The sequence below is a fragment of the Microcoleus sp. K1-B1 genome, assembly GCF_036704705.1.
Lineage (GTDB): Bacteria > Cyanobacteriota > Cyanobacteriia > Cyanobacteriales > Microcoleaceae > Microcoleus.
In genome coordinates, this window is the sequence record NZ_JAUBSH010000008.1 from 1 (window position 1) to 57,671 (window position 57,671).

Sequence of the window (57,671 nt, forward strand, 5' to 3'; positions counted from 1 at the left end):
AATAGATAGTCTAGATGGAAGCTCATAACGGTAAATGTATTAGTAGGTACATTTTACACCATAAACTCAGGAGAGCCAAAATTTGGCTTAATAGTCAATAGAGTTTGGGCGTTCATTACTGTTGGCTTACTTTTGAGAACTCAAACATTCTCAAACATATTGATCCTCAAACTCCTCTTGGGGTGGTGCGCCTGCGGCGCACCCCCTGAACGGTTACGATTTTTTTAAGTGTGAATTTCTACGGACATCCCAAACTTTCGCGAGTAGAAACTCCCGTCACGGGATTGACACCATCTGCTTTCTCGCACAGGAGAGTAACTTGATAAGCGTCGATAATCGCGTCACTAAAATCAGCGCCGGAAATGGCAGCATCAAAAAACCGAGTTCGAGTCATAATTGCCTCGGAAAAATTAGCATTCGTCAAATTAGCGCCGTCGAATGTAACTCTATCTGCCAAAGCGCCGGAAAGGTTAGCACCTGACAAGTTGGCATTTAGCAAAACTCCCTTAGTCAAAATCGCATTAGTTAAATCAGCACCTTGAAAATTGGTTCCCCGCATTTCCGCAGCGACAAATGTTCCCCCCGCTAAATCCGAGTTGGAAAAATCGCGATCGGACAAATTAATATTTGTGTAGTTAATATTTGTTTTCGGCAGGGCAAATGCCGGAGTAGCACTCAGCAGCACCCACGCAAAAGCCAACACTAAACTTAAAACCAGGCTCAGGAAAATTCGGAAAACACTTTTCATGATGATGGGAATAGGGAATTGGGCATTGTTGACTGTTGACTGTTGACTGTTAACTGTTGACTGTTTACTGTTTACTAATGACTAATGACTAATGACTAATGACTAATGGCTAATGACTAATGACTAATTAAAATCGCTTTACCCAATCTTCGCCAACGCTAAGTGTCAAGTCAGAATTGATTTCACCGGTAGAAGATGCTTCAATTTTACCGCCGCCTAACTCTTTTCGCAGTAGATTCGCTGCCTCTAAATCCCCTTGCTGAACAATAATTTGACTTTGACGCTGCTTCTGGGGCGCATCCTGCTGCACTACAGATACATTAAAAAAGCCTTTTTTTGTGAGAAATTCAGCAACGTTTTTTGCAGTTGTCGGTTTGCTAGAAGCGTTTTGGACAGATATTTTGAGGTTTTTGGGCAACAGGGACTCGCTGGGATTGCGAAGTCGTCCTTGTTCAAAATCCGGCACGCCCAGGTTCAAATATTGTGTCATAATGCGATCGCGCCCCAGCGCATCTACAATCCAATAACTCCTCAAATCCCCTGTTTCTGAACTAGAACGTCCAGGCAACATTACCATTTTAAAATTATCTCGCTCCAATTGCAAACCGAAATTGGCCAGCGTCAATATTTCCTCATAACTTAGGTTTGTATCCACATATTTTTGCATCAATCGAACAATTTGTGGCAAGCGCACCAATACTGATGGACTTGCGAGGCGATCCCTAATAGCTTGAATTAAAGATTGCTGCCGCTGAATGCGGCCAATATCTCCTAAACCATCGTTGCGAAATCGAGCAAATTGTTCTGCTTGTTCTCCGTTGAGAGTTTGCCATCCCTTGCCTAAGTTTATTTTTAACTTTTGAGCGGAATCTGTATAGGACATCGCGCGAGGTACAAATACCTCAACTCCGCCCAACAAATCGACTAATTCCTGAAACGCATTGCTGCTGACTCGCACGTATCGTTCAATTTTCGTATTGTTCAGCATACTGCTAACCAATCGCGTCGCCAAAGCTGCTCCTCCTCTAGCATTGGCTTCGCTAATTTTGCTGAAGCTAACTCCGGGATCTTCGACTTTAGTATCCCGTGGAACTGAAAGCAAACTAATAGATTTATCTCTAGGTTCGAGGTGCAATAAGAGTATGGTATCGCTGCGACCGTTAAATATCTTAGGGGAATTGACGGCAGCTTCTGGCACGCCGTCAATTCCCAATATCAAGATATTAACTGACCGCGACAGGCGGTATCCAGAGCGGTTGGAGGATAGATAGTCAAAGCCAGTCGCCTCTAATACTCTATTGATAATTGGGGGTTCCACGGGAGCTAAAAGGGCGGTAATTGCCCCCAAGGTGGCCGAGATGGCTGCTGTGAAAACTAGGAAAAATAGCCCCACTATATACAGGAAGAATTTAGGCTTTTTTCGAGATATTTGATCGACTGGTGTAACAAAGTCTCTTTTAAAAATTGACAAGTTTTTCATGGACTTGCTGTTGGTTATTGCAGTTTTTCAGCTTTGCAGTAAAACTTGGGCGGTGCTTCTGGAAAGTATTTGAACATAGCCGGACACAGCCAGCCTTCGAGATTTTTCGATTCCCACCGATACCAGTTACCGCCGTATTCTGCTTTCAACCACAGCATTTCTGCTTGATATCCGGGAAATGGATTGGCTGAAAATAAAAGTCGGAAACCTTGAGCGGCATTGGGAATGTCTGCGACAAGCGCGTTAATCATTTCGGGGACGCCCTGAACAAATGGTTCTCGGACAAGTCCGACTCGCTCGTCGTCAAAAACCCAGGTGTACTGTTCGCGATAGGGGTAAATTACCATCATGGCATTGGACATGGTATTCGCCTCTTTTCATTTCCTTTTTTTGTCTGCAAAAATACAAGTGTGGATACATTATATTCTGTTGCGCGGAAGTTGTGCGCTATCCGATTTGACAACCCTGTTTTAAATTAGGAATTTTAGCGGGTTATTTACAAATTTTATTCGGTTTGGGCGGATTGGCGAAGTTTACGGCTATGGGGCTTTAGATATATTTTTGTTGTTGTTTTTATTAGAGGTAAATAGTATCCCAATTATGCAAGTAATAAATGTGATTACTGCCAGGTTTTTTACTCTTAGGGTGCCTATTTGTATAACCTTTACTACGTTTATACTAAGGACAAATAGTCTGTATTTATCCGAACTCTAAGAAGCGACACCCTAACTACAAACCTATAACTGTTTGTAGCTGGGTGTTATCTTTGTTTTCGGGAAGCTCCAGCTCAAATTCTCGTCAGCTCAACTAGGGCATTAGCTAAATATTGATACTGCGGCAAAGTATTATATAACTGAGCCGAAATCCTCACCAACTGCTTACTAGCATCCGGCCAAGGAATCACCGGAACTTCAATTTTAAAAATCTCCCACAGCGCCTCTTGCAAAGGTGGAATTCCTCCCTTTGCAACCACATCAGACTGGGAGTCTAGCAGCGGCACAACAGCCATCGAACCCACCATTTCATCAGGACAAGGCAGCGGCAAATCTAATTTGTCAGCCAATATTTTTCTCCCCGCCAATGCTAAAGCATGATTCTTTGCCCTCAATTCCGGCCAGCCGCCGCTCAATAAAGAGCCCATAAAATCAATAGCTACAGGCACGCACAAATAAGGGCTAGGATCGACAGTTCCCATCCAGTCAAATTCTAATTGAAAGCGCGATTTATCAGCGCGGGGCGAATTAGCACCGTGACTGATTGTAGTTGGTCGAATGGCATTTTGTTTGTCGCGCCGCACGTATAAAAAGCCCGCACCTTTCGGCGCGCACAGCCACTTGTGGCAATTTCCCGTATAGTAAGCCGCGCCAATTTCCTCTAAATTCAGTGCTACCATTCCCGGCGCGTGAGCTCCGTCTACCAATACATCCACGCCACGGTTAGCTAACTCACCGACTAACTGTTTGATGGGAAAGATTAAACCTGTTTGGCTGACAACGTGGTCTAATAAGGCTAACTTTGTTTGCGGTGAAACGCATTTAATTATTGCTTCAATAATTTGGTCGGGTGACTCAATGGGAAAGGGAACTTCTGCTACTATTACTTTAGCGCCTGTACGCTCGGCTACAAAATTAAGTGTGTTGCGGCAAGCGTTGTATTCCTGATTTGTGGTTAGCAATTCGTCACCCGGAGAAAAACAGAGCGATCGCAAAACTGCATTTACTCCCGTCGTGGCATTCGGCACAAAAGCCAAGTCATCCTCAGCCGCACCGATAAATGCTGCTAACTGATTTCTTGCATTATCCAACAATGGTTCAAATTCCCGCAGTAAAAAGCGCAATGGTTCTCTTTCTAGTTGTTCTCGAAAAATGGTTTGCGCTTCGAGTACGGGAATCGGACAGGCCCCAAAAGATCCGTGATTGAGGAAAGTTATATTGCGATCGAGCAACCAATATTGGTTAATCATTAGTAATTAGTAATTAGTAGTTAGTAATTAGTCATTCGTCATTAGCCATTAGTTAGCCAACAGTCAACAGTCAACCGTCAACCGTTACTCATTTTACCTTTTAATTGCTCAAACTCTTCTAATGTATTGCAATTGGATAACATTACTGCTTCTCGTTCCCCTACAGGTAGAGGGCTTGCGGAGATTTGATTTAACCACACTTGAAAGGAACGTCCCCCTTTGTCAATAAAACTTTGCAAACTGGGCAGAGATTGTTGGCGGTAGAAGCCGCACAAAGGCTCCCAGCGCGAATTTTGATAAGGCACAACTGCTAAAGTTGATGGGGGAAATTCTGTTAACTGACTTGCCCAATTCTGAATAATCTGGGCATCCAATAAAGGCAAATCGCAAGCTAACAGTAAAATCCACTCGGCGGCAATTTCTGTCAATCCCTGAGTCAATGCAACCAAGGGCCCGCAGCCCGGATTGTACTCTACCAGAAATTGGGATGTTTCGGTTAAGGTCGATCGATAGCGATCGGGCCAAGCAGTCAGAACATAAACTTCGGGGGTTACAACTGCGGCAACTTCCAACGCCCGCTGCAATAGGGATTTGCCCTCAATTTCCAGCATAGCTTTATCCCTACCCATCCGCGAACTTTGACCGCCTGCAAGCACAATTACAGCAATTTTATGATTAGTCATTAGTCAGTAGTCATTAGTCAGTAGTCAGTAGTCATTAGTCATTAGTCAGTAGTTATCGCAAGAATTGTCTGTTTTGAACAGGCAAGATGCCTGTTCCACAATAATTATTGGAGATGTCTAGTAGTCAGGAGTTAACAGTCAACGGTCAACAGTCAACAGTCAACTCTCAACTCAAAACACTAACGGCTTGACTAACTTCCTCAAGTTTTTGCACGACGTGACCGCGACTTAATAAAGTTTCTGCCTCAATCAAACCGGAGTTTATATCTAAACAAACTCCGCTGCGCCACAGATAAAAGCCGCCGTTCCAGATAGCGGACTGCATCAATTCCGAGGGTTTTCCCAGCAACACTTCCTGCATTTGTTTGAATAACTCTGGGGCTGATTCAAAGGCAGGATTTGTGTTGCTAAAACCGTAATCTCCGTGGGCTAAAAGCAGTCGCTCGAACTCAGCGTCCGGCTTAGCAATGCCGATAATCGCAGTACGATCGCGCGGCAAATCGCAGCTTCCCTCCAATCCTTTGACTGTGGTATAATTTTTGATTCCCCGTAGCTCAAAGGCTTTTTGAAACATACCTTCTGTCGGCGGGTGGACGTAGCCCGATATGACGTTAACGTCGCCGGCACAGGGACACCACATCAACTCCATTGTCGAAAAAGGTGGCCGTTTACCAATTTCGCGGCGGTAGGGAACTAAAGCGGCGGCTTGAGGAAAATGCTTGGGAAGGTAAACAAAACCCAAACCCGTATTGTCAAAAACTTGCTGGACTTTTTCTAAACTCAGTTTTCTCCAGTCAACTCCCAAACCGCGCCAAATTTCAATCAGGGGAATGCCTTCCTTCGTTGGCATGGTATCCCCCCCGTGCATGAGGGTTGGGACGCCAGAGGCGGCTAAAATTAGGGCTGTTAAAGGGCTAATTGGAGCCGTGCGCGATCGCCCGTCGTAAGCAACGCCAAACACGGCGACGGTAGAGACGGAAAACCCTTTTTCTCGGTTTGGGGGGGCAAGAAGGGGCCCCAATTCTTCATAAGCATCGAGCATTCCGGCTAATTCTTCGCCAGTGGGCCGTTTAATGCGGTGGGCAATCATAAAAGCTCCGATTTGAGCCGGTGTTGCTTCTTGCAGCAGCATCATCCGCGTGGCTGCTGCTGCTTCCGAGCGAGTTAAGTTTTCTCCTGTGTGTACTCCGCTGCCAATTTTTCGCAGCAATTCTCTAAATGCGTCACTCATAACTTGTGAAGTTAGTAAGGGGTAGTTGGTAGTTAGTAATTGGTAGTTAGTAATTGGTAATATTTGAACCGTTTTAAATTTAAAATTCCCAAAATTCAATTCAAAATTATCGAATTAACTCCCTGATTTTTCTAGCTTGATTACATCAAATGGCGGCACAAATTCGCGTACCAGATTCCAGAAATGGGCGATCGGCGGAATTTGCATTCGATCGTGAGTTGTCACCAACACCACTTCGCGAGTCCAAGTGGGATCTGCGGCCAATTGACCGATCGTCGAAACCTTGGAATTTGACCGATCTGGGGCGATCGACCGAACGGCTAAAGTGCGATCGCCCTTGGCGTCCACCAAAGCTGAATGCGGCAGCAAAGCAATCAACTCTCCCTGTCGCACCACACCCCGAAAAGCATCAAGAGTGTTGAGTTCCAAAACAGCATGAAGTTTAGCACCGATGCGTCCAAATTGTTCTTGCACCATCCGCTGCATTCCGTACCCGTCCTTAAACACCACTTGCGGGTAACAAATCAATTCCGGCCAAGGTACTCGTTCGTACTGGGCCAGGGGATGACCCGCCGCCATCAACACCTCGATCGGCTCATTGTAGAGCACCTCAACCAACATTTCCGGGGCTTGAGTAAAATGGCGGTTGTTCATCACCACAGCGATGTCCACCAAACCGTCTTTGAGGACTTTCAGGGCTCGATCGCTGCCGAGGGAAGTCACCCGCAACTGCACGTCTGGATAGTCACGGCAAAACTTTTGCAGCACAGGCGGCAAATAAGCAGCGCAAACCGAATGAATCGCAGCCACGCAGAGTTCCGGCTGCTTTCCCGCCCGTAAGTCTCCCAATTCTTCAGCAGCATTTCGCCAAGTCTGACAGATTTTGCGAGCGTGAGGCAGCAGGCATTCCCCTCCCACAGTCAGTTTCGCGTGGGCCGTGCGGTGAAACAGCGACAAACCCACTTCCGCTTCTAATCCCTGCACTTGGCGGCTAATAGTCGATTGGGTAACGCCACACTTCCGGGCCGCTTGCTGAAAGCTACCAGTTTCAGCAACTGAAAGAAATGCTTGAAGCTGCTCTAAGCGCATGGAGGTTTAATTCGAGATGGTTTCAGAAATTTTACTGGAAGATAATCTGTGACATTAACCGATTTAGTAGCAGAATTTAGTAGACTTTGATACAGGTACAGATTAGTTTTGATTCCGGGGTGAGAGGCGGGGATGCTTCGCTCCAAGCATCAATCTGCTCTGGCAGGATTTCTGATCCTCCAAGTAGAGGTCGATTCTCCTATGTTGAAGGGATTTCTGAATCTGCAAACTTATCAAAAAATAGATTCAATAAAGATGAATTTATCGAATATTGCCAGTTGCTAGCTAAACCCTTTCAATGAACGGCACTCTAGTAATCCCTTCATCAAGTGCGCTCAACTGCTCTGTTTTTCCGTAAGTTGTGAATTCAAAAGATAGCATTTAATTTCGTACCTCCTTGGGAATTATAGTACCTCACTCTCTCTAAACCTCTCAATAAATGTACGAAGATTTCAGGCAGGTTAAAGCCTGCGGTGAACTTTCCTCCCCGGACTAAAGTCACTTTTGTTTTATGTTTTTTTGTGTATAAACTAGAAATTAGCGGGTCAGCAACACAAGTGCAACTAAGATCGATCGCACAGGAAAGCCGAAATGCTGCCATTTATTAACATTATGTCATTTAACCACAATTTTATTCCCCAAGATGGCTGTTGCCAGTGGCAACCCCAGTTGATGGGACTGCACGCGGTCAGCGATTTGTTAATTGCCTTGGCTTATTATTCAATTCCAGCACTTCTGACATACTATGCCCGGAAGCAGCGGGACGTGCCTTTGAGCAAGGGGTTTATCCTATTGGGAGCCTGGTTTTTCTGCGGCGGGACAACTCACTTGATGCAAGTTTGGATGCTGGTGCATCCCAGCTACGGGCTCTCAAGTTCGATCGCCGCCGTTACCGCTATCATCTCTTTGTGGGCTGTAGCGTCTCTGAGACCCTGGATTTCTCAAGTGTTGGCTTTGGCTGGAGCGGCCTCTTTTGCAGGAAATACGGCGCTGGAAACTGAAAAGGTCGATCGACTGCAAGCTGACTCTGCTATTACAAATTCCATCCCCTCCCTCACAACCGAACTCCAGCAAATTAACCAGCAATTGCTTGCAGAAATAACACAGCGCGAGCGAGTCGAGGACCTCCTGCTTGACACTGTAGAAAAGTTGCAAGAAAGCGAAGAACGCTTCCGCGTTTTTCAGGAATTATCTCTAGACGGTTTTAACGTGTTCCGCAGCATCCGCGACGAATCCACAATTGTGGATTTTGAATGGGAATACGTCAATCCCGCAGCGGCAAAAATTCAGCAGAGTACCCCGGGCGAATTAATCGGCAAGCGATTGCTGCAAGTGCTGCCAGGCCATAAAGATAGCGGTTTGTTCGACCGTTACGTCCAAGTTACAGAAACAGGAATTCCCCTCGATACCGAGATTTATTACAACAGCGAAAGCGAAGGCATTGTCGGCTGGTTTCGGATTATGACCGTTAAATTGGGCGACGGCATTGCTATTTCTTTTGGCGATATTACTAACCGCAAGCAAGTAGAAGCATCCCTGCGCGAGGCGCTGCAAAAACTCACTTCTCATTTTGAAAATACGCCCCTAGCGGTGATTGAGTGGGATGAAAATTTTTGTCTCAGCGGGTGGTCGCCGGCGGCCCAGAAGATTTTTGGGTGGGAGAAAATAGAAGTTTTAGGCAAGCATTTTAGCGAATGGAACTTTATTTCTAAGGGCGATTTGTCAGAGGTAGAATCGGCAATTTATAGTTTAAAGAAACCAGAAAATCGCTGCAATGTAGTTCGCAACAGCAATTATAATAAGAGGGGTTCGTTGGTACACTGCGAGTGGTACAATTCGGCTTTTTACAGCGATTCGGGACAGTTGGTATCGGTGCTGTCTCTGGTTTTGGACGTGACTGAACGCTTTAAGTTTCTGGAAGTGCTGCGACAGTCTGAAGAGCGGTTTCGGATTGCGGCAGAAAGTGCCAGTGATTTGATTTACGAATGGGATATCGAAACCGGGATCGTGCTGTGGTTCGGTCACGTAGACGAACATTTGGAGTACGCAAAAGGTGGATTTCCAAGGACAAGAGCAGCTTGGAACAGTATCTTGCACCAGATCGACCGCGATCGAGTTTTGGCCGCAGTCGATCGGTATTTGAGTGCGCCAGACAGTTCTGCAGCCCCATTTTTTCAGGAATACCGCGTTCAGTGCCAAGGGGGCGGCTTGCTCCATTGGATCGATCGGGGCAAAGCAGTGCTTGACAAACAAGGTAATCCCTGCAAATGGATCGGCGTGATTAGCGACATCACCGCTCGCAAAGAGGCCGAACAACAGCGGAATTGGGCATTGGCGCGGGAACAGGCCGCCCGTCGCGAAGCCGAAGCCAGCGAACAGTTGTACCGTGTCCTCGCTGAAGCCATCCCGCAAATAGTTTGGACTGCCACAGCCGACGGCTGGCTCGACTACTACAACCAGCGCTGGTTTGAATATACTGGCTTGACACTGGAGGAAACTCAAGGCTGGGGGTGGCAGCTAGCCCTGCATCCAGATGACGTGGAAGATTCCGTAGAAAGCTGGAAGACCTCGGTGGAGACGGGGAGGACTTACGAGGTGGAATACCGCTTTAAACGGGCATCTGACGGGGCTTACCGCTGGCATCTGGGTAGGGCATTGCCCGTGCTGGACGCTGAAGGGAAAATTCTCAAATGGTTCGGGACTTGTACTGATATTGACGATCGCCAGCGATCGGCCCAAACAGCCTATTTTAGCGCTCAAGCTTTGGCTTTGCTGTCGTCGGCTTCCCTGGATTACGAGAAGGCGCTACAAGGTTTGGCAGATTTAACAGTACCGGGGCTGGGGGATTGGTGCTGTGTGCATTTGCTGGATGCCGACGGCTCGATCCGCTTGCAAGCAGTTGCTCACTCAGATCCGAGCAAAGTCGCTCTGCTGTGGCAAATCGATCGGCGTATGCCACTCGACCCCCAGGGACGGCACGGAGTAGCAAAGGTACTGCGAACTGGTGAGTCGAAGCTCTACCCAGAAATACCGGAATGGGTGATCGAGGCGGTTGTGCCGGACAGGGAACTGCAGTTGGTGCTACGATCCCAATCCCAGGTGCTGTCGGCAATCTGCGTGCCGCTGATCGCTCGCGGGCGGACGCTGGGAGCGATTTCGTTGCTGTGCGGGGAGTCGGGCCGCCGCTGCGGGCAGGAGGATTTGGTTTTGCTGGAGGATTTGGCGCGGGATGCGGCGGTGGCGATCGACAATGCGCGGCTTTACCGGGAAGCCGCGGAGGCCAACCGGATTAAAGACCAGTTTTTGGGAACGCTTTCTCACGAGTTGCGGACGCCTCTAAACGCCATTTTGGGCTGGGCGCAGATGCTGCGGCAGCGCCAGATGAGTGCCGAAAAAACGGCTGTCGGTTTGGAGACTATTGAGCGAAATGCGCGGTTGCAGACTCAGATGATTGAGGATTTGCTGGACGTTTCCCGGATTGTGAGTGGCAAAGTGTGTTTGAAGCTGTTCCCAGTGGATTTGGTGCGGATTGTAGAAACGGCGGTGAAAGCGCTGATGCCTGATGCTGAAGCTAGGGGAATTGAATTGGTGAGTTTTTGTGGCGAAGGGGTGAGCGTGGTGAAGGGCGATGCTACTCGTTTACAGCAGGTGGTGTGGAATTTGGTCTCGAATGCTATTAAGTTTACGCCGCCGTCGGGTCGCGTGGAAATTACGCTCTCGGAGGATGGGGAACCGGGAGCAGCGGGTGGCGCCATCTTGTCTGGGCCGTCTCCGGTTCACTCTGTTTTGATCATTGTCAGCGATACGGGAATTGGCATCAGCAAGGAGTTTTTGCCCTTTGTGTTCGATCGCTTCCGCCAAGCTGACAGCACTTCTACGCGCAATTACGGCGGCCTGGGACTGGGATTGGCGATCGTCCGCCATCTCGTGGAACTCCACGGCGGCAGTGTCTGGGCCGAAAGTCCTGGGGAAGGACTCGGCTCGACTTTCCGAGTGCGGCTGCCAATTGAGCAGAGCTAAAGTTTTGATTTTTCAGTTATCGATTTCACAATTCAATATTTAAGTTCTACGTAAGGTGTTGATGGCGCACCCTAAATTTAAATGTTCTCCGCTAATCCGCTCGCTCTTGATTTTATTGCCATTCTTGCAATGCGATCGTAATTCCTTGTTTCAATCTTGGTTCGAGATTGTCTTGCTTAACTAAGTTTTCTAATTTCTGCCTGGCCTCGGCAGCACCTAGCTGTTTGAGCGCTGCCATGCAGTGTAGCCTGACGCTGCTGTCTGCGTCGCCCAACATTGAAATCAGAGCATCTAGCCCTCTCATATCTCCTAATTTTCCTAAACCTAAAGCTAAAGATTTTTTGCTAACTGCCTCCTGCACGGCCGGATGATCTGTTTTCAACAAATCAATCATAATTTCAGCAGCAGCAGCTTTTAATTCCGGCTTTTCTACTCGTCCTAAAACAGTGACTATCTCTTGACAAACAGTAGAGTTTATGTTAGTAAATAGTGCCATTAATGTCTGATGCAAATATGCTAAAGCGGTTGCAGTTTCCATCCAGCTTAGGGCGCGCACAGTTTCGATTTGCAATTCAACCGGAGTTGTGGGCGATCGCAGCAATTCAAATAAAGCAGCCGCAGCAGCATCGGTTTTCACTCGCCCGATCGCGATCGCGGCTTGCTGACAAACTTCTAATCGAATGTCCGAAAGCAAAGGTTTGAGCAAGTTAACTAAATCTAATTCTGCATCTAAATACGCGCGCACCCCAAGAGCTCGCACGGCTTCTTTTCTGACTGCTGTCGCCGGATCTTTGAGTGCTGCTACCAATACCGGCGGGATGCGGGAGTCGTGAAAGCTGCTCAGGGCCTCGATTGCGTGCGCCCGCACCGCAACTTGAGAGTCTCCGACTACGCTCAACAGCGGTGGGATAGTTTCGGTGCGCCGAATTTGGGCGAGTGCTGCTGTGGCAAACTGTCGCGAGTCTTCTTGGAGTAGGAGAGTTGCGAGGGATTCTATGGCTGTCGGGCCGAAATTCCCTAGGGTTTCGGCGGCGATTTGGCTCAATTCTTCGTCGGAATTTTTGACTAATTCTACTAAAGCTTGAATCACTTCGGGGCGATCGAACTTTCCGAGAATGCGGGCGGCGAACCACCGGGGCTCGGTGTCTGCATCTTCGTCTTCGAGCACGGCAATTAAAGGTGCGATCGCCCCATTTCCCAGATTTGGCAATACTTTAGCAATTTCCCAGCGGTCTTGAAAATCGCCCCATTCTAAGGCTTCTATTGCTAAACTGACAGCTTGCTCTAAAATGTCTTGTTCCTGCGGCTTGCCGGTCTTGGCTGTCACTTGCTGCAAGCATTCGACTAACCCAGGCCAGTTTTGGCGATCGGCAGCGACTTGCGCTTTTTGTAAAATATTATACATAATTTTAAATTAAGTTCGATCGAGAAGCAAGGTTTTTTGCTGCTAGGTCAGAGCCAGATGGAGCTACTTTTTACGAATCTTTTGCTACAATTATCCATTTTTTAACATTTTTGTCAATCCCTCATAACTGGTAAAATGGAAGTAAAGCATTAATTTCATGCAGTTAAGGCATCAAGCTATACTTTTTGTAATTTAAAATACGCAATATTCCTAATTAAAAATTAACAAATGAAGAAAGCTCTACTTTTAGTAAACCAGCACTCCCGCAAAGGGCAAAAGTTATTATCTCAAGCCACTGTAAAATTAGAAGCACTGGGTTTTGAGTTAATGGTAGAATCTACCGACCACGCCCGCGAACTTTCTGACACTATTCGCCGCTACCAAAATCGAGTCGAATTAGTAATAATTGGGGGTGGCGACGGCACTCTCAACGCCGCCATAGAAGGTTTGATAGACACCAAGTTACCCTTGGGTATTTTGCCGATGGGAACGGCTAACGACCTAGCCCGCACTCTGGGAATTCCTACAGATTTATCAGCAGCTTGTCAAGTAATTGCCAGCGGTAAAGTTCGGCTAATAGACTTGGGTTGGGTTAACGGCCAACATTTTTTTAATGTTGCGAGTTTGGGATTGAGCGTGCAAATTACCCAGCGGCTGACTAAAAATGTCAAGCAGCGCTGGGGAATTTTAGCTTATGCTTTTACTGCTTTGCAGACAATTTTGTCAGCGCGACCGTTTCGAGCACAAATTAAGGTAAAAAACCAATCTTTTAATGTTAAAACTATTCAAATAGCCATTGGCAACGGCCGCTATTACGGCGGCGGGATGACAGTTGCCGAGGATGCCACAATCGACGACAGGCGACTGGATTTGTACAGTTTGGAAACAAAACACTGGTGGGAAATCATTGGTTTACTGCCGGCTATGAAGCAAGGAAATCATACCAGTCGGCCTAACGTTCGTACATTGCAAGCTCAAGAATTTGAGGTTAATACTAGCAAACGCCGTCCCATTAATACCGACGGTGAAATCACAACTTACACCCCTGCAAAATTCCGAGTGATTCCTCAAGCTTTAGCAGTTATAGCTCCTGCATAACTCACAACTAATATAATTATGTTGTGGAACAGGCATCTTGCCTGTTCCTATATTAGCCACGGGCAAGATTCCCGTGCCACAGTTAATCAATAAATTATCTTGTGTTGTGGAACAGGCATCTTGCCTGTTCCTATATTAGCCACGGGCAAGATGCCCGTGCCACAGTTAATTAATAAATTATCTTGTGTTGTGGAACAGGCATCTTGCCTGTTCCTATATTAGCCACGGGCAAGATGCCCGTGCCACAATTAATTAATAAATTATCTTGTGTTGTGGAACAGGCATCTTGCCTGTTCCTATATTAGCCACGGGCAAGATGCCCGTGCCACAATTAATCACTTAATAATCGCCTCCAGCGCCATATTGCCACGCTTCAACTAATCGGTGAAAATAGTATTGCTGCTCAGGCACTAAATTTTTCACCTGCGGTTCTACGGCTTTCCCCAAAGGCTGCAATCCCGTATAAATTCCTAAATTTACATAATGCACCATCCAATCGAGCAAATTAGCTATTCCTACCTGTGGGATAATTTTCATAACTAATCTGGGATGGCTAATTGCTGTTTTAAACAGGGTTTGGGACAAAGCCGGAAACAGCACGATATCTTGAAGAAACGGTTTGAGTACCGGTTCTCCCAACTCTTCCATTACCTGAAAGACGGCAGCCAAAAGTTGATTGATTTGATTGGGGTCTATTTTTTGATTCATCGCAGCACTCATCGAACGCTGAAACAACCAGGTAACTGATAGATTCGGCTGGTAGGGTTGCAAAAGTGCGAGGGAATTTTTGCTGAGACTATCGCTTGTCAAAGCTTCGTCAATTCCTAGAGTCAAGCGTTTGAGGTGGCGCACCATTGCGCCGAAACCGCCGAAGCTGAGGGGAGATTGGCTACCGCTGCTGTCTCCGACTGGGAGTATGCGATTCCAAGGCGTTTTTAGAGGACTTTGGCGATAGCAGGGAAAAAATCCGTAAAGTGCTCTTTGAAATTTTAACTGATCGAGTTCGACGTTTTGATATTGGGGAAGCAAGCGTAAATACTCTTCAAATAATGTTTCTAAACTGAATCTTTCTGTGTCAGCGTCTATGTAGGTAAATAAGTAAGTGGTGCGGCCGTCTCTGGCTGGAAATGCTTCCCAAAAATATTGGCACTGATTTTGCATTGGGGTGAAGGATGCAAATATATCGCCCGTGTCGTTTTTGGGGTATCCTTGAGCGCAACTGCCGACTACTAAACATACGGCGTCGGGTTTTTTTCCTTGTCTTGCTTGGCGGACAATGGGCGAAAAATGTCCCATTGCGTCTAATAATAATCGGGTTTTAAATAAATTTGTAGCAGGTTCTGTATCGGTATTTGCAGATTCTACCAAGACTCCATCCGGGTGAATGGTTGCTGTTTTAAATGGTGTATTTTCAAATAGCTTTCCTCCCGCTTGGAGGAATCGCTGTTTGAGGGTTTCTAGGAGGTAAACTGGGTCAATTCCGATGTTGAGTACGTCCCGCACCCAGATGTCGGGGGTGTTGGCAAAGCTGATGCGGGCTGGGTTGTATTCGGTGGCTATGGCTTTTTCTATCTCTTCAACAGATAGCAGATTTAGTTCTAAGAATGCGTCTAATTCTTTGCGAGAAATGTTCCATTCTTGAACGCGGCCTCGCAGGGTGCCGCGTTCAAGCAGGGCTACTCGCCAACCCCGCACGGCTAAGGCTGTACCGATTAATATTCCTAGGGTTCCGCCGCCGATAACTATGTCGAAGTCGAGGGTTTCCAGGGGTTGTTGGCTGTGTTTGACTGCTTGGGGTGCTGGTGCGGTGTTTTGTTTGAGGTTTTCCCAGAGTCGATCGACTTTTCTCAGGCCTCCGAGGGCGTCTCCTGGCAGTTGGGAGAGGATTTTTTCGGTGAGGGACATCGGGTTTTAGGATTGAAGAGTGGTGGATTTTTTATAATTTAGCTTAGATCAACATTTCCGACAGTTTTAGGGCGGACGCATGGGGTGGCGAGAAACTGGGTCTATACTAAGATGTTGCACCACTGTCAATAAGCTTTTTAGGAACAGGCTTTCCGGCCTGTTCCACAAGAAAATCTACTCTTTGTGGAACAGGCCGGAAAGCCTGTTCTTGAGAATGGTGCAAGATGTGAGTTTATACGAATTTTGGGCTTAGTAACGAGAAATATACGAAGACATGGGCTTTGTCATGTCGCAAGTGCGATCGCGAACGGAGTTTTTATCATACAGAGAAACCCGGTTTCTGAAAAAAAACCGGGTTTCTACCTCTCTTTGGTAAGTCTAAGGAATTATCTTCAATCAGCCGTGCTTAATTCTTCAACTCGCAGCCGATCGCACAAAATTCGCTCGCACACTATACCACCCGTATCTGCACTCCTACAAACTTCTAACTGAGCTTCCGGCAGCGCTTCAAACAAAAAACGTTCCCCCGGAAACACTGTCCGCTCAAAATACCAATTAGGAATATTTGTAATGCGAGCGATTTGCACTTTGCTAGTATTATTAAGATACCAACACAAAATGCGCGTATGACCTTCGGAAATTACCTGATTTAGTGTCAAATTCATTTTTTTAACTTGTTTGTGCAATTGTGCGAACGAGCTGCGACAGTCCTAAGCTTAGTATAGCATATTCCCAGTTAAAACACAATTTTTTATACATTTTTTTTACATTGTTTGGGTTAATTAATAAATTTCGTCGGGGAAACATCAGCGCCTTCCACGTATTCCCAAGAAGGTGCAAAAGCCGGCATTGCTAAAGCGCAAGATTTCCATCCTCCCTTAACAGGTGCGTTCAACAATTGACAGTGACCAACTGAACCTCTTGCCTGTTGGTAGTGACCGCAAAAATTACACTTGGAAGCCGGATTGCACCGACGTTCGCTAATTACAAGGCCGGGCTGCTTTTGGGTTTGGTTGCGTTCGATAGTTAAAGTGTTCATTAAATTACTTTTTAAATGTTCAGTCTTAAGTATGACGGCTGGAGTGCTGTTGTTGCGTCTATCTCAAGGCTTAGTTCACCTTTAAGATTTGTTTAGGGATCGATAGAAAATATATTATTTTTTAGATTATCAAGCTAGGGAGCAATTAAATTTCCTTTCGAGCGCATTGGCGGCCCCGGCTTTAGGGCCGATCGCGCTTGCCGGGGGATATACTTCCTGAGACAGAGCTAATTATCCTCGCCTAACTTGCTGAACAAATCGGCTAAAATTGTATTAGAAAATAAAAAACCTTCGGGATCGCTCAACCTCAAATTGCCCGAAAGCGGCAGTTTCGCGGCATCGCCTAAAGTTGCGTGAAGCGGAGCTATCCCGTAGGGAATCGCCCTATCATCCGTCATAATTTCCACCAATCCTTGTCGCCAGTAGGGCTGCAAACAACGCCAAATTTTATCAACCGTTTGCTGACTAAACTTTTCAGTCAGCGCCGACAGGCTAACTCCTTCTGCTAAACGCAAACCTAGCATCAGCGTTTCTAACAAAACGTCATTTTCTGAGACTGGAAAACTTGGCTCAATTGCTGGGTAAATATCTGGCTGGGTTTCCCCCCCAATTCGAGGAGTAGCAGGGGAATTGAGGCGAGAGATCGATCGCACCCACTGATAATATTCTTGAGTTTTGCGAGGTCTAGTCAACCTCCGGCCTTCCACGTAACTCGCCGCCCCCATTCCCAAACCGTAATAAGGGCGATTTTCCCAATAAACGCGGTTGTGGCGGCACTGATAGCCATCGCGGGCGTAATTAGAAATTTCGTAATGTTCGTAGCCAGCGCCGGTCAGAATTTCCTGCGCTAAACGGTACATTCCAGCAGCGGTTTCATCTGCTGGTAGCGGCTGCGCGCCTGCTTCAAAGTAGCGCCCGAAAGCAGTTAAGGGCTCAACAATTAAGTCGTAACTCGACAGGTGAGTCGGGTTAATTTCCACCGCCGATTTCAGGGAAGCTTCCCAGTTTTCTAAAGTTTGGTGCGGCAGTCCCGAAATCAGGTCTAAACTGAAATTGACAATACCAGCCGATCGCACTATTTCCACTGCTTCAAAAATATCAGCGACAGAGTGCGATCGCCCGCAAGCTTGCAGCAATTCATCTTGAAAAGCTTGCACTCCCAAACTCACTCGATTTACTCCCGCCGCTGCATATCCCCGCAACTGTTCTAAAGTAAACGTACCCGGGTCTATTTCTATAGAAATTTCCGCCTCAGCAGCAATCCCAAATTTGCCGTCGAGAGTCTCTAAAATATTGCTCAACTGACTGACAGAAAGCAGCGAAGGCGTGCCGCCACCAAAAAAAACTGTTTTGAGAGATGCGCCTAAATTTTTAGTTTCTTGAATTTCTTGACACAGTACAGCAACGTATTGGACTATGGTGCCGGAATTCTCGCCATTTTTGCGATCGCCCACCACAAAAACCGGAAAATCGCAGTAGTAACAGCGGCGGCGACAAAAAGGTATATGCAGGTAAGCCGAACTAGGAATGCCGGAATTTGCCGCTTGCACACTTTTTTTTAATTCAAATGTTAAATAATCTGTGGGAGGGTTCATTATATCTCAAGCCGAAAGCGCCACTTCAAATCTAAAGTTTTAATTAAACAATCATGAATAATTATGTATATTATGACATTTTCTGACAAAAAAAGGGGTGCGAACCATCGGCTCTTTTAATTTAACCTCGTACCCGTTTTGATCTGCCAAAATTCCCCAACAGCCCGCATCGCGGTCTATTCGCACCTCGTGCCTGCTGGCGGCGGGGCGCGCTAAATCCCGATCGGCTCCCTGGCACATCCCCCAAAGGGTACAACGGGTAAATATAAGTTTATAAAAATCCCTCAGCAAATATAGCGATATCCGACCAAAGCATGAAAACAAGTATCAGCACTAGAAAGATATAATAGGCATAAATTCATTAACCTAGAACTAATGCTAGACGCAATCATAATAATCTCATTCATAATCGCAGGCGGAGGCATCGGCTATTACGGAGTCGAACTCCTGCCGAGCAATCTGCTGCTGCAAGTTACAAATATACAAGGCTTAAGTTCTGTACTAGGTTCCTTTGGAGCATTAATCGGCTTCGTGATGGGATTAGTGGCTCAAACAACCTATCGCCGCCTAGAAAAACAAGTCCGCGATATGCCGGTGGAGATGCTGCTGACGCGGGCGATCGGCTTAATCATCGGACTGCTAGTAGCAAACTTAATGCTGGCTCCGCTGTTCCTGCTGCCCATACCCCGCGAGTTCGGCTTCATCAAACCTTTAGTCGCAGTCTTGGGTAGCGTCATGTTCGGCTTCACAGGGGTCAGTTTGACAGACACCCACGGCCGCGCTTTCTTGCGACTGATCAACCCCAAAAGCTTTGACACGGTGTTGCTAGCCGAAGGTACTTTCAAACCAGCCACTGCCAAAGTTGTCGATACTAGCTGCATTATTGACGGCAGAATTGAAAACTTGCTAGAAACAGGTTTCCTCGAAGGTCAAATTATCGTGCCCCAATTCGTGCTCCAAGAACTGCAACTGGTAGCTGATTCCGCCAACGATCAAAAGCGAGTGCGCGGACGCCGCGGCTTAGATGTACTCAACCGCATCAAAGAAACATATCCAGAACGCATTCAAATTCACTCGGCAGACTACGAAGATATTGCCACAGTCGATGCAAAATTAGTCCGATTTGCTTTAGATATCGACGGCATTTTGCTCACCAACGATTACAACTTATCGAAAGTAGCTACCGTCCAAAAACTGCCGGTTTTGAATATCAACGATTTGACTCATGCGGTGCGCCCGACTTATTTGCCGGGAGATACGATCGAACTAAAAATCCGCAAAGAAGGCAAAGAACCCTCTCAGGGAATCGGTTACTTGGATGACGGCACAATGGTTGTCGTAGAAGCCGGCAGCAGCTATGTCGGTGGCGAAGCCAGAGTCGTAGTCACCAGCGCCCTGCAAACCAGCGCCGGCCGCATGATATTCGCCCGTCCTCAAGAATCCGTTATTGTTTAAAACTGAGTAACAATGGCCAGGGCAATCAGAATCAAATATTGCGATCGCTGTTCCCAATCTGCCCCGACTCTCTACCGCGCCCGGTATGACGAGTCGGGGCAGTGGTTTTTTTTGTGTCTTAAATGTTGGGAATCGGTAAGTAAAAACAATCCTTTTTACTTCTACGGTGGCACTTGGAAAGCCAGCAAGAAAAAATAGCAATTACCAGCTTCTTCTTCTTTTCTCTTCCTACCCTACGGGAACGGCTTCGCCGAACGCGTCCTTAGCGTCTTCGCGGTTCAATCGTATCAATATCAGTGATTCTAGAGTAATTAAAATCAACCAATCCCGATCGCATCTTCATACAATGTCTCGATCGCACAGCTAAAATTCACGCTAGCAAACTGAACTTCTTGTCCTTGACTGTAAGGATAAAGCACCCACAAACCCTCTGCATTCCGGCGAAAACACTCTACACTAACTCTTTCTTGATTGATTAATACATACTCTTGCAAACTTTCGGAAGTACGGTAATCGGCAAACTTTTCACCTCTGTCAAAAGCCGCTGTTGTTGGCGATAAAACTTCCACAATTAAGCGCGGGTAGATAATGAAATCTTCAGCAGTATTTCTGTCCCGTTCATCGCAACTCACCGCTACATCGGGATAGTAATAGAAATTTGATGTCTCATTCCGAACTTTCATGTCTGCCATGTAAGTTATGCAGCCACTTCCCCGAAGATGGTTTCTCAACAAAGTTGCTGCATTTACACTAATGATGACATGAGCTTTGCTTGCCCCTGCCATTGCATAGATTTCACCTTGTCTGTACTCGTGTTTGATCGGACTGACTTTCTCGCCTGCTAAATAATCTTCAGGAGAGACGTAGGTGTCGCTTTTACTTGCAACCATATAATTTTAAGGTTGGTGAGGATTACACAATTATAGCCCAATACGCTTGGGTTAGCGCTTTCAGACGAATTTCATTTCACGCATTTATGAGAGTTGCAAACTTGTGAAAGGAAATCAGATTATTCTTATCCCCAGCGTATTGTTTAATGTGTAGGTTTTCTCGCCACACATTCGATTCATGGGGAAATTGAATGCGATCGCACAGCCATCAAACAAACCACTTTGTGGGATTAAAAAATTTCTGTCAATGCGTAAATCCTAGCTTTGCTGATAACCTGAACTAATAAGTCTTATAAGAAATTCTGTATCTAAATATACTATTTTTGTATAAATCATGACATTTATCAAGGTATCCTGACATTAAGGGCTAAATTCCACACCTTACCTACAAAATTTGTAACCTCCAGAGTTGAGAAGGTACTCCAAGCTTTCACCAGTCCATCGCCCTTGGCTGTCGGCGTTGGCACTCCAGCTAAGTTCTCAGATTTTAGTCGTCCGTGAAATGTGATATGAGTTGAAATCTCCCAAATTCATGCCGAAACTAAAAGAATCTTTTAATCACCCCCATACCGAACCAGCCGATACCGCGATTCGCCTAAAGCAGCATAAAGACCTGTTTTCCTGGCTTTCGATCGCTGCGGGGCTAATTTTTCTACAGGGGTACATGATTGCTCCCCTGATTCCACGTTTGGCTGAAGTTTTTAATGTTCCGGTTCAGGAAATCGGCTTTATCGTTCCAGCCTATATGCTGTCCTATGCACTGATGGCATTATTCTTCGGCCTCCTGTCCGATCGCTTTGGTCGATGGTCTATTATTCGCATCTCGCTTGCTCTTTTTGTCATTTTCACCGCTTTAACTGCCACGGCCCAAAATGCTTCGCAGATGGCAACCTGGCGGCTATTAACCGGGATTGGAGCAAGTGGTGTGATTCCCCTTACCTTCGCCTTAATTGGCGATTTATTCCCGTTCGATCGGCGAGGTGCCAAGCTAGGATTGGTGTTTGCAGCAATGGAAGGGGGAATGGCAGCAGGCTCTGCGGGGGGAGCGATTCTTGAGCCATTTGTAGGTTGGCGAGTGCTCTTTCTAGGTACTGCTTTGCTTGCTGCTGTTGTGCTTTGGCGCCTTCATCCTTACGGTTCTTTATTTGATACACCAAAAGTCACCAAATTACCGCCTATTCGCCAAATCTTTAGGGGATACAGCCAGATATTAGCAACCTTTCGGGGGCAGCGTACATATGCTTATGTTCTGTGGAATGGTATTTACCACTCTGGGGTATATACATGGCTAGGGTTGTATTTATCGCAACGGTACGGTATGGATGCCTTGAGCATTGGTTTAAACATTCTTGGGTACGGCATTCCCGGTTTATTGCTAAGTTCTTTCATTGGTCAAGCCGTCGATCGGTGGGGACGGCGTTGGCTCGTTCCAGCAGGGTTGGTAATGGCTGCTGTGGCTGGGATTGCAATGATTTTTGAGATTCCGCCACTGGGAACGACGATCGCAGTTCTTATTTTGTCTTTAGGGTATGACCTGACTCAACCGTTGTTTGTCGGAATTGTGACCGATCTCGGAGATGACAACAATTTGGGGCAAACGATGGGACTGAAAGTATTTACTCTCTTTACTGGATTTGGTGTAGGCAGTCTCGTATTTGGAGAGCTACTGCGCTTTGGATTTGGGCCTTCTCTCGCTATCTTTGGTGGCATTCAGTTGATAATTGGTTCGATCGCAGTCCCACTATTCTGGCAGGAAGTCCCCTCTCGATTACGGGGTTAGCGACTGTTGCCCAAAGCAATGTTGCATACATTAATACTGCTCAAATCATTGCGCTCACTGTTCTGTTGTAGAGCATCTATAGAGCAATACGCTTGGGTTAGCCCTTTCAGACGAATTTCATTTCACGCATTTATGAGAGTTCCAGACTTTTGAAATACTCACCGCGCCTTCAGGCCGGTGAGTATTTCACCTTTCCCCCAAAGTTTCAACGTCGGCGCGGGGCCGGAAGCCTCGCACTATTGCCATTTTGCGGTTGCGGTTTTTCTTGCAACTTCATCGTCAAACTAACCCGCTTTAACTTCTCATTCACCTCCAAAACCCGCACTTTCACAACTTGTCCGACTTTGACAATCTGTTTGGGGTCATCTACAAAGCGATCGGCTAATTGAGAAACGTGAACCAAACCATCTTGGTGCACTCCCACATCAACAAAGGCTCCAAAGTTAGCTACATTCGTGATTATGCCTTCTAATTCCATCCCAACTTGCAAATCGGAGATTTCTTTGATTCCTGCTTGGAAAGTGGCATATTTAAACTCGGCACGCGGGTCTCTTCCCGGTTTTTCTAGTTCCGAAATAATGTCTCGGAGTGTTGGTTCTCCGACTTTCTCTGTGACATATTTCTTGATGTTTACAGTCTTGATTTTTTCAGATATTTGTGTTATTCCAGTCAGCGGCAAGTCTAAATCCTTGGCGATCGCCTGCACGACAGGATAACTTTCGGGATGAACTGCTGTATTGTCCAGGGGGTTTTCGCCGCCGCGAATGCGGAGAAACCCGGCTGCTTGTTCAAAAGCTTTTGGCCCGAGTTTGGGAACTTTCAGCAGTTGGCGGCGATTTTTAAACGCGCCATTTTCGTTGCGGTAATTGACGATATTTTTGGCAACTGTTGCCGTCATTCCTGACACAAATGTTAGCAGTTCTTTCGAGGCTGTGTTTAAGTCAACTCCGACATAATTCACGCAGCTTTCGACAGTTTCGTCGAGTTTCTTTTTGAGCAGTTTTTGGTCAACATCGTGCTGGTATTGACCGACTCCTATTGATTTCGGGTCGATTTTCACGAGTTCGGCGAGGGGATCTTGCAAGCGTCGTCCGATGCTGACTGCGCCGCGGACGGTGATGTCGAGATCGGGAAATTCGGCGATCGCCACCTCGCTTGCTGAATAAATCGATGCACCGGATTCATTCACCATGACTTTAATCGGTTTTCTTTCCATTTGGGCCAAAACTTCCGAAACAAATTCGTCTGTTTCGCGGGAAGCTGTACCGTTGCCGATCGCGATTAATTCAATTTTATATTTTTCAATTAAATGCTTGACAATTTTACCCGCTTGTTGTCGCTGAGCGGCCGCTTGGTGGGGAAAAATTGCTTGATATTCTAAAAATTGCCCGGTTTCATCGAGGGCGGAAACTTTACACCCCGTGCGAAATCCCGGATCGATCGCCAATGTGGGTTTCATTCCCGCCGGCGCCGACAGCAGCAACTCGCGCAGGTTGGTTTCAAAAGTGGCGATGGACTCGATATCAGCGACTGCTTTGTTGTGCGATCGTACTTCCGTGATTAACGAAGTCTTCATCAGTCGGTTGAAGGCATCCTTCAAAGTCGATCGATAAAACTCTTTAACTTCTGGTATCCTAGTTCTAATTTCCTGACTTTCCAAATAAGCCATCACGGCGGATTCATCAAAAGCCAGTTCCAAATCTAAAACCCCTTCCGTTTCCCCGCGAAACAGCGCTAACATATTGTGCGACTGAACGCTTCTCGCTGCAACTTGATAATTGCGGTACATTTCAAATTTAGTGCTTCCTTCCGGGAAATCCTCTTTAATTTTAGAGACAAAAACTCCTGTTTTCATCAAAAATTCTCGCAAATAAGCCCGCAATTCGGCTTTTTCCGAAACCGCTTCCGCCAAAATATCCGCAGCACCTTTGAGAGCTTCTTCTGCTGTTTTAACGCCCTTTTCTTCCGAAATGTATTTAGCTGCTTCCGCCTCAAAATCTGCTGGTTTAGCCGTCGGTAAGTTCAGACTTTTGATAAAATTTGCCAGCGGTTCCAAACCTTTTTCCCTAGCAATTGTCGCTCGCGTCCGCCGCTTGGGTTTGTAAGGCAGATAAAGGTCTTCGAGTTCGTTTTTTTGCAAACATGATTCGATTTTAGCTTGCAATTCTTCAGTGAGTTTCCCCTGAGAGCTAATAGTCTCTAAGATTGACTTTTTGCGCTCTTCAATTTCCGTCAAATAGGTGAAGCGATCGGAGATGTCCCGCAACTGAATTTCATTCAGCAAATCCGTGCGTTCTTTGCGGTAGCGGGCAATAAACGGAATAGTTGCTCCCTCGGCGAAAAGTTCCAGAGCATTATTGACTTGAGACAGATTAATGGAAAGTTCTTGAGCAATCAGTTGAGGAATGTCGATCATAGTGCAGAATTTCGGATCAGTCAATTTTAGATTTTAGATTTTAGATTTTAGATTAACTTCACAGACGAGAGGAAGAAAAGGGATAATTCCGATTTTGTTAAAATCGTTTTCTAGGAGTGCCACCGTCCCGCACAGCAAAGCCGATATATCTCGCTTCTAGCTCTCCGGCTTGCACTCCTGTGAAAGCCTCATTGGGATGTTCCCGTGATGTTAGCATAAATGCAGTCATTTCTCAATATTATATGTTGCCTTTTAAATATCCTGTGCCGCAAACAGATCCGCCGCGATCGCCCAGAGAAACGCTGCCGACGATGTACGATTTACCCAGCGAAGACCCGGAGGAACCTGGTTTGCCTGACGAATTTCACGATTTGCAGCCGCAGTTGTTGAGCCTGACGTTTCGACCTCGGAATTATCCAGCTTCTGAGATATTTAGCGGCACTGACATGAACCTTTATTATGACGTGCATCATACTCTGTGGCACAAGCAGCCGGATTGGTTTGCAGTTGTGGGAGTTCCCCGACTTTACGATCGATCCGAACTGCGGATGAGTTATGTTACTTGGCAGGAAGGCGTGAATCCTTTTGTAATTGTAGAACTGCTTTCGCCGGGAACGGAAAAAGAAGATTTAGGCGACAATACCGATGAAGAAAAGTTGCCACCTCAGTCGGGAAACACTGCCGGTAACGGGCAAGTTTTGCAGCCGGAGACGAAGGAGGAACCGCCGAGAAAATGGGAGGTTTACGAGCAAATCTTGCGGGTTCCTATTTATGCAGTTTTCAGCCGCTATACTAACAAATTGCGAGTGTTTGAATTGAAGGGCGGACACTATCAAGAATTAGAATTGCCCGAGTCGCGAGTGTGGATTCCTGACCTAAGTTTGGGCTTGGGTTTGTGGCAAGGAGAGTTTCAGGGAATCGATCGACTGTGGTTGCGCTGGTATGATGTTGATGACAATTGGATTCTGACTGAAGCGGAACAGCAACGGCAGCGGGCCGAGTCAGCGGAAGCTCAATTGCAGTCTTTAATTCGGCGGCTGCGGGAAGCTGGCATCGATCCCGATCGATTTTTAAACGGTTAGAGAGGACTGAAGTCCTGACTAAAAAGAGGTTCGCAGTCAGGACTTTAGTTTTTTTTACTTCAACATCAGACTGAAAGCCTCACTATACACAGGCTTTAACATTTGATCAAAACTTGATTGGTTGCGGCTGGTTTGGTTGTTGCTGGTGCTCTTTGCGGTCAAGTCATCCGCGTAGGGAGAGTGATGCAAATGAGCTTTACCGACAGAACCGAAAAGTTGCAGTTTGTCAGAAATGACCCATCGCATGGCATTGATAGATTTTTCCATTATTTCCAACAAATCCGGATCTGACAAAGAAATGCTACTTTTTAACACGTCCATATAAGCTTCGCGAACTTCTGTATTCACATTGAATTTCGATACCCCGAATTGAATACATTGATGAATCATTGATTCCGGCAAACCGCTAGCACCGTGCATCACTAATGGCACTGAAACAGCAGCCCGGATTTTTGCCAGACGCGGAAAATCTAGTTTTGGTTCGCTTAAATATTTGCCGTGAACGTTACCAATTGTTACGGCTAAAAAATCCACATTAGTTTCTTTGATAAACTCTACTGCTGCTACGGGATCGGTCATTTTTGCGGCTTTCTCATCGATTGTCAAACCGTCTTCCCTGCCACTAATTCTGCCGATTTCTGCTTCAACTGCCGCACCGTTAGCGTGGGATAATTTAGTCATTTCCCGGCTAAATATTAAGTTTTGTTCGTATGGCAAAAAAGAACCGTCTGCCATAATTGATTTGATGCCGGCGGCTAGGGCGAGGTGAATGTCTTTTTCTGAGGTGCCGTGATCTAAGTGTACTGCGATCGGCACTAAAGACTTGCGAGCCGCTTTGATACACAGCGCTACTAAAGGCGATTGTCCGTATTGGAGGACGCTGGGGTGAAGTTGCAGTATAGCAGGACTGTGCAGCGCTTCGGCCGCATTGATGACGGCTTTTACTCCTTCGAGGTTGTAGACGTTAAAAGCGCCGATCGCATAACCATTTCTCAAGGCCGTGTTCAGCAATTCGCTAGTTGACGCGAGCATATAGTACCTGCTTTAAAAACTTTTCTGAATGTTGACCATTCTATCAAAGTTCAAGGGCAAGCTCAGCGTAATTTGTGTTTATTTTAATTGCGAATTCTTCCGCTACTATTTATTCTTAATGTCGAGCATTATATCAAAGTTCAAGGGCAAGCTCAGCGTAACTTTTGTTTATTTTAATTGCGAATTCTTCCGCTACTATTTATGTTGTGAAGTGCATTTATTCTTGGCTAAGGTGCGCTAGGCGCACCTTACTACTAAGTGATTTAAACTATGTTTGTGCGTTTCCAGCGTGCAAACCGCATTCTTTTACGGTCGCTTCTTCCCACCACCAGCGACCTTCGCGTTCGTGTTGGTTCGGCAATACTGGCTTCGTACAAGGTTCGCAACCAATACTTACAAAACCGCGTTCGTGCAACTTGTTGTAAGGGACATCCAAAGCGCGAATGTATTCCCAAACCTCTGCCGAAGACCAGTTTGCTAAGGGGTTGAACTTAATTAATTCATGGTCAGGAGTTGAGAATGCAGTGTCAACTTCAATAACCGGAATACCGTTGCGGGTACTGGGACTTTGGTCTTTCCGCTGACCGGTAATCCAAGCATCGAGAGTATTCAATTTGCGGCGCAGCGGCTTGACTTTCCGCACGCCACAGCATTCTTTGTGACCGTCTTGATAAAAACTAAACAATCCCTTTTCTTCTACTAGGGCTTGTACTTCTGCTGCATCGGGAAACATTACTTCTAATTTAATGCCGTAATGTTTTCTGACTTGATCCAAAAACTGATAAGTTTCCGAGTGTAATCGTCCGGTGTCTAGGGTGAAAACGCGGAAATTTTTGGTAATTTTTGAGGCAAGATCGATCAGAACTACATCTTCAGCCCCGCTGAAAGAAATGGAGATATTGTCAAAATTTTCTAGGGCAAATTTGAGAATGTCTCGCGGTGTTTTTTGACTGTATTCTGCTTCTAGCGCGGCAATGTTGAGATTTCTTTGGATGGCAACCATATTTTCGGGTTTTCGGTGTTCTTTTCCTCTAGCCCTTTATTATAGCCGATCGCCGTCTCTCTCTCTCTCCGACTAATTTGACAATCAAGCAATGTCGTCCGGGGCCCCCGGATTCATCCGTGAAGCGAAAAAAAATCTCCGACTGCTCATCACCAGCCCCCGGATTTATCAGTGGGAGCGCTTCTTCAAATCTAAAATCTAAAATCTAAAATCTAAAATCGATTGACCGCATCTGGCAGCAGTCTTTTCGGCTGGGCCCACAATCAAGCTCAAGGATGGCGATCGCCTGCTGGCAGCAGTTTTGGTGAACCCAACACTCCTCTACTGGGTAAAATGGGACTGTCGCGCGGCCCATTGATATCAAATCTGTTAACATCGGAATTATTCCTATCTCTATTCTTTTCATCTGCGTGAATCAGCGTCAATCTCTTGTCATCTGCGGTGAATAAGTTATCTTTTTTTTACCGCAGATACAGGCAGATAAACACAGATTAACGCAGATGAATTAGATTGTTGGCTGTTGACGTGGTTTTACTATTCCGATGCTACCTAAATTGATATGAGTTTGCGACGCAATTATAAATCACAAAGAACCAATTTTTTTAAATATCATTGCTACAATACTTAAAGTTGACTTGTATAATTAATAAAAAATTAGTGCTGGCTCAGTGAAGTAGTGCTGTAGCTTACCTGATGAAAACCTTTTTTGTCCGCAAAGTCGCACCGTTATAGCTATTTTTTACTTTGTTTGTGGCGACAACTAAATAATTTCTTTAGCACTCTTTCGGCATTTGTCAAAACAAAGTTGTTTAAAAAAAGCTAAATAAAAGTAGAAAATACGGCTTTTTCTGCGAATATATCCTTATATTGCCATCCTAAATTATTGGTAAATTTATTACTCCCTCCTCGCAGGTTCGGGGAGGGTAATGTGAGGTAAAAATCCTACTCCAGTAAGGATTGCTATACTAAGATATGGTGAAAAACCAACAGCGAATTACCAAGAATAAATTACTAATTGCCGATTAATTTATTCAGAGCGATTCCGTTAGTAAAGTAAATTTTTATCGCTTTTTATCCCTGACCGCCAACCTTCAGCCATACGATCGGCTATATTGTATTTGGAAGTACATTAATTTGTCCGCAAACCGGTATAGTCCCATCGCCGCCGGTCGCGCCAGCTTCTGAATAAACGTAGTCCGCTGTCAATAACAGCAAGGAAGTGTGGAATTATGTCAAAAATTTTAGTGGTGGACGACGTTAAGAGCGAACTAGAAATCATCTGCCGCATTCTTCAAGATGCCGGACTGGATGTGATCCGGGCAGGCGACGGCGAAGAAGCGATCGCCATGATCCGCAAAACCCCTCCGGCTTTGGTCGTTTTAGATGTAGTGATGCCACGAATGAACGGGTTTGAAGTGATCAGAGAATTGCGGGGCGATCGCACAACTGCCAAATTGCCCGTAGTATTTTGTACTCATAAAAACACCGAGATCGATAAAGCTTGGGGAACTGATTTAGGGGCCGACGCTTACGTCAGCAAACCCTTTGAACCTCAGCAACTCGTCCACATAGTGCAGCGCTTGCTTTCAGCGTAAACCGAATATAAAGTGCTCGGCCGCTTCTCAAAAAACATTATACCGACAAACCCCGTTTTTTTTTAATTAACTGGGTTTTTGACTTCCATAAAAGTTTATGTTTAATGATAGAAACCTGCTTATTTGCCCAGTTGCGATTTATTTAAGGGAAATATTGGAGGCATCCAAAGTGATGCTGAAAAACTCGATCGGCGATCGGCTTTAGGGTCAAAGCAAAATTCTAATTGATAAGCTACACTATAAACTAAAAATAAACCATGAAAACAACGGCTCCCCCTGCTGGGGGGCATCAGACAAGTGGAACAAAGCAATTTCTCCTGTTCGCTCAAGGAGGCAGTCTGTTCGGCATAGAGTTAGAGGCAGTGCGGGAAGTCCTTTCACTCAAGGAACAACCAATTTCCCTGGTTCCCAATACCCAGCCATTTTTGCTGGGATTAACCAACTTGCGGGGCGAAATCTTAGCAGCAGCAGACTTCGGACTGTTTGTCGGTATTGAGTCGGTTGACACCTACCACCCAAACAGCCGCATCTTAGTGGTAGAAGCGCCTGATCCACGAGACGTGAGATTGTTGTCGAAAATGCGCCTAGGATTAGCCGTCTCCCGCGTCGAAGGAGTTTTACCTCTCAATCCCGATCGCATTGTCTCAGCACTAGATGTCAGTCCCGACCTAGCTCCATTCTTAAAAGGTCTGTACAATTCCGAAGGACGCTTGCTAATGATTGTCGATGTAGAAGCGATCGCCCATTCCGAACGCTGGTAAGAATCAACAATACAGATAAGTCTGCAACGGCTGTGCATCAATAATATTAACTAACGATCGCCGGCATCCGATTTGCCCATCCTTAATTTTATGATCAAAATTCTCTATACCTGGATCGCAACGACTTTCACCCTGACGTTGCCTGACTTCTCCCAATCAGTGCTAGCTGCGGCTGCTAATTGCATCATTTGTGCGTGTTACTTTGCCATCGCCTGGTTAATCAGCTTAGGTTTGTGGCGAAACCGTCAATTCGGGTTCGACATCTTCGCCACAGTCACAGCAGGCATATTTTGGAGCTGCGCTTTCGGTCACAGCGGCCACGCCGCCGAATACCTAGGACTGCCGCACTCTCCGGTGGCGCAAACAGTGTGGGATTGGATAACTGTAATTCCGGCGCTCGCTTTTTTGAGTTTGTCCAACCGCTACGACTTCTTAGTAGGTTCCACCCAAATCCTTAACTCTAAAAAAGAAACAGAACAAGCACTGAGCGAAACTACCCAGCAATTTCATGCAATCTTCGACCAAGCTTTTCAAGCGATCACATTATTGGAGCCAGACGGTACTGTGATCGAAGCAAATCAGACATCGCTAGAATTGGGCGATTTGCAAGCATCAGAAGTGCTGGGGCTGAAATTTTGGGTGACACCTTGGTGGGTATCATCTCCAACCAACCAGCAGCGCCTAAAAACAAACATTAAACAAGTCTCGGCGGGCAAGTTTGTCCGGGAAGAATACGAAATCACCGGATTCAACAACCAGGTGACAGTAATGGATGTGTCGTTTAAGCCGCTGTTAAATAAAACAGGAGAAGTATTTCAAATCCTCGCCGAAGGCCGCGACATTACCCAGCGCAAACAGGCAGAAGCCGCATTGCAGCAGCTAACCGCAGAACTAGAGGAGCGAGTGAATGAAAGAACCGAGCAGATCCTGCAAACTAACGCACAATTGGAACAGGAAATTCGCGAGCGCACCGCAGTCCAAGAGCAATTAAAAGCCTCAGAACAATTCTTAAACAACATCCTCAACAGCATCCCCGACCCGATTTACGTCAAAGACCAAGAGCACCGATGGATAATATTAAACGATGCCTTTTGTCAATACATAAATCACAGCCGAGAAGAACTAATTGGCAAATCCTACGACCTGTTCTTGTCCAAACAGGAAGCAGAGAAATATCGAGAAAAAGACGAATTAGTTTTCTCGACCAATACCAGCACCGAAATTCAAAAAACCATCACAGACCCAGCAGGAAACACCCGCTTTGTCTCCGCAAAAAAATCTACCTTTGTAGATGCCGACGGCAGACAATTTCTCGTTTCCGCGATTAGAGATATCACCAATCGCGTGCAAATGGAAGAACAACTGCGGCAGACACTGGCAGAAGCAGAAAGCTCCCAAAACTTGCTGCGTACAGTCATTGACGCTACGCCAGACTGCATTTTTGTCAAAGATCGAAACTTGCGCTACACCCTAGTCAATGCAGGTTTCGCCGCCGCCTTCGGCAAAACTCAAGCAGAAATTATCGGCAAAGACGACGCAGAAATCGGCATATCGGTCGATCGCATCTTCCCCAACTTCCACGCCCAAACCGATTCCGAGAACCAAATCCAAAACTTCCGGGCCGGCAACCACCTCGCCGTCGGTTCCAACGACTTAGCCACCTTAGCCGACGGTAAAGTACACAACTTCGACACCCAGAAATTGCCCCTCAAAGATGCAGAAGGCAATATTTTAGGAATGCTCGGCATGGCGCGCGACATCACAGAGCGTCGCAAATCGGAAAAAGAACTATTGCGGTTCAAAGCAATTTTAGAAACAACAACAGACTGGGTAGGCATAGCCGACACCCAACAGCGCGCCATTTATCTCAACCGCGCAGCTAGAGAAATGTTGGGAGTTGCCGACGACGGAGATTTAACCGGAATCAGCATTTCTGACCTGACATCCCCCAAAAGTATCGACACTATTGTGAAAGTCGGCATCCCCGCAGCTTGCCGGGACGGGGCGTGGAGTGGCGAGACTGTTTGGCAGAGTTTAGACGGCGAAGAAATACCAGTTTCTCAAGTAATTGTTGCCCACAAATCCGAGAATTCAGAAGTTGAATTTGTCTCAACGATCGCCCGCAACATTACAGAACGCAAGCGCGCAGAAGAAGCATTGCAGCAGAACTTGCAAATGCTTGACCTTGCCAGCGACGCCTTGATCGTTCGGGATATGGACGGCACGATTAATTATTGGAGTCAGGGAGCCGAACGGATGTATGGCTGGACAAAAAAAGCAGCCTTGGGGAAAGTCACCCATACTCTCTTGCACACCATTTTTTCCCAGTCATTAGCAGCCATTTCGGCACAGTTAGAAGAGCAGGATTATTGGGAAGGAGAAGTAATTCATACCACCAATTATGACACCAAAATCACCGTATTCAGCCGCTGGAATTTGCAGCGAGACGAACAGGGAAAGCCCAAAGCAATTTTAGAAACTAACAACGACATCACGGATCGCAAACAAGCAGAAATCGAAAAGCAAAGATTGATTTCGATCGTAGAAAGCAGCTCGGATTTTATCGGCACGGCCACCCTGGAGGGAGAGGCAACATACCTGAATGCTGCTGGAATGAAACTAGCAGGATTGCCAAATATTGAAGAAGTAAAAAGCAAAACTGTTTATGAATTTTTCTCAGCAGAAGATGTTAAGATCTTCAAAGAAGAAATCCTGCCGGCTACTGTGCGAGACGGTTTTTGGCAGGGTGAATTCCGCTTGAGGAACTTTCAAACCGGCGAAAACTTTCCGGTTGACTTCACCTTATTTACCGTCAAAAACCCTGAAACCGGCGAGCCTATGGGGCTAGCTACAGTTACTCGCGACATCACCGATCGCAAACGTGCAGAAGAGATGCTGCGCGATCGTGAAAGACTCTTCCGAGCGATTTTCGACCAATCTTTCCAATTCATAGGTCTGCTCAAACCGGACGGCACCGTTTTGGAAGCCAACCAAACAGCCTTGGCCGCCGCAGGCCTGCGGAGCGAAGAAATAATAGGCACTCCGTTTTCCGAAACCCTGTGGTGGCAGATTTCCCCGGAAACCAAGCAACAGATACAAGAAGCGATCGCCCTTGCCGCGGCCGGCGAGGTAGTCCGTTACGAAGTGGATGTGCTGGTTGCCAACGGTGCAGTGGCTACCGTTGACTTCTCCATCAAACCCATCACAGACGACAGTGGCAAAGTCTTGATGCTAATTCCAGAAGGCCGCGACATCAGCGATCGCAAAGCCCTAGAACGAGAATTAGTTTTGCGTCAAAGCCGCTTTGACGCATTTTTCACAGCCGCCCCCACCTCAATGTGTATTTTTGACGAGCAGTTGCGCTTCGTGCAAGTCAACGAGAAATTAGCGGCAACCACCGGCGTCTCAGTTGCCGAACACTTCGGTAAGACGGTGAGGGAAGTTATGCCCGAAATGAGCGATACCCAAGTGCCGATGTTGCAGCAGATTCTCGCCACCAACCAACCGTTGTTAAACGTTGAGGTATCGGGATCATTCTTCAACGAACCGGGCATCCTGCGAGATTGGCTGGCGTCATACTTTCCTTTGCCCGGCCCTGACGGCAAACCGATCGGTATCGGGGCTGTGGCGATCGAAATTACCGATCGCAAAAAAGCAGAAGAAGAGCGCGATCGATTTTTTACCCTTTCCCTAGACTTGGTTTGTACTTTAGATTTTGAAGGCAGATTCAAGCGCCTCAATCCCGCTTGGGAAAAAACCCTCGGCTACACCCTAGAAGAAGTGCAAGACCAATCTTTTCTCAATTTCCTCCATCCAGACGATCGCGAAGAAAGCTTAGCCGCAGCAAAAAGAGTAAACGAGGGCATCGAATTAAAGTTCTTTGAAAATCGCTACCGCTGCAAAGACGGTTCCTACAGGTGGTTGTCGTGGAAAGTGCGACCTGAAACCGAACAAAAGCTCATGTATGCAGTCGCTCGCGACGTTACCGAAAGCAAACAGGCGATGGTGCAACTGGAAAAAACAACAGCTCAATTAGCCAGTTCCGAAGACCAATTTCGCCAGCAAAGCAATCTCTTGCAATTGCTAATAGACAGCATTGGCGACGGCATAATTGCTGCCGACGAAAAAGGCAATTTTCTTTTGTTCAACCCCGCCGCCGAAGATATCTTTGGCATGGGTGCGACAGATGCTGTTCTCAACGAATGGTCGGCAAAATATGGTTTATTCTTGCCCGATACGGTAACTCCCTACCCCCCAGCCGAAATACCTTTAGCGCGCACGGTTCGAGGAGAAGCCGTTGACGACGTAGACCTTTTCACCCGCCACGCAGGCAAGCCAGAAGGCCTGTGGGTGAAAATTAACGGCCGGCCGCTCAAAGACGAAACGGGGGCCCTTAAAGGCGGCGTAGTCGTTTGCCGCAACGTCACAGAACAAAGAGCATCCCAGCAGCGAATGCAGCAGTTGGCCGAGGCACAGGAACGCTTGCTGCAAGAACTCAAAACGCGGCAAAATGCCCTAGACGAATCGGCGATCGTCAGCGAAACAGATGTCCAAGGCATGATTACCTACGTCAACGACAGATTCATTGAAATCTCTGGTTACAGCATGGGAGAACTCCTGCACCGCAACCACCGCCTCGTCAATTCCGGCTACCATCCCAAATCATTTTTTGAAGAAATGTGGGTGACACTTTCTCGCGGTTTGGTGTGGAAAGGGGAAATTAAAAACCGACGCAAAGATGGAGGGTTTTACTGGGTAGATTCGACGATATCCCCCATTTTTGATACCAGCGGCACAATAGTCAAATATATCGCCATTCGCTTTGACATTACCGAGCGCAAAGAGGCAGAAGAACGACTAGGAAAATTGGCAGCAGAACGTAAAGCTGAAGCTGATTCTCTGACGCAGCAAGTCCTTAAATTATTGGGAGAAATTAAAGGCGCGGCTCAAGGCGACTTGACAGTCAGGGCGGAAGTGACTAACGACGTTTTAGGTGCTGTCGCCGACTCTTTCAACTTCTTAATCGGTTCTCTGCGGAAAGTGGTAACGGGAATTCAAACTTTAGCCGAACAGGTAACATCTGCCACCGACGAGTCAATTAACAATACCAGTCAACTCACCCAACAGGCGGAAATTCAAGCAGCAAAAATATCTGCCATCATGCGCGAAATCGAGCGGATTGTGAATTCAATCCGCGACGTGCGAGATGTTTCGGTGCGGGCGGAAACAGTGGCTCAGCAGTCTTCTCAAACGGCTGAAGTCGGCGGTATGGCGGTCGATCGAGCTGTCGAAGGTATTAACGGGCTGCGGTTGACGATCGCCTCTACCTCGAAAATGATGAAGCGTTTGGGCGAATCTTCGCAGCAAATTGGCAAAATTGTGACTTCGATTTCTCAACTTGCTTCGCAAACTAATTTATTAGCTCTGAATGCTACTATTGAGGCGGCGCGAGCCGGCGAACAAGGTTTAGGCTTTGCAGTTGTTGCCGAAGAAGTGCGGAAATTAGCAGAAAGATCCGCCGGCGCTACTGAGGAAATCTCGGAAATTGTCGGTACAATTCAAGAAGAAATCAGCCGCGTGATGAAGGCAATGGAATCGGGGACGCTGGAGGTAGTGGAAGGCACTAAGCTAGCAAGCGAAGCTAAAACTCACCTCAATGCCATCATCGAAGTTAGTCGAGAAATGAATGCTTTGGTACAGAATATTACTAGCGCATCTGCCAAGCAAACTGTTTCGGCTGAGGGAATTGCTAACAGTATGCAGCAAGTCAACGAGATTGCGAATACGACCGCACAAAAAGGTGCGGATGTCAAAGCATCTTTGGACGAGTTGTCTGGTTCTCTGGGCCAATTGCAAAAGTCGGTGGCGAATTTCCGTTCGTAATTTTAGAACCCCGACTTATTGAAGAAGTCGGGGTTCTGGGTATTGTGGCAGTGTGCGATGATGAATGGTAAGATGGCTGAGTATTTGAAATACTTTTAGGTTGTGGCTATCGTGTTTGAGATTGAGTTTACAGACCAAGCGATTGAGGATTTGCAGTGGTTTAAGAAACACGAACAAAATGTAATTGTTGACGGGATTGAGGCTAACCTTTGTTATGAACCCACTACCGAGACGCGCAACCGGAAAGCCCTGCGTCCAAATAATACAGCAGAATGGGAATTGAGATTGGGTGTATATCGCATTTTGTACAACGTTGACAAGCAAGTTAAAATTGTCAGCATAGAGCGCATAGCTGGCAAGCAGGGGAATAGATACATATTTCAAGGAGAAGAGGAAGAACTATGATGAACTGGGATTATCGAGTATTTTTTGAGGATGGCGGGTACACAATTCGCACGGTGTATTATGACGATAAGGGTGCGATCGCAGCCTGCTCTGAAAAAGAAACCGCACCTTTTGGAGAATCAGTGGAAGAACTTCAAGAAGAATTAAACCAACTCCTTGCTGCTCTAAAAAAACCAGTTATTTCGGCTGACGATGTGCCACCTCCAAGCGATAGCCCGAAGGCAAAAAGAGGAAAATCATTGCAAGCAGTGCGGCAACAACTTGGCTTGGGATCGGAAATAACGAAAGAAAATTCCTTAGAAAATTCCTTGAGTTCAAACGATTAGCAAAGAACCGAGGTTATCGGTAAGAGTTAAAAACAACTAGCCGCTTATCTTAGCCGCTCATATGAATGATGACGATTTAAACGAATTAATAGATGCTTTTACCGCAGAATGCGAAGAGTTTCTCCAGTCAATGGAGACGAATCTGCTGGCGATGGAAGCTGCGGGTTTGAAAGAGCGACAAGCGGCAGTTAAAGAAATGTTTCGGGCGGCGCACTCGATTAAAGGTGCGGGTTCGATGTTGGGCTTTCAAAACGTATCGGCGGCGGCTCACACGCTGGAGGACTGTTTTGTCATTTTGCGCGATCGCACAGACTTGGCGGCCCTGGAACCGACTACTGTGAGTGTTTTGCTGCAGGGGGTGGATGCTCTCAAAAAGATTACGATCGAATCAGTTCAACACTCCGATGTCACAACTCCGGATCAAACGGAAAACTTGGAGGCGATCGCCCAAATTTTCGCCCAGTTCCAGGCCAAGTACGGCAAGTCAGAACAGTCGCCAGTCCCCGCAGCCAGCCAATCGCCCGCCCCCGACACCCTGAAACTGATTTTTGAACAGCAAGTGCCGGCACTCTTCAATCGCCTAGAAACCGAGCTTTCCCAAGCTTCCGAGGCAGATTTGGCAACAAGCGTCACCGCCCTCAAGCAGGTTTACTACCAACTCTCCGGTTTGGCTGGAATGCTGCAATTGCCGGATTTTGCGAAAGTCGCCGCAGCCCTCAGCACTTTGATCGACTCTCCTGACTTGACTCTACAACGGTTGCAATCCGAGGGTTGGGCGATCGCCCAAAACTTGCAAACCGCACGCCAACAAATATTGGAAGGAAGGGCGATCGACATCCCCGAAATCTCCCCCTCCCCGACTCCCCCGGAAATCTCCCCCTCCCCGACTCCCCCGGAAATCTCCCCATCCCCGACTCCCCCGGAAATCTCCCCCTCCCCAACTCCCCCCGACTCCCCCCAACTCTCCGACTCCCCGACTCCCCCGGAAATTTCCCCATCCCCATCCCCAACTGTCCCCCCCTCCCCGACTCTCCCAGTCGCCAACCCGCAAAGGCCGACAATCCGGGTAGACTTAGAACGCTTAACTGAATTGGTGAATCTAGTCGGGGAATTAGTCATCAACCGTACAAATTTAGAACTTCAAGAATCCGAACTGCGCGGCGAAGTCAAGCGCATCCGCCGCAATATCGTAGATTTGAACCAATTCGGCGGTCAGTTGCGAGAAGAATACGACAGACTGAGCTTTGCAGAGTGGAGAGGGGGAAACGGGAACTCTGGATTGGTACAACTTGCAGCAGCAGAAACAGAATTGCCCATGATTGCTAACGGCAAATCCTCTCCGGTTCATGCTCACTTCGATATCTTAGAGATGGATCGTTATACAGAGTTCCACTCGACAGCCGCAGAAGTCATCGAAACTGCCCAAGCAATTTCTCACTCCGCCACCAAATTAGACACCTTAGCCATGAAATTCGAGCGCAGTACCGACCAACTGCGCCGCATTACCGAACAACTACGCAGCCGCGTCATGCAGTTGCGAGTCGTGAGTTTCAGTCGCGCCGTCGATCACTTGCCCAGAGCCCTGCGGGAGATGTGTCTCACATACGATAAGGATGTCAACTTGCTGCTAGTGGGAAGAGATACCAAAATTGACGAAAGTTTGCTCGATGCTTTGCGCGACCCCTTAATACACTTAGTGAGAAACGCTTTCGACCACGGCATCGAAATGCCCGAAGTTCGGAAAGCAAGCGGCAAGCCGGCCAGCGGTCAAATAGAAATAGAAGCCCGCCACCAAGGCGGCCAAACTATTATTACTGTCGCCGATGACGGCAAAGGCATTGACCCGGAAATGATTCGCCGTAAAATTGTTACAAAGGGTTTGGCTACGGAGGAACAAGCTCAAGAATTTTCCATTGCCGAACTCTACGATTTTCTGTTTTGGCCGGGTTTCAGCACTACAGAAGGGGTCAGCGACCTTTCGGGGCGGGGAGTGGGGCTCGACGTGGTGCGAACAAATTTGCGGACTGTGCGGGGGACTGTGAAGGTAGACTCTCGCCTGGGAAAAGGTACGAGTTTTATCATTAAACTGCCACTGCTGCTGTCGATTACTGATGCTTTGATGGTGAAGACAGATCACAATAAAATAGCAGTGCCGCTGGATGCAGTCGAGGAAATTCTGCACATTAAAGCCTCGGAAGTTCACATTGCCGGCAATCAGCCGATGTTGTGGTGGCGGGAGGAATTTATTCGTTTGGTGAGAATGCAAGATTTGCTCGAATACAGCGTCCTTCCGCCGGATGCCCCCTCTCCTGACCCTTTGACCCAAGAGGAAATTCCTGTCCTGGTTTTGGCTTCTACCGAAGGAATGCTGGCGGTGGCCGTGGAACGGCTGATTGGTCAGCAGGAAATTGTGGTTAAACCTTTGCCACCGCCTCTATCGAAACCTCGCGGCGTTTTGGGGACTACGATTTTGGGGGACGGGCGCGTGGTGAATATTCTGGATGTGGATGATTTGGTGGGTCAACCTGTGGTAAATAGTTCGATCGCCGCTATTTCCGGTAAAGTGCAGGAGATACCGGTGAGTGCGAGTCAGTCACCGCAGATTTTGGTAGTGGATGATTCCTATACAATTCGCCAGTTGCTGTCTCTGACGCTGACTCGTGCTCGCTACCGGGTAGTACAAGCTAAAGACGGTGTGGATGCCCTGGAAAAGTTGCAAAATGGTCTTGATTGCAGTTTGGCGATCGTGGATATTGAAATGCCCCGGATGGATGGATTTGAATTGTTGCGATCGATCAGATCAACCCAGCGGTTTGCTAAGATTCCTGTAGCCATGCTGACATCCCGTAGCGGGGAAAAACATCGGCAAATGGCAATGGAATTAGGCGCAAATCAATACTTCACCAAACCTTACAGCGAAGCCCAACTTTTACAAGCTATCCCCAAATTAATCCACCACTCAATAATTTAAGCCAAAATCTCAAATCTCCACTCAAATAATCCCTAATCTCCCACAAAACTTAGGTAAAAAGTAATTGAACGCGCGAATTTTAGTGGTAAGCTACGCAGCCGAATCACCTACTAAAATCTAATATTTTTCAATCTAAAACCTAATATCAATTCCGGTTATATCGGAATGATTAAACCGCAGAGGACGCAGAGGATACAGAGAAAGGGAAGAGAGAGATGAATAATTCAGATGCCAAGGGAGTTGAGATAAAATCAATAATCTAAAATCTAAAATCCAATAATCTTCAATCGAATAATCTAAAATCTAAAATCTAAAATCGAATGACTCACACCAATTACAATCGCCGCTTTCGGAGCAAGAAACAAGCCACTGTTAGAATTGCCCCTAAAAAAATTGTTTCCTTTGAACTAGGAAATATTTACTATGCTGTTCCTATTGAACGAGTGGAGCGCATTGTTAAAAACTTTAAGGCCTACGGCCTTTTACCTAACGGTAATAGTTTACTGCGGCATCAAGAAGAACTGATTACCATAATTAATTTATCCAAAATATTTCCCCGCAGTCCGAGCATTGCTGAGTGCAAATACCTGATTATTTGTACCTTAAATAAAAGTGATCGGTTGGGAATTCCTCTTCCTGATATGCCAAAAATTTTGGAAATTACCGAAGAAAGCTTCTGCGAGATTCCGGAATTGTACCGTCAACAGCAACTTCCTCCGGTAATAGAAAAGTTAATTCGCGCACCTGATGGTTCCGAAGTTTTTTATCTGAATTTTGATCTATTTAGCGAAATGTAGAGAGTTCACTTTTCGATGTATTATACCATATAAATGGTATTTTTGCAAACAAAAAGTTATAGATTTATGAAAAAACTCACAATAATGTCGATCGCCCTACTAATTTTTGCAGGAACTCTGGAACTGCCGAAGGTGGGGCTGCAACTAAGTGCGATCGGGCAAATAGAAACACCCCAACCAATCCCAACACCCCAAACAATCCCAACACCCCAACCAATCCCAACACCCCAAACAATCCCAACACCCCAACCACAAACACCCCAACCAATACAAACACCCCAACAAATCCAAACACCCCCAATACAAACACCCCAACCAAAACCAGCCGACCCCAAAAACCTCGGCTACGTCTCCCCAGAATTTGCCGAAAATTTCTCCCAGCAACAAATCGACCAAATCAACGCCAACGTCGAAACGCTGCTGCTAACTCAAAGCTGCTCCCGCTGCGACCTCCGAGCCGTAAAATTAGTTAACATTAACTTAAAAAATCCCATCCTTACAGGATCAGATTTATCAGATGCCAACCTCAGCGGTAGTCGCTTCGAGATATCAGATTTTGTCAACACCAATCTAGCTCGCACAAACTTAAGCGGAGCCGAATTAGTAGGAGCGAGAATCAGCAACGCTAACCTCAGAAAAGCTAACTTGACAAAGACAAATCTAGACGGTGCAGACCTACGATTTTCCGACTTGAGAGATGCCAATCTTTCCGATGCCAACCTCCGCAATGCTAATATAGATGGCGCTACTATCGATCGAGCAAGTATGGCCGGCACCACAATGCCAGACGGCAGGAAAAATAATTAATAATAGAGGTAGTCTTATGTCGCCGATTAAACAACGCCTTCTCGAAGCGATCGAACGGACTCCTGAGCCACTTTTAGAGCAAACGCTGGCATTTCTGGAATTTTTGACCAGTCGGACACAATCCGCGATCGCCCCAGACTTCGACTCAGATTTTGACTCAGATACCGACTCCAACGAGCAAATCATCGCCGATCTGAAAGCCTCCCTCCACCAAGCCAAAGCGGGACAAACCTTTCCCATATCGGAACTCTGGGACGGTATCAATGTCTGATATGTCAGTCCAAGTCACATTCACGGTACTTTTCAAACGTCGCCTCAAAGGACTCGCTAAAAAGTATCGCCAAATTCAAACCGATATTCAGCCAGTCCTTGATGAGCTTATCCAAGGAAACTTCATAGGAAACCAGATTACAGGGACTCAATACACCGTTTACAAAGTCCGGGCTAAAAACAGTGATTCCCAAGTTGGTAAGAGCGGCGGTTATCGCTTGATTTATCAAGTTGAATCACCGACTCAAGTTGTTTTACACCTGATTTACTCGAAATCAGAACAAGCAAATGTCTCCGCCGAGGAAATCCAAACTGCGATCGCAGAATACCAAGCGAACCCAGACGAATAAGCCATTTTTCAAATCTAAACGCTTGCCCTTCTTGCTCTTTGAGGTGCTCGCTGTTATCGTCAAAATCCGTGTCGTGCCTTCCTTCAATTCTATTCAAACAGCCAAAAACCTCTGAATCACCTCATCACTTAACTCGCTAGTGCTTCCAGAAGCCACAATCCCCCCTTTTTGCATAGCATAATACCAGTCAGCTTGCCGCACAAAATGCAAATGTTGCTCCACCAACAAAACAGAAATTCCCCTAGTCGCAACCACACGGCGCACCGCAGCTTCAATATCTAAAATAATCGACGGCTGAATCCCCTCCGTAGGTTCATCCAAAACCAGCAACTGCGGCTCACCCATCAAAGCCCTAGCAATAGCTAACTGCTGCTGCTGTCCCCCGCTCAAATCACCTCCGAGGCGATCGAGCATAGTTTTCAAAACCGGAAATAACTCAAAAATTTCATCAGGAACTTCAGGATTTTTGGTTTTGGTTGGTTTCGCTTCCAAACCTAACAATAAATTTTCTTTAACCGTCAAACGTGGAATAATTTCACGCCCTTGAGGCACATAACCAATTCCTAATCTAGCCCGCTGGTAAGTCAACTTAGAAGCAATAGATTCTCCGCCAAAAGCAATAGTGCCACTGCGCGGTTGCAGCAACCCCATAATCGTTTTTAGCATAGTAGTTTTGCCCACACCATTGCGGCCGATCAAGCAAACCATTTGCCCCGCCATGACGCTTAAATCGACATCGCGCAAAATGTGACTTTCGCCGTAATAAACATTCAAATTAGAAACTTGTAGCATAATTATTTACTGTTCACTGTTGACGGTTGACGGTTGACTGTTAACTGTTAACTGTTAACTGTTGACTGTTGACTAATAACTATTCTTCAGGTTTGCCCAAATATACCTCAATTACCCGATCGTCATTTTGCACCTCATCCATAGTCCCCTCACACAAAACCGAACCCTGATGCAACACCGTCACCTGCCGCGCAATTTGCCGCACAAACTCCATATCGTGTTCAATTACCAACACCGAATGACTTTCGGCCAACGAAATCAGCAACTCTCCAGTTAACATCGTTTCCTCATCCGTCAAACCCGCCACAGGTTCATCTACCAACAACAAATCAGGAGATTGAGCCACCAACATTCCAATTTCCAACCATTGCTTTTCCCCGTGAGAAAGCAAACCAGCCGAAATATCAGCCTTAGCAACTAAACCAATTGTTTCTAACAAACCCGCAACCGTGCGTTTTTCAGCAGCAGAAGCAGGCTTGAACAAAGTCGAAAAAACATTTTTATGGCGGCTGCAAGACAATTCCAAATTTTCGCGTGGCGTTAAATTCAAGTAAACTCGCGGCGTCTGAAACTTGCGACCAATTCCCAAGCGCGAAATCCTATCTTCCGACAACTTGCGTAAATTTTGTCCCTTAAATAACACCCTGCCCTCTGTCGGCTGCACCTTCCCGGTAATGGAATCGAGAAAAGTTGTTTTCCCCGCACCATTGGGCCCAATAATAACTCGCAGTTCGCCCGCATCCATGCTGAAATTTAAACCGTTTATGGCTTTAAAACCATCAAAACTAACAGTCAAGTTTTCTATTTCTAATACTTTTCCATTCATAGTTAAAATTCACTCACCAATAAACAACAACCCATACCTCTTGTAGGTTCCGAAGGCAAATATTCTCCCTTATTAAGGAGATTTTTTGCCCTTTACTGACACCATATTTACTACTTTTTGCTAGCAGTTTACTCTAAACTAAAACTGCTAGAACTGCTCGAAATTGGAGGTGGAGTGGAAGCTAAAATGCGTTCAGCTAACTTCGAGAGTGGCAAACTTTGCACATATACTTTACCAGGCCCAGTCATCTTTGCCAAAAACAAGCCTTCACCTCCAAATAAAGCATTTCTAAAGCCGCCAACAAATTGAATGTCGTAGTCTACTGTGGAAGCAAAAGCTACTAAACAGCCGGTGTCTACTCGCAACACTTCGCCAACTCCCAAATTTTTCTCAACTATTGTTCCTCCCGCATGAACAAAAGCTAGCCCGTCACCCTGCAATTTTTGCAGAATAAAACCTTCTCCGCCAAAGAAACCGGCACCGAGTCGCTTCGTGAAAGCTACCTCAATTTCAATGCCGTTGGCCGCACAGAGAAATGAGTCTTTTTGACACAAAAATTTACCGCCAAGTTGGCCTAAATCTAGGGGAATTACTTTACCCGGATAGGGGGCGGCAAAAGCGACGCGGGCCTTGCGATTTCCGGCGTTGACAAAGGTGGTAATGAAAAAACCCTCTCCTGTCAGCATTCGTTTGAAACCTTGAAATAAGCCGCCGCCTGTGGATGTTTGCATTTGGATGTCGCCTTCCATGTATGTCATGGTTCCAGCTTCAGCCCTGACGCCTTCTCTAGGGTCGAGTTCAATCTCGATGAGTTGCAAATCGTCGCCGTAAATTTTGTAGTCAATAATATCTGCCATATGTTGCCCCTCAATTTAAAGAATGAAGCTACTTGCTACGGATATCTAAGTAGGTGGACATATATATTGCGTCTCCTCAGACAGAGATAAATGCAGCGTTTGCCAAGTCTATGGCGATTGCTTTGTTTGTCTGTTGTAGGTGACATTTATTTATGTCAGCCTACTTATAAATTACACGATATTTTTGCACTCAATGTTCAAGTTCTTCTTTTTCGAGCTGCACTTGGGGGTCTTGTTCCAGGCTGGGGTAAGTAGATGCGTACTTCGGTTTTCTGAACAACCTGCGGATTTGGCCGAAACCTTGATGTTGCAGCCAGCCGACTAAGCCGTCGGGCAGCACTGTGACTACTATGAGGAATAGCGCACCTTGGAAAAACAGCCACACTTCGGGGAATTGTTCGCTCAAGAAACTTTTGCCAAAGTTGACTAGCAGTGTTCCCAATATTGCTCCCGATAATGTGGCGCGACCTCCGACTGCGACCCAGATTACCATTTCAATGGAAAAGGCAATATCCATTGCTTTTGGCGAAATAATTCCGGTTTGTACGGTAAATAATGCGCCTGCAATCCCGGCTAAACCGGCGGAAATTGCAAAGACTAAAACTTTGTAGCCTGTGGGATTGTAACCTGAGAAACGCAGGCGCACTTCGTCGTCGCGAATTGCTACTAACAGGCGGCCGAAACGCCCGCTGGTCAGCCATCGGCAGAGGGCGTAAGTTGCTGCTAGAAATAGTATGGTGAGAATGTAGAAAATATATTGAGTATCTCGGTCATTTACTGTGGCTCCGAACAAGGTTTTAAAGTCGGTGAGCCCGTTGGTGCCGTTAATCAGTTTTTGCTGACCGTTAAAGAAGTTGAAAAATACAATGGTTGCTGCTTGGGTAAGAATTGAAAAGTAAACGCCTCGAATTCGATTGCGGAATACTAAATAACCCAAAAGTGCGCCCAAGATGGCGGGGATGAGAACTATTGCTGCTGCTGAAAAGGGAAATGAATAAAATGGTTGCCAAAACCAGGGGAGTTCGGTAACGCCGTAGAGGTTCATAAATTCTGGCAATTGACTGCTGGCGGTTGGGGGAATTTGCAGTTTTAGGTGCATGGCGAAAGCGTAGCCGCCGATCGCAAAAAACACTCCATGCCCTAAACTAAGTAAACCCGTGTATCCCCAAATCAAGTCTATGCCGAGGGCTGCAATTGCTAGTGCTAAAAATCGCCCCAATTGATTGAGCCGAACATCGGGGAGTATGCCTGGGATGAGTAAGATGAATGTGAGGGCGATCGCGCTGACAATTATCGCTTCTTTTAGCCAGGGTTTTTGATGTGTTTTCTGCATTTTTCGCTACACTCGCAGTTGTAATTTTTAATTTTCTACCGTCCGCCCTTTTTGCGGGAAAATCCCTCCCGGCTTCACTTGCAGAAAAGCCATAATTAAGGCGAATACCATTACTTTTGCCATGCTGGTTGTGGCGAAAAATGTGAAGAAGTCGGCTAAAGGCTTGACAGGAGCGAACATTAATGCTAATGTTCCAGAACCGATCAGGTAATTTGCAGTGCCGATCGCGATCGCAGCAACTACACTCCCCACAATCTTGCCGACACCGCCCACAACCACCACCATAAAAGTATCGACTATATAATTTTGTCCAGTATTTGACCCTACCGAACCAATCAAACTAATCGCACACCCAGCGACACCAGCCAACCCCGAACCCAAAGCAAAAGTCAGCGCGTCTACTTGTTCGGTAGGAATACCCAAACACGCACTCATGCTGCGATTTTGTGTCACGGATCTAATCCGCAATCCCCACACAGACTTTTGCAAAAATAGGTAAATTCCCGCCAAACAAATTCCTGTCAGCACAATAATAAAAATTCGGGCGTAGGGCAACTGAAAATTGCCCAGCGGTATGCCACCCCGCAACCATTGCGGTGCAGTTACGTCCACATTTTGAGCGCCAAACCAAGGTTGAGTTACTGCCAGTTTGTAAGTTTGCCCTAAAAAGGCGCTCACCGCCCAGGAAATACCCAAAGATAAAGGCAAAATTAGGGCGATAATTTTGTTACGAATGCGATCGAAATCCAGGCGAGATTTCAGCAACCACAAACCGCCAAAAAACAGCAAACAAAACACTGCAATCCCAATTACCATCACCCAACTAACGCTGCGGACAAACTGCTGCAAAATTAAGCTTACGCCCCAAGTTGCCAGCAGAGTTTCTAGCGGTCGCCCGTAAAGATAGCGAATCACTCCGCGTTCGAGAATTAATCCTACTAATGCAGCTACTAAAAAAGCTAGGGGAATTGCAAATAAAATATAGGTTTCAAAAGCAAATCCTCCGATTCCTTTGAAGACATTTTGCACTACGAAAGTTGTATAAGCCCCCAGCATCATCAACTCGCCATGAGCCATATTAATCACGCCCATCAGCCCGAAAATAATCGCTAATCCCAGGGCTGCAATTAGTAAAACAGCGCCGATGCTAATGCCGTTAAATAAACCATCTAATATCGCCACTTTTGTTACTCCTGCATCAAGTCCGTCAACTTTGTTCGCGGATAATTAGGGGCGGATTTTATCCAATTGGTGTCAACTTAGAACTAAAACCCTCTGTATATTTCGCTTGTCGCCGAGTCTCGATCCCCCTAAATCCCCCTTAATAAGGGGGAGTTTGAAGAGTCCAGTTCCCCCTTATTAAGGGAGTAGGGATTGACGAAAGAATTCTCTTACTCCCCCCTTATTAAGGGGGGCGGGGGGATCTCCGGGTTTAAAGACACACCCTAGGGAAATCGAAGATACGTTGCCAACGTTAACAAAATTAGTATTACCTACTTATCAAGCTTTGAATTTTCCACCTTTTGCGGGGTCTGACCAATCGCAAGCAAAGCCTTTTGTTTCAGCGACAAATTGATTCCAAGGCACCGGTTTCACTACTTCTGGTGTAGCAAAAGCGATGTTAAATAAACCGTCGTCTCTCACTTCGCCCAAGCGCACAAATTTAGAAAGGTGATGGTTAACATCCATCGTTACTGTGCCCCCCGGCGCGTCAAAGGTTTGACCCAAAGCTGCTGCCCGTACTTTTTCCAAATCGTCGGCTGTCCCTGCTTTCTCGACAGCTTGCTTCCACAGGTAAACCATGATATAAGCTGCTTCCATCGGGTCATTGGTCACTCTATCTTTGCCGTATTTTGCCTTGAAAGCTTCCACAAATTTTGTATTGGCTGGAGATTCCACAGTCATGAAGTAATTCCAGGCGGCGTAATGGCCTTTAAGATATTCTACGCCGATCGCCTTTACTTCTTCTTCTGCAATACTGACCGACATTGACGGATATTTGTCCGGGCCCAAACCTGCACCCTGCAACTGTTTGAAAAATGCGACGTTGCTGTCGCCGTTGAGGGAATTAAAAATGACGCCGCCGTCTGGCAAAGCTGCCTTAATTTTACTAATAATTGGCGTGACTTCTGTCCCGCCCAAAGGGATGTAGTCTTCCCCAACTAATTCGCCGCCTTTGGCTGCTAGCTGTGCCTTGATAATTGTATTTGCAGTGCGGGGAAAAACGTAGTCAGACCCGACTAAGAAGAATTTTTTGCCTTTATTTTCTAGCAGCCAGTCCACTGCGGGTTCGATTTGTTGGTTCGGGGCAGCCCCAGTATAAAAGATATTTTTGGAACACTCTTGACCCTCGTATTGTACGGGGTACCAGAGCATATGATTTTTTTCTTCAAATACTGGCAATACTGCTTTGCGGCTAGCGGAGGTCCAGCATCCGAAGACGGTGACAACTTTATCTTGGTCGATCAATTTTTTGGCTTTTTCGGCAAAAGTCGGCCAGTCTGAGTTGCCATCTTCTATTACTGCTTCGATTTGTTTTCCGAGGACGCCACCAGCTTTATTGATTTCTTCGATCGCTAATTGTTCGGCATCGACAACGCTTTTTTCGCTGATTGACATCGTGCCGCTCAAGGAATGCAAAATTCCTACTTTGATCGTGTTTCCGCCCCCGGCTGCTGCTGGTGTAGTTCCTGTTGATGTGGGAGAAGCTGCGGGAGTTGCTGTTGGAGTGGGTGTTCTACAAGCTTTTAGAAATAAACTTGATGTTAGGGTAGCAGAACCGTATAAAAGAAATTTCCGCCGATCGAATCGCTTTGTCATTTTTTCTTGTTACTCTTGAATAGATGAGTCAGATGATTGAGAATAATAACACATAGCGACTTGATATTAAGACTCGCTTCAGCAGACTGTTGTATTTTTAGCTACAAAACTTATTGTTTTTGAGAAAATGAATGTTTTGTGGAGATTGAGGGCAACTGCAGCAGAAACCGGGGTGATACCTTGTTAGATTTTAGATTGACTGATGACATCAGGGTGGGGATCACTGGCTTACCCGATTTTTTGGGGAAACCGGGTTTAGACACCAAAATACGTCTTTTCAGCAATTAGTGTGTAATTAGAAACCGGATTTCTTTACATAAATTATCTTATTGATGCTACCAGTTAGGCAGCAACCGGGTCGATCGCACAAAATAGAAAGCGGGTTTCTCGCTCTCGACAGGTTATTGATGCTAAAACTTAGGCAGCAAACGGGTCGATCGCACTTGCATAGGCGAGTATCAAAGCAGGTGACGATCGCACTTCGCTTTTAGTACGATCGTCACCTGTAGAAATGCCCCTGATTTATGGAGAATAGCGGACTCGAACCGCTGGCCTCTGCGGTGCGATCGCAGCGCTCTACCAACTGAGCTAATTCCCCTGATTGAGTTTTAATTTAGCATTTTAGATGCCGGATTGCCGAATCTAAAAGGCTTACAGGTCTTGCTGGCTCTCACGTTCGCAGACCGTCACTTACACTAGCACGTAACTGCTAAAAAGGTCAAGTGTTTTCCGCAGCCGGCTCAGTGGGGGCGATCGAGCAAAGTGCCGCCACTCTATCCAACTCTAAATCAGCAAAATAGTCCACCGTCCAATTAGCTTGGCGCTGGATCATGTGAAACGGGTAAGTGTGAGTCACACCCGCAACCTGAATCCCCGCTTTTTTCGCCGCTTCAATCCCCGCAAAAGTATCTTCTAGCGCCAAACACTCGATCGGTTGCAGGTTAAAGTCGGGATATTTCTGGTTGAAAAGTTCCACAGCCAATAAATAGCCATCGGGTGCTGGTTTGCTCACCGTCAAGTCGTCGCCTGCGACAATTAACTCAAAGTTTGCTGCCAAACCGGCCCGATCTAACACCAATTCTATATCCGATCGCATTGCCCCGCTAACTACGGCCATTTTCAGTCCGGCGGCCCGAATTTTGTCAATAAATTCTGCCAAACCGGGATAAATCGGCAGTTTCTCCAAAGTATCTATTTGAGCTTTGTAAGCTTCGGCCTTGCGCTGCAGCAGTCGATCGAGATATGTTTCTGTTAGATATCGTCCCCGGCGCTTGAGTAGTTCGGTAATGCAAGCGCGATCGCTCCTTCCCAAACAAATTTCTCGAAACTCCCCACGTTTGAGCTGGAGATTTTCATCGAGCATCAATTGATCGATGATTTTCTCGTGAATTGGCTCGTCATTAACAATCACGCCATTAAAATCAAATAAAACAGCTTTTAGAGTCATTAGTTAGGAGTTAGGAGTTAGGAGTTATGAGTTATTAGTTATTAGTTATTATTCAGTCCGCGAAGGCGGACTTTGTTTGTGTAGCCCCGACTTCCAGTCGGTGGTTATTTTAGTCGGCAGTGATTCTGTAAATCAAGCCGGAGCTGGAATGCCCGGTAAATCGCCATCAAAATCAGGAGTTCGATCGCCCCAATTCCACCCCCTCGCCACCCGCACCTGTTCCAAATCTTCCCCAGGCAAAGGTTTCACGCCCTGCGTCACCTGATTCACCCACCAGTGTTCGTGAGTTTGCACCGCCGCGAATCCAGCCGCCCCCGCCCAAGCATCAAGGCTGCCAGCCGCGTAAGACTTAATATAAGGCTCTTCAAAGATATCAGTCAGCCACTCTGTCTGCCGCAAAGTTTTTTGATTTCCGTCCAAAATTGCCACTTGTCCCCCAACCTTAAGCAGTCGGAAGCTTTCTCGCAAAATTGCCCGCGATACAGCAGGTGGCGTCTCGTGAAACAGCAAGGAAGCTGCGACTAAATCGAAGCTGGCATCGGGAAAAGCAACGCTTTCGGCATTTCCGTGCAACCACTGGATATTTAAGCCGGCTTTTTGCGCTTTCATGTCGGCAACTACCAGCATATAAGGCGACAAGTCCAGCCCGACAACTTCCGCTTCGGGAAAAGCTTGCTTGAGCATGAGCGTTGTCGAACCGGTGCCACATCCCAAATCGATGATTCGGCGCGGTTTCACCCGCACAGCGTCAATTAAGCCTTGCCTGACAACTGTTTCGTGGGGAGGCAAAACATATTGCGTGATGGGATCGTAGGAAACGGCGGCACTGGGGTTGAGGTAGCCGTGTTTAATGCCGTGAAAGTTTTGGCTGCTGTAATATTCGGGATAAACTAAGTTGGGTTGTCGGTAGCGATCGCCCGCTGTTTCCCAGTCGATACCTTCGTAGAGTCGTTTCAGTGCTTCTTCGTCGATCGCCAGTCGCATCAGGGGCGACAAAAAGCGCTCGAAAATTGTATCCTTGCCAACAGCCATAAAACACCTTTAACAAAAACTCTTCTAATTTTAGCCAACGGGCGTAAATTTAGCATTAATTAAAACTGTTTAGCCCCTCTTCCCTCTTCCTTCTAGCCCTTACCTCCGTTACAAAATCCGTGGGCTTCCTTTCCACTTCCTTCTTCTACCAGTTTTTACAACAAATGCAACTATATACCAGCTTCAAAAGCTTGTTTTCTCAGGTATTTCAAAATCTCAAATCTCAAATCGTATTACTTTCCGTTAGTAATAGGAATTTTTACCAAACACTCCGTACCCCCGCCAGGAGGTCGAGAAATTGTGATGCTGCCGCCGTGTCCATCTACTACAATTTTGTAGCTAATTGCCAACCCCAAACCCGTGCCTTTGCCCACCTCTTTAGTAGTAAAAAATGGGTTAAAAATTTGGTCTTTAACGCTGTCGGGAATGCCGGGGCCGTTGTCGGCGATCGCCACTTTCAGAAATTTAGCGCCATGTTCGCGAACTACTCCCGTGGAAATAGTAATAATTTTATCCAGGCGATCGATCTCGTTCAAAGCATCTATCGCATTACTCAGCAAGTTCATAAACACCTGATTGAGCTGAGAGGGATAGCACTCGACTGAAGGCACTTTTCCGTATTTCTTGACTATATAAATTCTATTTTTAATGCGGTTGGAGAGCAGCAGCAAGGTATTTTCTATACCTTCGTGAATGTCTGCTAGCTTTTTGTCAGATTCATCCAAGCGAGAAAAGTTGCGTAAAGAAAGAACTATGCTGCGAATGCGTTCGGTTCCTATTTTCATAGAATTCAATATATGCGGCAAATCTTCCTCGATAAATTCTAACTCGATTTCTTCGCTAAAATCTGCGATTTCCTGGGGAACCTCTGGGAAGGCTTCTTTGTATAAACTCACCAATTCTAATAAATCTTTAGTATATTTGCTAGTGTGAGGCAAATTAGCCGAAATGAAGTTAACGGGGTTGTTGATTTCGTGCGCTATTCCAGCCACCATTTGACCTAGGGATGACATTTTTTCGTTCTGCACTAAATGAGTTTGAGTTTTTTTCAGTTCATTTAAGGCACTATTAAGCAGTTTTACTTGGTCTTGGGTTTGACTGTAAAGGTGAGCTTGAGTAATTGCGATCGCCAATTGGTCGGCCACAGCTTTTAATAGTTGGATTTCCTCCCGGCTCCAAAGCCAATGAGTAGCGTGGCTACAAATTAAATAACCCTGCGGCTGGTTCTGAGTCTGGACAGGTACGGCTAAATAGCTATTAGTTTTAAGTTCCGGCGGTTGAGTTACACCCTTCGCCCAAGTGTCGCTCGAAAGAATAATTGGTTCGCCTTGACCACTCCGTACTAACACATTTTCGAGAAAGTAAGACTCAAAATTTATGGCTTGTGTCGGAGAATCAGATGGGCAACATTCCCACAGGATTTGTAACGTTTTTTCTTGCGGTTTGTACCAACCAAAAGCCGCCCGTTCTAGGTGCAGCAAACTCACTATTTCTTCGACTGTACTTTGCACAATTTTGTCTAATTCCAGGGAAGCGCGAATCCGTCCGGCAATCCGGTTGAGCATGGCTTCTCGCTCCGCTTGAGCGCGATTGTTTTCGGAGGAGTAAATTAGCCAAATGGCTGCTAGCATTGCCGGGATGAGCAGTCCGGCGACTACGGATGTCAGCAAATTTAATGCTTGCAGTTGGGATTCAATATTTTCGCGGGGAATTACTAAAGCCATCGACCAGTTAACTTCCTTGAGGGGAGCATAGGCCACATACACCCATTTGTTATCTATTTTTACCAGTTCGATGTTCGTCTGGCGGTCGATCATCTGCCGCGCAATTGTGGAGAGTGCGGGGTCTTTTGACTGTAAAAAGCTTGGGGCCTCCCGATCGATATTTCCGATTAAGTTATTGTTGGGATGAACAATTGGCACTCCTTGTGAATTGAGCGCAAAAGCATAACTGTCTGAACCGTACAGCAAGCTGTTAGCGACAGATGTTACTCGGTCTAATTTAATGCTGCCCGATAGGACTCCAATTACTTTATTGGGAGCCGGAGGTAAAGCCCAAATAGGAGCTGAAATAATGATGGTAGAAACTTTTGTACTGCGACCTATCAGCGGGTCGGAAACGTTGAGCTGCCCGGCCATTGCTTTTTGAAAGTGTTGGCGGTCTTTGCTGTTCGAGCGGTTGCCTAAAGTGTTGATAAATAAGCCGTCGGGTTGAGTTAATGACAGGACGAAATACTCTTTTAATCTGTATATTTCTCCTTGCAACCGGGGCTCGACTAATTTCCAATTGAGAGTGCCAACCGTAGGATCGTAAGCAATGGTTTCTATTTCTGCTTTGCGGCTGCTTAGCCAGCGGTCGATTTCATCGGTGCCTTTTTCTAGTTTTAATAGTGCTATTTGCTTTAAATTGTCGAGGATTAGTCCGCGCACAAAAAAATAGCTGATGCAAGCAGTTGTGCTAATGGTTAAAGCGGTGGTACCCAGAATTAGTAGGGTCAGCAAATGGCGGCGCTGCCGTCTGTGTTGCCAAAGACTGTGCGCTTGCTGCCACTGCGATTGAGCAGAATTGCTGATGTTGTCCCAAAAGTGGCGCAGCTTTTTTGTTTGGTGTGGCGGCGGCGCAGATACAGATCCGGCTTGATTTGCTGGGTTTTGCATCATCAAATGTTCTCTCCGAATCAAATTCATCAAACGGTATTGGTCATTCGGCAGAATTAATATCAGCCAAGTCGTGAGACCAGTTTCAGAAAAATAATGCAACTGTAGGTCGGTGTTACCAACCCTGGTAGGCATCAGTCATTCCCAATCTCAAATGTCAAATCTAAAATTTAAAATTGAAAATGGTATGACTTGCATTCCTGACTGCAAACAATTCTTATTCCGATCGCACGCTCGCCTTCTATTTTGGCATCAGCTTTATTTTTTGACCTTCGGTTTACCTAATTGAGGTAACTGCTTTACGATATCTTTAATATCTATCTCGTTTGTATAACAAAATAATTATAAATAACACAGAGAAAACACGGAGTTTTTTTAATTAGCAATGTATTATAAGGTAAAGGTAAATACTTATTGACAATTTTACTAATTTATGCTTAGGTTTCACGGGGAAATTTTTTCGTCTAAAGCTTTTTTAGCCAAGCGGGTTGCATAAACGGTGAGGGCGATCGTTGCTACCAAACCAATCCCGTAGAGAGCCCACTCAGCAGCAGTGCGCGAGCGCCCGCTAGATCCGAGTGCAGCCAAACTCCCGGCCAGGGAACCGATATAAACATACATGACTGTTCCCGGAATCATGCCGATCCAAGATGCCAAAAAATAGTCTTTTAAAGATACCTGCGTGACTCCGAAAGCATAGTTAAGCAAATTAAACGGAAAAATGGGAGAAAGTCGCGTCAGCAGCACAATTTTCCATCCTTCAGAGGCAACTGCGGAGTCGATCGCCTTAAATTTTTGATTGCCCTCTATCTGTTTAGAAACCCAGTCGCGAGTTAAATACCGCCCTACCAAAAAAGCGCAAGTTGCGCCTAAAATCGAGCCGATGGAAACACAAACCGAACCGCCAACGACTCCAAACAAAACGCCAGAACCCAGAGTCAGCAAAGAACCGGGGATAAATAGAACCGTTGCGACAATGTAAATTAGAATAAAAGCTGCCGGGCCCCAAGGGCCGAGACTCGCGATCGACTCCAAGGCATTTGTCAGAATTCCTTGGAAGTTGAAAAACTTAGTCGCCACAATCAAAGCCACAGCTAAACCAATCCCTAAAATCAGTTTCCACCTATTTGATGGCGGCGGATTTTCATCGGGCGATCGCGAATCATTCATTACCTAAACTCTCCACTCTAAATAATATGGGCATGGGGCATTGGGCCCAAAAGCATGGGAATCGGGAATCGGGAATCGGGAATCGGGCATCGGGCATAGTTTCTTCCTTCTTCCTTCTTCCTTCTTCCTTCTTCCTTCTTCCTTCTTCCTTCTTCCTTCTTCCTTCTTCCTTCTTCCTTCTCAAATCAAAGTACCGCCACAGCTAGAACCGCTACCCGCCGTACAGCCGTAACAATAAGCAGCCGTTTGCACCTCTTGAATCACATCTAAACTGCCAGATGCGAGCAATTTAGCAGTATTTATCTTTTCACCACTGCCAGTTTTCGCCGGCAGATTTTCCATTTGGTTAAAATCGCAGTCGTAGACATTGCCCAAATAGTCGATCGACAATTCGTTACGACACATTAAATGTTCCAGAGTACCGGGATTAAAATTATCCTCCAAAAACCCCAGATAAGGCTTGTGAAGTTTCTTATGTTCCAAATGAAACTTAGTTCGTCCCACCGGCAAATTAGTAATCGCGAACAATTGATTAAAACAAATCCCAAAATGTTCGGCTAAATAAACCTTGTAATCTTCCTCTAACTTGCCTTGTTCCGGTGTTAGCGAAAACTTGTCTGTTGCCGGCACTTGTGGATTGTACACCAAATCCAGAGTTAAATTTGGGTTTTTCCCGTATCCCAACTCATTTAGCTTTTGCAGCGCCCGAATCGAACTGTCAAAAACACCGTTGCCACGCATTTTGTCCACATTGTCAGCTTGGTAGCAGGGAAGCGACGCCACAATTCTGATTTGGTTCTGCGCGCAATATTCGGGAATATCTTCAAAACCTTTTTCAAAGTAAATCGTCAAATTAGAACGAACAATTACCTCTTTCCCTGCAGCCCTCGCAGCTTCCGCTAGCGGTTTAAAACCGTAAAGCATTTCGGGAGCACCGCCGGTGAGGTCAACAGTTTGAATTTGAGGAAAGCGGCGAATGATTTCAATTAATTGGTCGCAAATTTCCGGGGAAAGTTCTTCTGTTCGTGTCGGGCTAGCTTCTACGTGGCAGTGAGTGCAAGCGAGGTTGCAGCGTTTGCCGAGATTAATTTGTAAAACTGTAATCTGCTTTTTAGTTAAAGCTGAGTTAATTTTGTTTTTGAAAGGCGTGACTGCTGTCTGAATCATGTGCTAAACTTTTTAGTCTCTGCTCGCAACGAATTTAGAGGCGTTCCGGCGGAACGCCTCTCATAATTTAGCACTAATTATGTGGATGCGACAGCGACTAATTTGAATGATTGGCAACAAAGTTAATTGAAACTCACATCTTGCACCATTCTTAAGAACAGGCAAGATGCCTGTTCCACAAAAGTTAATTTTCTTGTGGGGTGGGCATCCTGCCCGCCCGTCTACTTAATCTTACTTGAGAGAGTCAACTAATGTTTCAACTCGTGCTTTAATTTCATCTCGAACGCGGTGAAAAGTTTCGATGGGTTGTCCGTCGGGATCGTCGAGTTGCCAATCTTCAAATACTTCTCGCAATACCCACGCTTCGGGTAAATTCACGCCGCAGCCACAGAGAGAAATTACTGCATCGTAGTCTTCTGCATTGAATTCGTTTAATGGATTGGATGTTTGATCGGTGATGTCAATGCCGATTTCTGACATGACTTGAATTGCTGTTGGATGAACTCTGCTTGATTCTAACCCGGAACTGGTGACTCCAATTTTGCCGGCTCCGATGGTTTTAGCGAATCCTTCTGCCATTTGCGATCGGCAGGAGTTTCTTTTGCAAACAAACATTACTTTTTTCATGATTTTTGTTGGTTGTTGGTTGTTAGTTGTTAGTTAGATGTTTCAAGGGCGCGATTTGCTAGGGCGATCGCCTCTTTAGCTGCTTGTTCCTTGCGTTCGCTGTAGCGATCGGTCAAATAGTCGGTTTGCTCCCGCAACAGCAAGGTAAACTTGTACAGTTCCTCCATTACGTCGATCGCGCGATCGCGATAAGGCGAATCCTTCATCGTCCCATCTTCATTAAATTCCTGATAAGCCTTAGCAACCGAAGACTGATTCGGAATCGTAAACATCCGCATCCAGCGGCCCAAAATTCTCAAAGTATTCACAGCATTAAAAGACTGCGAACCGCCGCTGACTTGCATCACCGCCAAAGTTCGACCTTGAGTCGGTCTGACGGCCCCAATATTTAAAGGAATCCAGTCAATTTGGTTTTTCATAATGCCGGTAATATTGCCGTGCATTTCTGGACTAGACCACACTTGACCCTCCGACCACAGGCTCAATTCCCGCAACTCTTGAACCTTCGGATGCGTATCGGGAACGCTACCATAAATCGGCAATTCTAGAGGATTAAAAAACCTAACTTCTGCACCGAATCCCTCAATAATTCGAGCTGATTCTTCCGCCAACAAGCGGCTGTAAGAACGCTCTCTTAACGAGCCGTATAAAAAGAGAATTCGGGGTTTATGAGTAAATTCGTTCATGAGATTCTAGCAATTGGAATTGGGAAGACAACGAGGGTCTCGCAGCGAGGCAGTTTCTGGTTTTCTGGGAAACCAAAAAGCTGTTCGCTTACAGAATTCTACCAACATTAACATCACTGGAACCTCAATTAAAACACCGACAACTGTAGCCAAGGCTGCACCTGAGTTTAAGCCAAAC

The 57,671-nt window shown here is 46.3% G+C and carries 47 protein-coding genes and 1 tRNA gene (1 of these 48 running past the window's edge); 16 read left to right on the forward strand and 32 right to left on the reverse strand.

Features of this window, described 5'->3' with window-relative positions:
• Positions 1-238 precede the first annotated feature (238 nt).
• The 7 genes from QUA83_RS04380 to QUA83_RS04410 all read right to left on the reverse strand — a co-directional run bounded on the left by QUA83_RS04380 (position 239) and on the right by QUA83_RS04410 (position 7,194).
• Positions 239-748, reverse strand: a complete 510-nt coding sequence (locus QUA83_RS04380) for a pentapeptide repeat-containing protein (protein WP_333291798.1) — start codon at positions 746-748, stop codon at positions 239-241.
• A gap of 127 nt (positions 749-875) precedes the next feature.
• Complete coding sequence (locus tag QUA83_RS04385) at positions 876-2,228, reverse strand: LCP family protein (protein WP_333291799.1); 1,353 nt, start codon at positions 2,226-2,228, stop codon at positions 876-878.
• A gap of 14 nt (positions 2,229-2,242) precedes the next feature.
• A complete protein-coding gene (locus QUA83_RS04390; protein WP_015175132.1) occupies positions 2,243-2,590 on the reverse strand; it encodes a DUF6717 family protein in 348 nt (115 codons plus the stop codon).
• A gap of 425 nt (positions 2,591-3,015) precedes the next feature.
• The gene (locus QUA83_RS04395) at positions 3,016-4,191 is read right to left on the reverse strand and encodes an aminotransferase class V-fold PLP-dependent enzyme (RefSeq protein ID WP_333291801.1); all 1,176 of its coding nucleotides are present in this window, start codon (positions 4,189-4,191) and stop codon (positions 3,016-3,018) included.
• Positions 4,192-4,268: 77 nt separating this feature from the next.
• Complete coding sequence (locus QUA83_RS04400) at positions 4,269-4,874, reverse strand: molybdenum cofactor guanylyltransferase (RefSeq protein ID WP_333291803.1); 606 nt, start codon at positions 4,872-4,874, stop codon at positions 4,269-4,271.
• Between the two features lie 166 nt (positions 4,875-5,040).
• Positions 5,041-6,105 (reverse strand): anthranilate phosphoribosyltransferase family protein, encoded by a 1,065-nt coding sequence (locus QUA83_RS04405; protein ID WP_333291804.1) that lies wholly within the window; start codon positions 6,103-6,105, stop codon positions 5,041-5,043.
• Positions 6,106-6,219: 114 nt separating this feature from the next.
• The gene (locus QUA83_RS04410) at positions 6,220-7,194 is read right to left on the reverse strand and encodes a LysR family transcriptional regulator (protein ID WP_333291805.1); all 975 of its coding nucleotides are present in this window, start codon (positions 7,192-7,194) and stop codon (positions 6,220-6,222) included.
• 591 nt (positions 7,195-7,785) lie between these two features.
• Here QUA83_RS04410 and QUA83_RS04415 point away from each other — a divergent pair.
• Positions 7,786-11,214, forward strand: coding sequence for a PAS domain S-box protein (locus QUA83_RS04415; RefSeq protein WP_333291807.1), 3,429 nt, complete (start codon positions 7,786-7,788; stop codon positions 11,212-11,214).
• A gap of 112 nt (positions 11,215-11,326) precedes the next feature.
• On the opposite strand, the gene QUA83_RS04420 is transcribed toward QUA83_RS04415, so the two are convergent.
• Positions 11,327-12,619: a HEAT repeat domain-containing protein gene (locus QUA83_RS04420; RefSeq protein WP_333291808.1), complete on the reverse strand. Its 1,293-nt coding sequence runs from the start codon at positions 12,617-12,619 to the stop codon at positions 11,327-11,329.
• A 228-nt stretch (positions 12,620-12,847) separates the two neighbouring features.
• Between QUA83_RS04420 and QUA83_RS04425 the strand changes: the two genes are divergently transcribed.
• Complete coding sequence (locus QUA83_RS04425) at positions 12,848-13,717, forward strand: lipid kinase (RefSeq protein ID WP_333291810.1); 870 nt, start codon at positions 12,848-12,850, stop codon at positions 13,715-13,717.
• Positions 13,718-14,056: 339 nt separating this feature from the next.
• Here QUA83_RS04425 and QUA83_RS04430 read toward each other — a convergent pair whose 3' ends face one another.
• The 4 genes from QUA83_RS04430 to hemW all read right to left on the reverse strand — a co-directional run bounded on the left by QUA83_RS04430 (position 14,057) and on the right by hemW (position 18,256).
• Complete coding sequence (locus QUA83_RS04430) at positions 14,057-15,622, reverse strand: FAD-dependent oxidoreductase (RefSeq protein WP_333291812.1); 1,566 nt, start codon at positions 15,620-15,622, stop codon at positions 14,057-14,059.
• Between the two features lie 392 nt (positions 15,623-16,014).
• A complete protein-coding gene (locus tag QUA83_RS04435) occupies positions 16,015-16,287 on the reverse strand; it encodes a DUF1830 domain-containing protein (protein WP_333057596.1) in 273 nt (90 codons plus the stop codon).
• Positions 16,288-16,400: 113 nt separating this feature from the next.
• Positions 16,401-16,661 (reverse strand): hypothetical protein, encoded by a 261-nt coding sequence (locus QUA83_RS04440; protein ID WP_333291814.1) that lies wholly within the window; start codon positions 16,659-16,661, stop codon positions 16,401-16,403.
• Positions 16,662-16,888: 227 nt separating this feature from the next.
• Positions 16,889-18,256 (reverse strand): radical SAM family heme chaperone HemW, encoded by a 1,368-nt coding sequence (hemW, locus tag QUA83_RS04445; RefSeq protein WP_333057599.1) that lies wholly within the window; start codon positions 18,254-18,256, stop codon positions 16,889-16,891.
• A gap of 375 nt (positions 18,257-18,631) precedes the next feature.
• Here hemW and QUA83_RS04450 point away from each other — a divergent pair, with 375 nt between their 5' ends.
• Positions 18,632-19,711, forward strand: coding sequence for a PIN/TRAM domain-containing protein (locus tag QUA83_RS04450; RefSeq protein ID WP_333057600.1), 1,080 nt, complete (start codon positions 18,632-18,634; stop codon positions 19,709-19,711).
• A 317-nt stretch (positions 19,712-20,028) separates the two neighbouring features.
• Here the strand turns inward: QUA83_RS04450 and QUA83_RS04455 are convergent, their stop codons facing one another.
• Entirely contained in the window at positions 20,029-20,601 is a 573-nt protein-coding gene (locus tag QUA83_RS04455; protein ID WP_333057601.1) for a Uma2 family endonuclease, read from the reverse strand.
• Between the two features lie 532 nt (positions 20,602-21,133).
• Between QUA83_RS04455 and QUA83_RS04460 the strand changes: the two genes are divergently transcribed.
• Positions 21,134-22,381: an MFS transporter gene (locus QUA83_RS04460; protein ID WP_333057602.1), complete on the forward strand. Its 1,248-nt coding sequence runs from the start codon at positions 21,134-21,136 to the stop codon at positions 22,379-22,381.
• Positions 22,382-22,586: 205 nt separating this feature from the next.
• On the opposite strand, the gene QUA83_RS04465 is transcribed toward QUA83_RS04460, so the two are convergent.
• On the reverse strand, positions 22,587-24,797 hold the full coding sequence (locus QUA83_RS04465; protein WP_333291815.1) for a Tex family protein: 2,211 nt from the start codon (positions 24,795-24,797) through the stop codon (positions 22,587-22,589).
• A 242-nt stretch (positions 24,798-25,039) separates the two neighbouring features.
• Between QUA83_RS04465 and QUA83_RS04470 the strand changes: the two genes are divergently transcribed.
• The gene (locus QUA83_RS04470; protein WP_333291817.1) at positions 25,040-25,879 is read left to right on the forward strand and encodes a Uma2 family endonuclease; all 840 of its coding nucleotides are present in this window, start codon (positions 25,040-25,042) and stop codon (positions 25,877-25,879) included.
• 54 nt (positions 25,880-25,933) lie between these two features.
• On the opposite strand, the gene QUA83_RS04475 is transcribed toward QUA83_RS04470, so the two are convergent.
• Together QUA83_RS04475 and QUA83_RS04480 are read right to left on the reverse strand one after the other, a co-directional pair.
• A complete protein-coding gene (locus tag QUA83_RS04475) occupies positions 25,934-26,911 on the reverse strand; it encodes a class II fructose-bisphosphate aldolase (protein ID WP_333291819.1) in 978 nt (325 codons plus the stop codon).
• Between the two features lie 268 nt (positions 26,912-27,179).
• Positions 27,180-27,914 (reverse strand): phosphoadenylyl-sulfate reductase, encoded by a 735-nt coding sequence (locus tag QUA83_RS04480; RefSeq protein ID WP_333181642.1) that lies wholly within the window; start codon positions 27,912-27,914, stop codon positions 27,180-27,182.
• Between the two features lie 1,229 nt (positions 27,915-29,143).
• Between QUA83_RS04480 and QUA83_RS04485 the strand changes: the two genes are divergently transcribed.
• From QUA83_RS04485 to QUA83_RS04530, 10 genes are all read left to right on the forward strand, one after another.
• Complete coding sequence (locus QUA83_RS04485; protein ID WP_333080153.1) at positions 29,144-29,509, forward strand: response regulator; 366 nt, start codon at positions 29,144-29,146, stop codon at positions 29,507-29,509.
• A 257-nt stretch (positions 29,510-29,766) separates the two neighbouring features.
• Positions 29,767-30,270: a chemotaxis protein CheW gene (locus QUA83_RS04490; RefSeq protein ID WP_333291822.1), complete on the forward strand. Its 504-nt coding sequence runs from the start codon at positions 29,767-29,769 to the stop codon at positions 30,268-30,270.
• 90 nt (positions 30,271-30,360) lie between these two features.
• Positions 30,361-36,153 carry a PAS domain S-box protein gene (locus QUA83_RS04495; RefSeq protein WP_333291824.1) on the forward strand — a complete coding sequence of 1,931 codons (5,793 nt, stop codon included), beginning with the start codon at positions 30,361-30,363 and terminating at the stop codon, positions 36,151-36,153.
• 102 nt (positions 36,154-36,255) lie between these two features.
• A complete protein-coding gene (locus tag QUA83_RS04500) occupies positions 36,256-36,558 on the forward strand; it encodes a type II toxin-antitoxin system RelE/ParE family toxin (protein ID WP_333291825.1) in 303 nt (100 codons plus the stop codon).
• Positions 36,555-36,884, forward strand: a complete 330-nt coding sequence (locus QUA83_RS04505) for a hypothetical protein (RefSeq protein ID WP_333291827.1) — start codon at positions 36,555-36,557, stop codon at positions 36,882-36,884. The genes QUA83_RS04500 and QUA83_RS04505 overlap by 4 nt, the downstream gene beginning before the upstream one ends.
• Before the next feature lie 61 nt (positions 36,885-36,945).
• A complete protein-coding gene (locus QUA83_RS04510) occupies positions 36,946-39,855 on the forward strand; it encodes a hybrid sensor histidine kinase/response regulator (protein WP_333291829.1) in 2,910 nt (969 codons plus the stop codon).
• 320 nt (positions 39,856-40,175) lie between these two features.
• Positions 40,176-40,652, forward strand: a complete 477-nt coding sequence (locus tag QUA83_RS04515) for a chemotaxis protein CheW (protein WP_333291831.1) — start codon at positions 40,176-40,178, stop codon at positions 40,650-40,652.
• A gap of 66 nt (positions 40,653-40,718) precedes the next feature.
• Entirely contained in the window at positions 40,719-41,459 is a 741-nt protein-coding gene (locus QUA83_RS04520; RefSeq protein WP_333291833.1) for a pentapeptide repeat-containing protein, read from the forward strand.
• Positions 41,460-41,475: 16 nt separating this feature from the next.
• On the forward strand, positions 41,476-41,730 hold the full coding sequence (locus tag QUA83_RS04525) for a hypothetical protein (RefSeq protein WP_333291834.1): 255 nt from the start codon (positions 41,476-41,478) through the stop codon (positions 41,728-41,730).
• 1 nt (position 41,731) lies between these two features.
• Complete coding sequence (locus QUA83_RS04530) at positions 41,732-42,079, forward strand: type II toxin-antitoxin system mRNA interferase toxin, RelE/StbE family (protein ID WP_333048285.1); 348 nt, start codon at positions 41,732-41,734, stop codon at positions 42,077-42,079.
• Positions 42,080-42,172: 93 nt separating this feature from the next.
• Here QUA83_RS04530 and urtE read toward each other — a convergent pair whose 3' ends face one another.
• The 6 genes from urtE to urtA form a co-directional block, all read right to left on the reverse strand.
• Positions 42,173-42,871, reverse strand: a complete 699-nt coding sequence (gene urtE, locus QUA83_RS04535) for an urea ABC transporter ATP-binding subunit UrtE (protein ID WP_333244135.1) — start codon at positions 42,869-42,871, stop codon at positions 42,173-42,175.
• 79 nt (positions 42,872-42,950) lie between these two features.
• On the reverse strand, positions 42,951-43,697 hold the full coding sequence (gene urtD / locus QUA83_RS04540) for an urea ABC transporter ATP-binding protein UrtD (protein WP_333291837.1): 747 nt from the start codon (positions 43,695-43,697) through the stop codon (positions 42,951-42,953).
• 128 nt (positions 43,698-43,825) lie between these two features.
• Complete coding sequence (locus QUA83_RS04545; protein WP_333291838.1) at positions 43,826-44,554, reverse strand: TIGR00266 family protein; 729 nt, start codon at positions 44,552-44,554, stop codon at positions 43,826-43,828.
• A gap of 190 nt (positions 44,555-44,744) precedes the next feature.
• Positions 44,745-45,887 (reverse strand): urea ABC transporter permease subunit UrtC, encoded by a 1,143-nt coding sequence (gene urtC, locus QUA83_RS04550; RefSeq protein ID WP_333291840.1) that lies wholly within the window; start codon positions 45,885-45,887, stop codon positions 44,745-44,747.
• A gap of 27 nt (positions 45,888-45,914) precedes the next feature.
• On the reverse strand, positions 45,915-47,069 hold the full coding sequence (locus QUA83_RS04555; RefSeq protein ID WP_333291842.1) for an ABC transporter permease subunit: 1,155 nt from the start codon (positions 47,067-47,069) through the stop codon (positions 45,915-45,917).
• Between the two features lie 318 nt (positions 47,070-47,387).
• Entirely contained in the window at positions 47,388-48,707 is a 1,320-nt protein-coding gene (urtA, locus tag QUA83_RS04560; protein WP_333291844.1) for an urea ABC transporter substrate-binding protein, read from the reverse strand.
• 332 nt (positions 48,708-49,039) lie between these two features.
• Here urtA and QUA83_RS04565 point away from each other — a divergent pair, with 332 nt between their 5' ends.
• The gene (locus QUA83_RS04565; RefSeq protein ID WP_333291845.1) at positions 49,040-49,198 is read left to right on the forward strand and encodes a hypothetical protein; all 159 of its coding nucleotides are present in this window, start codon (positions 49,040-49,042) and stop codon (positions 49,196-49,198) included.
• Between the two features lie 34 nt (positions 49,199-49,232).
• Here QUA83_RS04565 and QUA83_RS04570 read toward each other — a convergent pair.
• From QUA83_RS04570 to arsB, 10 genes are all read right to left on the reverse strand, one after another.
• Positions 49,233-49,305: transfer RNA gene (locus tag QUA83_RS04570), tRNA-Ala, on the reverse strand.
• A gap of 120 nt (positions 49,306-49,425) precedes the next feature.
• Positions 49,426-50,154, reverse strand: coding sequence for an HAD family phosphatase (locus tag QUA83_RS04575; protein ID WP_333291847.1), 729 nt, complete (start codon positions 50,152-50,154; stop codon positions 49,426-49,428).
• A gap of 132 nt (positions 50,155-50,286) precedes the next feature.
• On the reverse strand, positions 50,287-51,186 hold the full coding sequence (locus QUA83_RS04580; RefSeq protein ID WP_333291849.1) for a methyltransferase domain-containing protein: 900 nt from the start codon (positions 51,184-51,186) through the stop codon (positions 50,287-50,289).
• A 233-nt stretch (positions 51,187-51,419) separates the two neighbouring features.
• Entirely contained in the window at positions 51,420-53,978 is a 2,559-nt protein-coding gene (locus tag QUA83_RS04585; RefSeq protein WP_333291851.1) for an ATP-binding protein, read from the reverse strand.
• A gap of 309 nt (positions 53,979-54,287) precedes the next feature.
• Positions 54,288-55,013: a TVP38/TMEM64 family protein gene (locus QUA83_RS04590; protein ID WP_333291852.1), complete on the reverse strand. Its 726-nt coding sequence runs from the start codon at positions 55,011-55,013 to the stop codon at positions 54,288-54,290.
• Positions 55,006-55,197, reverse strand: a complete 192-nt coding sequence (locus QUA83_RS04595; RefSeq protein WP_333291854.1) for a hypothetical protein — start codon at positions 55,195-55,197, stop codon at positions 55,006-55,008. Before QUA83_RS04595 ends, QUA83_RS04590 begins: the two co-directional genes overlap by 8 nt.
• Positions 55,194-56,180, reverse strand: a complete 987-nt coding sequence (arsS, locus tag QUA83_RS04600) for an arsenosugar biosynthesis radical SAM (seleno)protein ArsS (RefSeq protein WP_333291856.1) — start codon at positions 56,178-56,180, stop codon at positions 55,194-55,196. The genes QUA83_RS04595 and arsS overlap by 4 nt, the downstream gene beginning before the upstream one ends.
• Positions 56,181-56,411: 231 nt before the next feature.
• Entirely contained in the window at positions 56,412-56,807 is a 396-nt protein-coding gene (arsC, locus tag QUA83_RS04605; protein WP_190732266.1) for an arsenate reductase, glutathione/glutaredoxin type, read from the reverse strand.
• Positions 56,808-56,836: 29 nt separating this feature from the next.
• Positions 56,837-57,493 (reverse strand): arsenical resistance protein ArsH, encoded by a 657-nt coding sequence (arsH, locus tag QUA83_RS04610; protein ID WP_333291858.1) that lies wholly within the window; start codon positions 57,491-57,493, stop codon positions 56,837-56,839.
• 6 nt (positions 57,494-57,499) lie between these two features.
• Positions 57,500-57,671 carry the end of an ACR3 family arsenite efflux transporter gene (gene arsB / locus QUA83_RS04615; protein WP_333291859.1) on the reverse strand. 980 nt of this gene lie beyond the right edge of the window, so the window shows 172 of its 1,152 coding nt (coding positions 981-1,152); the start codon falls outside the window, past its right edge; the stop codon is at positions 57,500-57,502.

What these genes read in the sequence shown, in the direction of transcription:
- QUA83_RS04380 (WP_333291798.1), bottom strand. Translation starts at nt 748, where the DNA reads ATGAAAAGTGTTTTCCGAATTTTCCTGAGCCTGGTTTTAAGTTTAGTG.
- QUA83_RS04385 (WP_333291799.1), bottom strand. Translation starts at nt 2,228, where the DNA reads ATGAAAAACTTGTCAATTTTTAAAAGAGACTTTGTTACACCAGTCGAT.
- QUA83_RS04390 (WP_015175132.1), bottom strand. Translation starts at nt 2,590, where the DNA reads ATGTCCAATGCCATGATGGTAATTTACCCCTATCGCGAACAGTACACC.
- QUA83_RS04395 (WP_333291801.1), bottom strand. Translation starts at nt 4,191, where the DNA reads ATGATTAACCAATATTGGTTGCTCGATCGCAATATAACTTTCCTCAAT.
- QUA83_RS04400 (WP_333291803.1), bottom strand. Translation starts at nt 4,874, where the DNA reads ATGACTAATCATAAAATTGCTGTAATTGTGCTTGCAGGCGGTCAAAGT.
- QUA83_RS04405 (WP_333291804.1), bottom strand. Translation starts at nt 6,105, where the DNA reads ATGAGTGACGCATTTAGAGAATTGCTGCGAAAAATTGGCAGCGGAGTA.
- QUA83_RS04410 (WP_333291805.1), bottom strand. Translation starts at nt 7,194, where the DNA reads ATGCGCTTAGAGCAGCTTCAAGCATTTCTTTCAGTTGCTGAAACTGGT.
- QUA83_RS04415 (WP_333291807.1), top strand. Translation starts at nt 7,786, where the DNA reads ATGCTGCCATTTATTAACATTATGTCATTTAACCACAATTTTATTCCC.
- QUA83_RS04420 (WP_333291808.1), bottom strand. Translation starts at nt 12,619, where the DNA reads ATGTATAATATTTTACAAAAAGCGCAAGTCGCTGCCGATCGCCAAAAC.
- QUA83_RS04425 (WP_333291810.1), top strand. Translation starts at nt 12,848, where the DNA reads ATGAAGAAAGCTCTACTTTTAGTAAACCAGCACTCCCGCAAAGGGCAA.
- QUA83_RS04430 (WP_333291812.1), bottom strand. Translation starts at nt 15,622, where the DNA reads ATGTCCCTCACCGAAAAAATCCTCTCCCAACTGCCAGGAGACGCCCTC.
- QUA83_RS04435 (WP_333057596.1), bottom strand. Translation starts at nt 16,287, where the DNA reads ATGAATTTGACACTAAATCAGGTAATTTCCGAAGGTCATACGCGCATT.
- QUA83_RS04440 (WP_333291814.1), bottom strand. Translation starts at nt 16,661, where the DNA reads ATGAACACTTTAACTATCGAACGCAACCAAACCCAAAAGCAGCCCGGC.
- hemW (WP_333057599.1), bottom strand. Translation starts at nt 18,256, where the DNA reads ATGAACCCTCCCACAGATTATTTAACATTTGAATTAAAAAAAAGTGTG.
- QUA83_RS04450 (WP_333057600.1), top strand. Translation starts at nt 18,632, where the DNA reads ATGCTAGACGCAATCATAATAATCTCATTCATAATCGCAGGCGGAGGC.
- QUA83_RS04455 (WP_333057601.1), bottom strand. Translation starts at nt 20,601, where the DNA reads ATGGTTGCAAGTAAAAGCGACACCTACGTCTCTCCTGAAGATTATTTA.
- QUA83_RS04460 (WP_333057602.1), top strand. Translation starts at nt 21,134, where the DNA reads ATGCCGAAACTAAAAGAATCTTTTAATCACCCCCATACCGAACCAGCC.
- QUA83_RS04465 (WP_333291815.1), bottom strand. Translation starts at nt 24,797, where the DNA reads ATGATCGACATTCCTCAACTGATTGCTCAAGAACTTTCCATTAATCTG.
- QUA83_RS04470 (WP_333291817.1), top strand. Translation starts at nt 25,040, where the DNA reads ATGTTGCCTTTTAAATATCCTGTGCCGCAAACAGATCCGCCGCGATCG.
- QUA83_RS04475 (WP_333291819.1), bottom strand. Translation starts at nt 26,911, where the DNA reads ATGCTCGCGTCAACTAGCGAATTGCTGAACACGGCCTTGAGAAATGGT.
- QUA83_RS04480 (WP_333181642.1), bottom strand. Translation starts at nt 27,914, where the DNA reads ATGGTTGCCATCCAAAGAAATCTCAACATTGCCGCGCTAGAAGCAGAA.
- QUA83_RS04485 (WP_333080153.1), top strand. Translation starts at nt 29,144, where the DNA reads ATGTCAAAAATTTTAGTGGTGGACGACGTTAAGAGCGAACTAGAAATC.
- QUA83_RS04490 (WP_333291822.1), top strand. Translation starts at nt 29,767, where the DNA reads ATGAAAACAACGGCTCCCCCTGCTGGGGGGCATCAGACAAGTGGAACA.
- QUA83_RS04495 (WP_333291824.1), top strand. Translation starts at nt 30,361, where the DNA reads ATGATCAAAATTCTCTATACCTGGATCGCAACGACTTTCACCCTGACG.
- QUA83_RS04505 (WP_333291827.1), top strand. Translation starts at nt 36,555, where the DNA reads ATGATGAACTGGGATTATCGAGTATTTTTTGAGGATGGCGGGTACACA.
- QUA83_RS04510 (WP_333291829.1), top strand. Translation starts at nt 36,946, where the DNA reads ATGAATGATGACGATTTAAACGAATTAATAGATGCTTTTACCGCAGAA.
- QUA83_RS04515 (WP_333291831.1), top strand. Translation starts at nt 40,176, where the DNA reads ATGACTCACACCAATTACAATCGCCGCTTTCGGAGCAAGAAACAAGCC.
- QUA83_RS04520 (WP_333291833.1), top strand. Translation starts at nt 40,719, where the DNA reads ATGAAAAAACTCACAATAATGTCGATCGCCCTACTAATTTTTGCAGGA.
- QUA83_RS04525 (WP_333291834.1), top strand. Translation starts at nt 41,476, where the DNA reads ATGTCGCCGATTAAACAACGCCTTCTCGAAGCGATCGAACGGACTCCT.
- QUA83_RS04530 (WP_333048285.1), top strand. Translation starts at nt 41,732, where the DNA reads ATGTCAGTCCAAGTCACATTCACGGTACTTTTCAAACGTCGCCTCAAA.
- urtE (WP_333244135.1), bottom strand. Translation starts at nt 42,871, where the DNA reads ATGCTACAAGTTTCTAATTTGAATGTTTATTACGGCGAAAGTCACATT.
- urtD (WP_333291837.1), bottom strand. Translation starts at nt 43,697, where the DNA reads ATGAATGGAAAAGTATTAGAAATAGAAAACTTGACTGTTAGTTTTGAT.
- QUA83_RS04545 (WP_333291838.1), bottom strand. Translation starts at nt 44,554, where the DNA reads ATGGCAGATATTATTGACTACAAAATTTACGGCGACGATTTGCAACTC.
- urtC (WP_333291840.1), bottom strand. Translation starts at nt 45,887, where the DNA reads ATGCAGAAAACACATCAAAAACCCTGGCTAAAAGAAGCGATAATTGTC.
- urtA (WP_333291844.1), bottom strand. Translation starts at nt 48,707, where the DNA reads ATGACAAAGCGATTCGATCGGCGGAAATTTCTTTTATACGGTTCTGCT.
- QUA83_RS04565 (WP_333291845.1), top strand. Translation starts at nt 49,040, where the DNA reads ATGCTACCAGTTAGGCAGCAACCGGGTCGATCGCACAAAATAGAAAGC.
- QUA83_RS04575 (WP_333291847.1), bottom strand. Translation starts at nt 50,154, where the DNA reads ATGACTCTAAAAGCTGTTTTATTTGATTTTAATGGCGTGATTGTTAAT.
- QUA83_RS04580 (WP_333291849.1), bottom strand. Translation starts at nt 51,186, where the DNA reads ATGGCTGTTGGCAAGGATACAATTTTCGAGCGCTTTTTGTCGCCCCTG.
- QUA83_RS04585 (WP_333291851.1), bottom strand. Translation starts at nt 53,978, where the DNA reads ATGCCTACCAGGGTTGGTAACACCGACCTACAGTTGCATTATTTTTCT.
- QUA83_RS04590 (WP_333291852.1), bottom strand. Translation starts at nt 55,013, where the DNA reads ATGAATGATTCGCGATCGCCCGATGAAAATCCGCCGCCATCAAATAGG.
- arsS (WP_333291856.1), bottom strand. Translation starts at nt 56,180, where the DNA reads ATGATTCAGACAGCAGTCACGCCTTTCAAAAACAAAATTAACTCAGCT.
- arsC (WP_190732266.1), bottom strand. Translation starts at nt 56,807, where the DNA reads ATGAAAAAAGTAATGTTTGTTTGCAAAAGAAACTCCTGCCGATCGCAA.
- arsH (WP_333291858.1), bottom strand. Translation starts at nt 57,493, where the DNA reads ATGAACGAATTTACTCATAAACCCCGAATTCTCTTTTTATACGGCTCG.